Origin of the sequence: Photobacterium phosphoreum, assembly GCF_002954725.1 — a bacterium.
Lineage (GTDB): Bacteria > Pseudomonadota > Gammaproteobacteria > Enterobacterales > Vibrionaceae > Photobacterium > Photobacterium phosphoreum.
Window position 1 is genome coordinate 436177 of the sequence record NZ_MSCQ01000002.1, and the last position, 57671, is coordinate 493847.

Here is a 57671-nt window from a genome sequence, read left to right on the forward strand (position 1 = left end):
TCAATGATCCTACCCACCAATACCAACAACTTCATGGTCAATACACAGAATTAGCCCCACTGCGTCCTTGGCTTGAAGCTTATATTAAACAATATGATAACTTATCTGACTTTTCACTCGCCATACACAATACTGCTCCCGATTACAAGCACGATCCATTCACTGTCGTTGATGACTATCCTCAAGATCAAGATATTAATTCATTATTAGTTTCCACTCACTCAGCAGCAGCTGGAAATATTCCACTAACGACTTTCGCTATACTTATTGTTATTGCTTTATCCCGAAGAAGAATCAACTGGTAATAAATATTAACTTATACACTCTATTTATGGATAATAAAAAATACAATATTGCCATCAAGCAGTATTACGTAATAATAGACTTACGTTGATATTTAGAATGGATATTATTAAATGGATTTCTTTCCGATATTTCTAAAAGTAAATCATAAACAAATTTTAGTTGTTGGTGGGGGCGAAGTTGCTTGTCGCAAAGTGGATTTATTATTAAAAGCACATGCTAACGTTACGGTTGTATCACCACAACTGCACCCTCATTTACAACAGTTACTCAAGCAGCAGTTAATTGCGCACATTAATCAGCCTTATCAATCTTCACAATTAGAAGGTACTGATCAAGTTTGGGCAACAACAGACTCATCGACGCTTAATCATCAAATTTACCATGATGCTAACGCATTAAAAATCTGGACCAATGTTGTTGATGACCCAACATTTTGCGATTTTATTACACCGTCTATGGTTGATCGCTCTCCTATTCAAGTTGCAATATCTAGCGGTGGAGCATCACCGGTATTGGTGCGTTACTTACGTGAACGTTTAGAGACTTACTTACCTCAAAATTTAAGTTTAGTTGCGACATTTTCAGGTAAACAGCGCCAACGTATTAAGCAACATTTCACAACTGTTGATGAACGACGTAAATTTTGGGAACAATTCTTTCGCTTAACCGTCGTCGAAAACGCGCGCACTGATGAAGCCTTAGAAACCGCTTTCCAACAACTGTTAACTGAACAGCCTAGTAACAGTGGTAGCGGCAGCCTTTATCTTATTGAAACAGCTCATGATCCCGAGCTATTAAGCCTTAAAGCATTACGATTAATGCAGCAGTCAGAATATGTCCTTTACCACAATGATGTTGCCGAGGTGTTTGTTGATCTATGTCGACGTGATGCTGATCGTGAACGTTGTGATCACACTAATATACAAACGCTAGCAGAAAACCTAGTCCAGCAAGGTCTACGTGTCTGTGTACTCGCAACTAAAGATAACCATCGCCCGAGACTTAAAAATTATTGTACTCATCATGAAGGTATTTTTGTTCCAATCTTTGGGTAACGTATTTTTTAGACCAAATAAAAACGCAGAATATTGGCTCTTTCTAGTTAAAAGCATATTCTGCGTTTCACTATCAATACTTATAACCTATTAGTTATTAGTTATTAGTTATTTACTCATAATTCGGTGACATTTTTGAATGTAACCATATGCCCGTTGTTTTCATCAAATAACCAAAAATCACACCAACAATAAGAGACGGAATAACTAACTGCCAATTACCTGCTGCTGCAAATGTTGCACATGAACCAATAAATGTACCGGGAATAAAACTTAACCAGCGTTTTTTCGCTTGGGCACACATCATAAATGCCACTAAGGCGGTGATAATATAACCCACAATTTCCATATTAATCACTGAAGATAATTTAATAATTACCATTGCCCAGAATACGCCACTAAGATTTGTCGCTATACTTAGCCCTACCCCTTTAATACCATCGCGTTGTAAAGCAAAATATGTTGTACATCCCAAAAAACCGCCCCAACTAAGTAAACCAAGAGAAACAGCAACCCAGCCCCAGATCCCAGAAAGAATACCCGTTGTTAAAGCAATAGCGATAAGCAAAGACATTATTGATCCCACGTCAATTTTCAATAATGGGTAGTCTATATGAAGCCGAGTCGCACTTAAAACGATTTAGTTCACATACAGAAAAATAAAATTACATTTAATTACCAACTAAAGTGAGATTGATCACGTAGTTGCTTTTTGTCGCTACGGTTACATAAATACAATAAAATCCAGATTAGAAATTGCGGTTACGACAAATTATGATAATTTATTCGCTCTATTTGTTTGTCGGAGTACCTTTAATGGGACCTTTAATGCTTGATGTTTCAGGCTATGAACTTGATGCAGAAGAACGTGAAATTATTCAACATCCTACAGTGGGTGGCATCATTTTCTTTGCCCGTAACTATGATAATCGTGATCAACTTCGAGCACTAATAAAAGATATTCGCCAAACGGCAAAGCGACCATTGATTATTGGCGTTGATCAAGAAGGTGGCCGTGTTCAGCGTTTCAGAGAACAATTTACGTTATTACCGCCAGCTCGCGCATTTGCTGAAGCCAATAATGGTATCGCTCTTGCTACAACGGGAGGTTGGCTAATGGCTGCTGAATTATTAGCAATGGATATTGATATCAGCTTTGCGCCTGTTTTAGATTTGGGCTTTGACTGTAAAGCCATTGGCGATCGCGCTTTTTCAGATAAGCCTGCTGAGGTTATTCGTTATGCATCAGCATTTATTGACGGTATGACAATGGCGGGTATGGCTGCAACAGGTAAACATTTCCCTGGGCATGGTGGCGTTATTGCTGATTCTCACCTCGAAACACCTTATGATTCACGTGATAATATCAAACACCATGATATGGCAGTATTTAGTCATTTAATCAGTAACAATAAGCTGCAAGGAATTATGCCTGCACATGTGGTATTTGATGCCTATGACGAACGTCCTGCAAGTGGTTCTGAATATTGGCTCAAACAAGTGCTTCGTCAAGATTTAGGCTTCAACGGTGTTATCTTTTCTGATGATTTAAATATGAAGGGTGCCGACGTATTAGGTAATTACAGTGAACGTGCTGTTGCAGCTCAACAATCTGGCTGTGATATGGTAATGCTATGTAATAATCGTGAAGGCGCAGTACAAGCACTGGATGGATTACCGCAAGCACAAGTCCCTATTCTTACTAACTTATTAAAACAATCCACACCTGAATTCAGTGCGTTAATGCATACTCGTGAATGGAAACAGGCACAACAAGCGATTTCAAACTTGGTTGAGAACTGGAATAGCAAAAATCATTAATCATTGAACAAAAAACACCTTATATCGGTTCTCTTTACTCATTGAAAGTGTATAAGGTGTTTATTTAATGTTTTCTTTTATTTTGTTCAACAAAAATACAGAACTGTTCAAATTTTAGCGGCTCAGAAAAATAAAAACCTTGTTGAAGATAAACACCATTTTGTAGTAAATAATCAGATTGTTGTTTTGTTTCAACCCCTTCCGCTATCATTTCCATGCCCGCTTTTTTACCAAAGGCAATAATTGAATCCAACACAAATAATTTATGATCATGAGTACCAATGGTATCAACAAACATTTTATCAATTTTTAAACTTTGTAAATTAAAATGTTGTATGTAACTAAAACTGCCATAACCTGTACCAGCATCATCTAACTTCACATTAATGCCTTGAGCTTTTAAATAATCAATCACTGTTGCTGCTTTATCTAAATCAGAGAAAGACATTCTTTCTGTGATTTCAAATGCAATCTGCTTTGGTGAAATAGATGATTTAATAATCAGATCAACAACCTCTCGCATATGCTGTTTATCTTCTAATTGCCCAGGTATCATATTAATACTAATAATAGCTGAACTATCTTGCCAATTTACTGAGCTTAATTGCATTAATGTTTTTTCAAGTAATACATCTGTTATATCAATAATTAAACCACTGTTTTCAGCATAAGGAATAAAATCATCCGGTAATATTAATTCTTTTCCATTAAACCACCACCTTACCAGTACTTCACAACCGTACATTTCATTCTTATATACATCAATGATAGGTTGATAGTAGGGAATAAACTCTTTCCGTGTTATACCTTTCAAAATTAACGAATGTAGTGATAACTTGCGTTTAATATAATAATTAACAATAAGAAAAACAATCATCCCAAAGAAAGCACCAACGATAAATAATAGTGGTTTTAAATCCATAGAAATAACTGATAATAATTTAGGATCAACATGATTTTTTAAAACCACCCCATTATTAAACACTTTAGTATTTAAAGGCGGTAATTTTGATAAATTATTTATATCATGATGAAAATATATTTCTTTCTCATAATTATCTAATGTTGTAATTACACTTAATATACAATTATCACAATATTGATTACGCATAATGTCAGAAATTCTTGGCTCAAAATAAATAGATACACGACCACGCACATCTTTCCATACCAATGATAATATTGAATTTCCATTTTCTTTATTTGAGTTCACCCATAAAGAAAGATTATTATTAAAACTCTTTATAAATACAGTATCGTACTGTGGTTCAACAAAATTACTATCAGAAAAACTTGAACATTTATTTTTTTTGTTCGTTTCAACATCAATCTTTTTAATATTATAATTATTATATGCTTTTTTTTCTAATACCTTTTTATCGCTAATTCCACAGTCAAAATTAATATTACTTACGACTGATTCCATAAAATCATGATAATTACCAATAGTATTTCTATAATCACCTATTGAGTTACTTGCAATAGTGTCAAGTGTCGATGATATTTGTACTTTTGCAAAGTAATGAGAAAATAATGTAAAGCCTGTAGACGTGACAATGACTATTAATATAGCAACTATAGTCATAATGTTAGAGTATTTAGTCAATAATTGACTTTTAAGCCACGCTCTTAGTTTATATATCTTACTCATTATATTTATAATATTACTCTAACGGTTTAAATCACATGATGTTCTAAATATTAACTGAAATAGTTCATCTCAACAATAATAATATTCATAACTTTCAACCGTAAACAATTAAAAACCCATTAATTAATATAATATTATAATAATAATGTATTACTGTATAAGATATAAAAGTACCATTTGGTACTTTTATCATATCATTCGTTAATAATAACTATAATACTTATTTATACACATAAGATTATAAACTATCTTTGGAATAATCGACGGACTTGGAGCATCTCTTTTTCTCTTTCAAGATAATATAAAATGCACCAAAAATAAATGATACGGTGAGTAAAATTTCCATAATTAACCTTTATATCTATTAAAAACAAATTTAACTAACTGTTTTCAGCTAATAAGTGATTGATTTTTTGATTACATTGCAATACAAATCCACTAACAACATTACACGATAGTATTAACAATACCTCAAACAAGTTATAAAGTTGTGATAATTCGCGATTAAAATTTACGCAAACGTCAAAATGTTGCATATAAATCACACTACAACCAACGTTACGGGCACGTAAATGTCACTAAAAGCCAAGTTTCACCTAACTCATCGGAAAAGTTGATCCCCTTTTTTGACAAATATGACCTTGTTGTCTCGTTAGCTACTTATGATCATCTTTCACTAAAAATGTTTATTTCTAAATCGTATTGTCATGCATTTTCGCTAATCCCAAAGATGACAACAAAAACACCCCCAATTAACGATAATGTAAACACTGTATATTCTTTACTAATATTACGGTAAGTAACCCTATAAATACCATTGTATTAACTATAGTATTTAATACGAATTAAATCTTATAGTTAATAATATTTATAATAATAGACAAACAAAATAAATTAACACATTGATAATAAAAGAATTACCACTTAATTAACAACGTGATTTATTTGATTATTTTTGACGAATCAATTCTAAACGCTCAACATCAGTATAAAAAGTTACCATTTTTATACGACTTATAGCATATTCAAAATCACTTTTCTGACACATTTTTTTCGATGAAGAAATGATTCTATTTCGAGGTTGCCGTTCAATATTCCGGTTATATTGGCGTTCTAATTCTGTGCAATTAGCGTGACGCTGACAAGCATTATAACGATCTTCTTTTAACGTTAACCAATGCGCCTCAAATTGATATAAGGCTTTATGTAACTCATCCATATTATCATTCGTAATTTCCCCTTTTAATTCATTAACCTGTTGTAATTGAAAAGATATAAATTCATTAAAATAGTCATTATCTTTAATGGCCAAATATTTACCACAATCATCATCATGAACATGGGTACTTTTATTTAGTTCAGCAACATCAGCAGATGAGCATGCAATTGTTAGAAACAATGTGCAGAGTAACGAGAATGGCCTCATATTACCCTCCAATAATCAGTATTAACATCATTATGACGTACTCATTGCAAGGCTGCTTTAATAATCTAAGATATCTTATAATTAAGATTTTTAAATATAAAAAAACCAGTGATGCTAAATAACATCACTGGTTAGATTTTGTTTTAACGTTATTATTTATTGTGTTTTAAATATTTGTACTGTTTCAAGTTTGGTCATTTTACGAATTTGACGCCAAACAAAATAGAATATTCCCATCATCATTAGCATTGATGGGATAGCAATGACGGGATAACTTAATAATGTCATTCGCCCAAGCTCTTCATTAAAGGCTTCCGTTCCAGCAGGACTCGTCACAATAACCGTTGCCAAAACATAATTCATAATAGATGAGAAAACAAACGTACTCGCGAATAAATAATTGGATTGAACTAAGCAACGATCGAATGCTTGCTGCTGGTTAAATTCCATTAGTTTTTGCTTAATAAGACCTAAGTTTAAAATACTATCATTGAAAATCATTTTAGTAACAATAGGATACTTAGTAAAGGTTGACCCAAGAACAACAACACCAATAATACCAGGAATCAACGCTTCTTTAACAGCAAGCCATTGGGTATCTAGTTCTAAGACACCAATCCCACCAGTAAGTAATACGCTCACAATACCGAGTATTGCAATAAAGTTGAATTTCTTCTTTTTTAATAATTCATAGCTACCGAATGCCACAGGAAAAGCTAAAGCGAATAACAGTGCTCCTACTGAGCCAAGGCGATCATCACCACTCATTTTCATTAAAATGATTGATGGAACAACGACGTTAAAAATAATTTCATTTAACGGATTGGTTTTCTTTTCAGCCATAATTCCTAATAATTTCCTTTATTCATAATTATGTCACTTTGAGATCATCACAAGAAAAAATCTCATTAAGACTGAACAACACTTCCCACAATTATCGTTCGTATTATAGTCATTTTAGTTAAAGCTCAAAAATCTGCTATCTCTTGGCTTTGATTGTTTCGTTTATCAACATTCGTGTAAAGAACAATATCGTTACAAACCATTAAAAAACATAATCAATGTAACGATATTACATAACCAGTAACGATTAAAAGCTGCCACTGATCGTTACACTTGCAATAATAGCCAAGGTACACGCACATGCGAGCATCGCTAACACCGGTTTTGTTTTCGTGAGTAACGACATTAACCACAATCCGGTCGCGACAAACAAACATCCAACACTGATAACACGTAAAACAAACGGTAACAAAATACCATGTTGCGTTTGTTCAATCAGTGTCGCGATATCTAAGCTCGCCACAATGAGCACAACTATACCAATAAATGCCCCAAAGACGGGTAATGCTAAATTTAATGGATCTACTTTATGCTGGGCTTTCACTAACATAGCATGCGCTAACAGGCTACCACCAAAACCAACACTAAAAATGATTGTCATTACATTACTAATATTACCCTTATTCGCACTAAAGCTTAAAATATCAATAATATAAGCTATGCTCCATAGTAGCATAATAACGACTATCGCTTTTCGAGCCCCCTCTTTGCCAAGAAGTCGATCTTCACACAAACTGTAAATTAACGTTAATGCGACAAACACCATTACAAAGACAACAGCACTAGAATTTGTTACATTGATGCCTGATTGCATCATCATTAAAGTCGCTTCACGAATGAGCAATGAAGCAATTAATAACCAACTGATCAAGGGCAATACTTTTATTACACGATCATGTTGCCCAAAACATAATTTACCCGATAACATTACACCACCAATGATGATGAATGCACCTATTGCAAATTGTCCTAGTACTTCAGAAAGCAATATCGACCAATCATTCCACTGCATCTTAACTCCTAAATACAGCCTTGTTCTAAACATAAAAAAGTGACAAATATAGTCAAATTTAGATGCTATAACGTATTCCAATAAAAGACTATTTTGCCTAATTGTCTGAATGAGTGCAAAAGGCTTTGGTTTTTTGTTGTATATAATCTAAAAAAACAAATTCACACATCAAAATAAGCACTGTAAGCATTTATAAAACCCATAAAGCAAAACAGAACAAGATAGTTACCTTAAGAGCATATTTAACAAGATTAATCACTAAAAAGTATCGCTACCTCAAACTGAATTTGAATTTTGTATGATATAAAGATAACAAAAGACAATTATTATAGAATTTTTGATATTTAATTGGATAAAAGATTGACGAAGGATGATTGAAACAGGTATCTTATTTTTTATAGTGAAATAAGATTTAACCCACAATATTAGGCCTTATTTCAAACCAATTATTCGATACTCTATATATCAGTAATATAGTGTTGCGCTCATTTAGATGAGACACACTCGATATAGAGTAAAATCACTACTTTGTCTGCAGATTAATCATCAGACTATAAAACTTAAAGTGAGTAATCAAATGTTTGCAATTATTAACACCAACGTATTTGATGGCAAAACTATTCAACAAAACCAAGCCATCTTTATTGAAAACGATATTATTTCACGTATCGCTCCAATGTCAGAGATTTCAGCAAGTGAATTACCCGCAGAAACGTTTGACGCAAAAGGCTTGTTAGCTTCTCCTGGTTTTATTGATGTACAGCTAAATGGCTGTGGCGGTGTATTACTTAACACTGCAATCACCAAAGAAACACTTGATATCATGAATCAAGCTAACCTAAAAAGTGGTACTACACAGTTTTTACCAACCTTTATTACCAGCGATGCTGAGTCAATGGTTGAAGTACTTAACATGGTAGATTCTATTGCAGATCCTGCACAACTTGGTGTTTTAGGTTTACACCTAGAAGGTCCTTTCATCAGCACTGAAAAGAAAGGCGCACACCGTGAAGAATTCATTCGTGAACTAGACAACAAAACAGCACAATATTTAGCTGATAATGCAGACAAAATCTGTGTGTTAACAGTAGCACCTGAAAACACATCACAAGAAGTCATTGATATTGTACGTAATGCTGGTATTACTGTTTCACTAGGTCATACCAATGCAACCTACGAGCAAGTTGCAGAGAAAGAAGGCCTAACCATGGCTACTCACCTTTATAATGCAATGACGCCACTAGGTTCTCGTGAACCAGGTGTTGTAGGTTACATTTTCGATAAAAAACCGCATGCAGGTATTATTGTTGATGGTATTCATGCTTCTTACCCATCAGTGCGTATCGCTCACGAAATTTTAGGCGAGCAACTATTTATGGTAACAGATGCCGTAGCTCCTGCTGGCACTGACATGACTGAGTTTGATATGGCAGGTTTACACGCTTATGTCACTGACGGTAAATGTCATTTCAAAGACGGTACTATCGCAGGCTCAGCGGTTACTATGATTCAAGGTATCAACAACCTGATGGATCACGTTGGTCTTTCGCTTGAAGAAGCACTGCGTATGGCAACATTATACCCAGCAAAAGCAATCAAGGTTGATAGTGACTACGGCTTATTAAAAGCAGGTTACAAAGCTAACATCACCTTACTTTCAGATGATAACCAAGTGAAGCATGTTTACCAAATGGGTAAAAAAGCATTCTAATTTGTTAGATTAATATTCGAGAAAGAAAAAGGCTGCCGTTCATTGAACCGCAGCCTTTTTTAATACTATTAATCTATTTTAGGACGAGACACTATCATCAAGCTAATCATAATTAAATTTTCGCAGTTGCACCCGTTGCTGGCGCCAATGCTGTAGAAGTTGGCATTGAAGTAGAGAAAACAACAGTATTGCGTTTTGCTGCAACAGACATTTGATACTCACGTAATTTAAAATAACCATAAGTAACAACAATCGAGAAAAATAGATAAGATAATGAAAATACAAAGGGTGAACTGATTATATTCGCTTTAACAACCCACATTACTCCCATTACCGTAATTACCAATTTAACCGTCATCGCAACGAGTAACATCAATAATGCTAATTGTGGGTAACGTGTTGCACGAAAAGCTAACCAATAAGCGGTTCCTATCGCTATAGCGGCAATACCAAAGCCTGCCATGAATGAATGAAAATGAGCACCTGATAGTATGCCCGCCACAATGGATAACAACATAATCAACCCAAATATCATCTTTTTCCTCACTTATAATAGCCATAAAACGCTTTAATATAGTCTCTGAGGGTATTTTCCCATCTAAATGCTAGCTTGTATATATGGAGTAAAAGATTTCACTTATGAAACTCAATCTTTATCTATCCAAAAATTAAATATAACTCATTGTTATAAAATAATTATAGTTAATAAACCCAATGACAATATGATTAATAGTAGCTATTCTCATATACTATAAAAATGATATTTATAGAGATTAACTCTAAAAAATAACCATAAATAGCTATTTATATAATTAACCCCCCAGAATATAGCCTGTTACGCACTATTTAATCTGGAATAATAGATTGTGCTTTTTTATTTTAAAAATACAGTAAAAAGCCGCTATAAGTATTATCTACTGATAGCGGCTTCAAAAACTAATGGATAACGATAAGCATAAATATACTGACAGCAAGCACTATTGCACCAACGGTCAATAATAATTCAAAGATATGTTTTGGCATATTACACCACTGATCCAGCTACACTGTAACTTATTGCAGTCAATAAATACCATCTGCTTTTATTACAAGCCTGAGGAATTAACCCTTTGTTTCTATAACGATAGTATAGCGATCAATGCTAAATATTAGCTGAACAGCTTACTGCTGAATATTGTAAAACATATAGATATTCATCCAATAGATTAACCATCCTTTTATAAAAATTGCGGCTAATACCTCGTTATCGTTGTCCTTTTGGAGCCAACAACGCACTGTGCTCCAACAACCATCACAGAATAAAGTAATATATTTGTTATTTATAATAATAATTCAGATACTTACAATTCTATTGTCAATGCTGTTAATTATATGCGTCTACTTTTTCCGTCTGATCGTTTTTTATTTTGTTTTTCCATTATTATGATGGTGTTAGTAACAGGTTCGGTACTTGCTTCACCCTCAAAAACCGTCATAAAATTATCACCACAGCCATTAACACAACATACTGTTGAATTACCATTAAATGAATATCATGCATTGGCGATTTTAGCCTTGAAAAAAGTCAGTTCTAGTCAAGTTCCACGCCCTTATAATGCACCTTTGCATTCCTTTACAGCATTGCCGACCAATAATGATCAACTTATCGATATAAATAACAATAATGTAAGAGATGACTATGAACGGCTATTACTTACTCAATATAAGCGACCTGAATATGTGGCGATGGGCGTTTTAGCAGCAGCGCATTGGGACAGACTAGCAGCAACCCATACTCAAAAGGATCGAATACCATTAATAACAGCAATCACATTGATTACTAATAATATTGCGATTAATCAGTGCTATTACTCATTACAACAAATAGACAATACGTTAGTTTCTCCTATCTTACATTATTTCAATACCGAGCAACGTATTGTTATAAAACAACAATCTGAAGAAAAACTATTGCGTATTATCGCCCTCTCTCCTTTTTCCATCACTTTTGACCCCCAACCTTGCCAACGATTTACTCTCTTAGCTGAATCAATGTTACAAACAACCTTCTCAGCGAATTAACTATCATGCTAAATTGACATAAAAACCACACGACAAATAATATGCTGTGTCATTATAATTAACCCAAAAATATCTACTATTCATATGTTTATTTGATGACCTATAAACAAATACTATATTTATGATTTAATAGTGGTTTTTAATAGTTCGCTGTATAATGTTCAACCTAAATTATTCAGCTATCACAGTTACGGAATCCAATGAGTAAAATATCAACCTTTTTAAAAGGCATGGCAATGGGTGCAGCTGATGTTGTTCCTGGCGTGTCAGGCGGTACTATCGCATTCATCACAGGCATTTACGATACGCTGCTTGAAAGTATTCGTCGTATAAATCCAAGCCTCATCGGAGTCATCCGTAAAGGTGGTATCAAGAGCGCATTTGAGCATGTTAATGGGACATTTTTAATTTGTCTTTTTGGCGGTATTTTAACAAGTATCTTTACGTTTGCTAAATTGATCACTTGGATGCTTCATACCCACCCAATTCCACTTTGGTCATTTTTCTTCGGTTTAATCATAATTTCTGTCATTCATATGCTTAAACAGGTAGACAGTTGGAAAATAAGCCGCATTATTTCGATAGCCATTGGGGTTGGCTTTGCTTATGGTATTACCGTTCTGCATCCTGTTGCTATGGATCCAACACCATTAAATCTACTTATTGCTGGCGCTATTGCGATTTGTGCAATGATTCTACCGGGTATTTCAGGTAGTTTTATTTTATTACTACTTGGTATGTATGCGCCAATCCTTGCGGCTGCAAAATCCGTTGATGTCACCACTCTTGGTATTTTTGCCGTCGGTTGTGTGCTTGGGCTACTCACCTTCTCTCATGTCTTATCATGGGTGTTACGTAGTTATCGTGATATTGCGCTTACTTTCCTTACTGGTTTGATGATCGGTACACTAAGCAAAATATGGCCGTGGAAAGAAGTGATCTCATGGCGTACAAACTCACATGGTGAGCAAGTACCACTTATTGAACACAATCTTTCTCCGTTTAGCTATGAGCATGTTACAGGACACCCTGCATTGTTAGGTTACGCTATTATTGCAATGATCTTAGGGCTTGCTGTCGTATGGGGACTTGAAAAGTACGCTGAACGTAACGACGATTAACTGTAATCACTAAGTAACATATCAAAGTAGCCCAAGTGGCTACTTTTTTTATTCTTTTTTTACTATCTATGTTGTGACATCACAAAAAATCACTCCGCATCTACCTTTTATAGGTATCTCTATTCATAATTCGTTTATCCCTAATAGATTATCAAGGGAATATTTAAGGACGAATGAATGAAATACCAATGGATTATCCTTGCTCTTGCTTTAGTAGCAGGACTCTTTACCCGCTACGTGATGGATAGCAATGATCCTGATATTGCCCGTGAACCTTACTATCCAATGAATTTTTTAGAGTCCGGTACACAAGTCATCGACTTATTTGATCCAGAGGACAAGCGCATACGTTTAGTCTATTTTGGTTATACTCAATGTCCCGATGTATGTCCGACATCACTCGCTGTATTGGGTGCCGCTTTAAAAGCAATTCCTCAACAACAACGGGATAAATTATGGCCAGTTTTTATTTCTCTTGATCCTCATCGTGACACGGCCAATAAAAGTTCACAATATGCAGCCTATTTTGATGCCGCTATTACAGGAGCAACCGGAACAGAACAGCAAATTAAAGCATTAGCCGATAAATACGGCGTACTTCATATTAAAAACACATTAGAGAATTCTGAAATAAAATACGTTATAGATCACAATTCTTATTTTTATTTCTTAAAACCAACGGGAGAACTAATTAAAAAACTCCCTCACATGGCTAGCCCTTCTCAATTAATCGCTACAATCCCTAAAATAACCGCAACAATAAATAACTAACCAAGAGAAAATAACAACCAATACATTAACACTTATATTACACGCGATTCATATGTATGAGGTTTTATAATTATCCTCTCTATTTTTTCATCACATAATATAAATAAGATTTGTTTTTGAACACTGATTTTTTGTTCATTATTTAATCTATTATGTTATTTATTTGAGTGTTGGCAAAAATTTACATTACCCTGACTTTGTCTGTTCCTAAAAACAAGAAATTACTTGTAACTCCTTATATTAAGCGGCTTTATGCTTGTTCACGATTAAATATAAATGCAAAAAAATGGTTAAATATGTACTTTTTTTATTCAAAAATGCGAACTTAATCGGATTTTTTTTCCTTAACCAAAAAAAATTAATGAGCAATTATAACAAGTTATGCCATAATGAATTTGCCAACTCAAACTTTATTCAACAGTTGTAGTGGCTAAATCAATATGGAGATTATATAAAAATGAAACGTACTGTATCTATCTTAGCTGGTGTTTTACTAAGTGCTTCACTAGTCGGTTGTTCAAGCTCTGATGAAGTAAGTCAAATGCAGCAACTAACTAACAAAGTTGACACTCTTTCTTCACAAGTTAGTGCTCTACAAGGTCAACAAGACCAAATCGTAGGCGCAGTAAATGATTCTCGTGCAGCATCTGACGCAGCATACCAAGAAGCAATGCGTGCTAATAAGCGTATTGACCACATTGCTGGTTCATACACTAAGTAATCAATACTTAGTCGTAAAATACCTAAAGAGATGGTTTATACCGTCTCTTTTTATTTATCTTAAGAAAAGATAAGTAAGAAATACGCAAAAAAAAACTATCATATTACATTCAATACAAACCAAAAATAATTCATAATTCTAACGTATAAATAGCCAGTCATTATCATGGATAATTTACGGCCCCAAATAACACGCGTAATTAATTAAAATCACTTTATTCTTATACTCATAATATTAGTTCGTCATATGAGAATTAAAAACATCGATACCCTATCACTATCACTATCACTCCCATGAACATTTATACTAACAATTGCTGTCAACACTCATCAGCTATTGCGTAGCAGTGGTATTGTCACAACGTTAAATAGAGGACAAAAAAAAACGAGATATCACTATCTCGTTTATATATAAAATAACTATTGATTACGATTTTAAAATAGCAGGCAATCCTGATTGTTTATCTAATTCAGAATATAAACGTTGTGTCGCCTTTGTATCGCCTTCAACACCCTCTAACAACGTTTTAGGTGCGTCAATATTCTTTTTAATACCCATTTGAGATTCATCTTTAGACAACGGAGCATGAACTTCAACGATCAACTCGCCATCTGAATCTCGTGATGTCTTTACGGGTTGATTAATAATTTGAACTTGAGTACCCAGTGCAACATGTGGAAATAACCATTCAACATCCCAAGGGTTCATACGAATACAACCACCACTTACTCGCATACCGATACCAAAATCTTTATTGGTTCCATGAATAAGGTATTCACCATGACCATAAGCAAGTCGCATTTTATAATCGCCTAATGGATTATCAGGACCAGCAGGTACAACTGCAGGTAAGATATCTCCCCTTGCTGCATGCTCTTTACGAATAGATGCCGGTGGTGTCCACGTTGGATTTTTGACTTTTTCACTAATAGATGTCGTCATATTCGGCGTTTCACGGCCAACTCGACCAATACCAATAGGAAAAATATAAACAATCGATGCATCATTTTTAGGAAAATAGTAAAGACGTAATTCTGCGAGGTTAACCACAATGCCTTTATGAGCAACATCTGGCAGTACAACTTGAGTTGGTATTTGTAATAACTTTCCAGGTTGAGGTAAAAATGGATCAACGCCTTTATTAGCGGCCATCATACCAAGAAACCCGACATTATACTTATTAGCTATATCAGCAAGACTATCACCTTGCTTTACTTCATAATATTCTGTTGTACCGACGATATTACTACCATCGGTAGGTAGTTTATATTCAATTGCATGCGCTGCGGATGAGGCTAAACATGTGAGTGACAAAAGTAATGCGCGGTACACGACAATATCTCCAGTTAAGATCTTACAAACATTCAATAATGGATGTAAAACGCTGTAATTAATTATCCATACAATAACTATATCTAATTATTACATGTGTTTTTAAGCTTTATCTCCATACTACTTGATATCATTTTAATCTACTAGCTTATAGGTAATAGTATATCTACAATCACACTTATCACCATATGCTCATCAAGTATATAAATGGCGTTATTATAATTATAACGGCTCACAAAAAAGAGCTGTTAAATCTTAGTCAGATCTAACAGCTCTATTACGATTAGCTACTATTAAACAGTATATTGCTGTACTAAATATTTCCAATCACGGCGTTGTTGTTTCAATTTATGCTGAATCGATTCATACTGCTGCATAAATTCAAAATTCTCATAATCATTGGCTAATTTTTTTTGTTGCAAATCTATTAAGCGTTTTTTTACTTGATAATAATCAGATATTTTACTAATCAACGCTTCATACTCAGCTTGTAACTGTAGTAAACGTGCACTGTTATTCGGTAATGTTTTCAATTTATATTTCAGCCGCGTAAATTCCATTTTTGCACGGGTTTTTTCAATCCTATCTGCAGGTATAACCTTCAAATTTGTTGTCCACCCAAGCCATGAACAGCCTTTAATCAACCATTTAGTCGGATCAAACTGCCACCAGCGAATACCATTACGGTAATCATTTTCAAAGATATGATGATAATTATGGTAACCCTCACCAAATGTTAACCATGCAATGACACCGTTATCACGAGCAGTGTTTCTATCGGTATAAGGCTGAGAGCCCCATTTATGTGCCAATGAATTAATAAAAAAGGTGGTATGGTGACTCAATACTAGCCGTAATACGCCAATGAATAATAATGCTCCCCATAGATTACCTAACAACAGTCCTATCGTAACAGGTACGCCAATATTCATTATCACAGCCAATAAAAAATAGTATTTATGTTGCCAAACTACGATGGGATCTTGCTGTAAGTCTTCACAATTTGAATAATCATGGTAACGACTCGCCTGATAGTGTCTTAACATCCAACCTATATGGCTATAAAAGAACCCCATTTTCGCTGAATAGGGATCTTTGAGGTTATCATCAACATAACGGTGATGCACGCGATGATCAGAACACCAATGCAGAATACTATTTTGCAATGCAAATGCACCACCAAGAGCAAATATTACTCGCAAAAAGCGATTTGCTTGATAACTTTGATGGGCCCATAAGCGGTGGTACCCTGCCGTAATTGACATACCACAACAGCAAAATGCCACGATCGTCACAACGACAAGCATCAGATCAAGTTGATAAAAATAGAAATATAACGGTACACCAATGACTGCAATAGCAAATGTCAGTGTGAATAAAGCCATGTTCAACCAAATAATGGGCGGTTTTTGCTGTTGAGGTATCATCCTTTTTCACCTTATTTTTCAGCGTACACATGTAAGCTAGACTATACCGAGCCCTAAGGTGATTCAACTAACCAACAACACTAAACGCTATCACAACCTCAATAATGTGATTCCTGCCACATCAAAACGAGCATTCATGCAACGGTAATCTTCATGTAATGGTTGATAATAACTTGCTGGCATCGCCTCTTTTAATCCAGCTCCCACTAACGCCTTGTATTCATCTCTTGTCATGATGACGTATTCAAGATACTCATCAATAACAGCCTGAATATTATCAATCGCTGCCTCATCATCACGTACTAATGCTTTTAAATGTCCCATCATCACCGATAATGGCACCATCATCTCTCTAACAAGCAATTTCCGTTCCTTAATGTGAGTTGCTGCAACCGTTCGCAGCCCAACATTAAAAATTTGTACCCAATCTGGCTTTCCTTGTTTAGTCACTAATCCATGTTGATAACAATAATAAGACTCCAAAAACGTCCGTAAATGACAATAGCGCTCAGAATATACTTCTAGATAAATATGCTGTAATTCAATACTGGCATTAAAACTATTAATCGCACTCATCGATCCCCATCCATATTTGGACATTTAACATTATAATTTAAAGACTATTATAACCGCCTAAAGCCTATTTTTAGTCAATTGTTTTTATTGATCTATTTTATAAGCAGCAATAAAAACCATCTGCCGCTGAAATTTTTACACCTTGCTGACGGTCTAATTAAATAAGAATTATTATCAATTTAAAATAACAGTAGGTACCTTAATGCAAATAAAAATACGTCCTCGCTGGGCACTATCAGAAAGCCAAGTAACACCAGAAACGGTATACCACCAACGCCGAGATATTTTAAAAAAACTAGGCATTGTTGCTGTTGGATTACCACTATCAACCAATGCTAATGCTGGGTTATTTGATTTTATCTCATCACCACAAGAAGAAGCTGTTGATCAGCGTCGGCAGCTTAACGGCGCCAATTCGTCTTTATCTAACCCTGCATTGTCTCTAACACCTGAAGATAAAATACTTAATTACAATAATTTCTATGAATTTGGAACCGATAAGTCCTCTCCTGCCATACGAGCAGAAAAATTTATTACTGATCCATGGAATGTCACGATTGATGGCATGGTAAATAAGCCGTTTACACTCGACTACGATGACTTATTCAAGCAATTTACTTTAGAAGAGCGTATATATCGCCTACGGTGTGTTGAAGCATGGTCGATGAATATTCCTTGGATCGGTTTTAGTTTGCGCGACATCATTAAAAAAGCCGATCCTCAACAGCGAGCTAAATACGTTGCTTTTGAAACCTTATACGACCCAAAACAAATGCCAGGGCAAGCATCATCACGTCTTGGTGGCGGCATTGAATACCCTTATGTAGAAGGACTTCGTATTGATGAGGCAATGCATCCACTGACAATGATCTCGGTTGGGTTATATGGCAAAACATTAGCCCCACAAAATGGTGCGCCACTACGACTTGTTGTACCGTGGAAATATGGTTTTAAAAGTATTAAATCTATCGTACGGATCCACTTAACCGATCAACAACCGCCAACAACCTGGAATCGCCTTGCTGCTAGTGAGTATGGCTTTTATGCCAATGTTAACCCTGAGGTAGATCATCCACGTTGGAGCCAAGCGAGCGAACGGTTTATCGGTGAAGGTAATGTCTTTAGTAGTCGTCGCCAACCGACATTAATGTTTAACGGTTATGCTGAAGAAGTCGCTTCGTTATATAAAGGTATGGATTTAAAAAGGAACTACTAATGTTCACTCGTCATGTTCAACAATACCGCCTCACTCCCACACGCATTCTGGTAATGAAAGGCGTTATTCATGCTATTTCATTATTTTTTGTTGCGGTGTTGGTTTATAACACCCTTAACGGTGGTTTTGGTGCAGATCCCATCAAGGGTATTGAACATTTCACCGGCAAAGCAGGATTAAATACCTTGATCCTCACTTTATTATTATCGCCATTAGCGAAACGATATAAGCAAGGCGGATTAATTCGCCTAAGACGACTACTAGGGCTATACAGTTTCTTTTGGGTTATCTTGCACCTTAGCGCCTATCTTGCTTTAGATCTCAATTTTGATTGGGCGTTATTAGGCAGTGAAATAATTAAACGCCCTTATCTCGCTATCGGCGCAGTAAGTTGGACTATTTTATTACTGCTCGCGCTAACATCACCTAAATCAATACAACGCCGCTTAGGTAAATCTTGGCAAAAACTGCATAATTGGGTTTATTTTGCCCTCCTATTAAGCCCTATTCATTACTATTGGTCGGTAAAATCAGGTCTGATTGAACCCTCTATTTACCTCTTAATATGTGCGTTTTTACTTTATTGCCGTCAACAAAAGCTAAAAGCATGGCTAGCTAAAAAATACACCGTATATACAGCTAAGCCTATATCAAAAACATCTAACCGCTAACATTCGTTGCTTTACAGTTGCTACCTTTATCTTCTTCTGTCATTACTCATAAACAACAAATACAAATGATAATCATTTGTATTTACTTGATTGCTTTGTTATAACTCTATAAGACATAGGATTTTCATATAGGGACAATTTAGTGACCAATTTATTAACACCACCTTTTTCAAAACATCTTTCTATCATCGCACTCTCACTTTCAATGCTGGGTATAAGTACTCAAGCACAAGCCGACGATAAATTTAAAGTCGTTACCACCTTCACCATTATTGCCGATATGGCACAAAATGTTGCGGGTGATGCCGCCACCGTCACATCAATTACCAAACCTAATGCTGAAATTCATAATTATCAAGCGACACCGGGTGATATTCGACGCGCACAAGGTGCTGATTTGATTTTATATAATGGTCTTAATCTTGAGTTATGGTTTGAGAAGTTTTTCCATAACCTTCATGATGTACCTTCTGCTGTTGTATCAACCAATATTTCACCGTTGAATATCACCCAAGGTCCTTATGATGGCAAACCTAACCCGCATGCGTGGATGTCGCCGACCAATGGCATCATCTATGTAGAAAATATTCGACAAGCCTTCGTTAAATTCGATCCTAAAAATGCCGCAACCTATAACCGTAATGCCGCAAATTATAAACAACAAATTCAACAAACTATTGATCCTATCCGTGTGCAAATTGACAAACTACCTCCCCAAAAACGGTGGTTAGTCACCAGTGAAGGTGCATTTAGTTATTTAGCCCGAGACTTTAACCTTAATGAACTGTTCCTATGGCCGATTAATGCAGACGCACAAGGAACACCTCAACAAGTCCGCCATGTTATCGATCAGGTACGCGCGCACAATATCGACGCCGTTTTTAGTGAAAGCACGGTATCACCCAAACCTGCACAGCAAGTCGCCAGAGAAACCGGCGCTCACTATGCTGGCGTGTTATATGTTGATTCACTGAGCAATAGCACCGGGCCTGTACCGACTTACCTTGATTTATTAGCCGTTACCTCAACCACTATCGCGCAAGGATTAAATCAATAATGTCTGGATTAATTATCGATAACGTCACAGTTACCTACCGTAATGGCCATACCGCATTACATAATGCCAGTTTTACTATTCCACAAGGCTCAATCGCAGCATTAGTTGGTGTAAATGGCAGCGGTAAATCAACCTTATTTAAATCGATTATGGGGTTTGTCCCCGTAAGCCAAGGGGAAGTTAACATTATGGGCATGGCAGCTAAACGTGCTCTGAAACAAAACATTGTCGCCTATGTGCCACAAAGTGAAGAAATAGACTGGAATTTCCCCGTTCTTGTTGAAGATGTAGTGATGATGGGTCGTTATGGCTACATGAATATGTTCCGTATTCCTCGTGCAGAAGATCACCAACAAGTGACTTCGGCATTAGAGAGAGTCAACATGGTGCCTTATCGAAAACGTCAAATTGGCGAGCTGTCAGGTGGACAACGTAAACGGGTTTTTCTTGCACGCGCCCTCGCCCAAGAAAGTAAAGTTATTCTATTGGATGAACCCTTTACTGGGGTCGATGTACAAACAGAAGAGCAAATTATGGCATTACTACGCGCGCTACGTGATGAAGGTAAAGTAATGTTAGTTTCTACACATAATTTAGGCAGTGTTCCTGATTTTTGTGATCGCACCGTATTGATAAATAAAACCATTTTAGCATCAGGACTGACAGCAGACATTTTCACCCCTGATAACCTTAAAATTGCGTTTGGAGGCGTACTTCGGCACTTTATTTTGGGTGGTAAAGATCTTCATCACGATGATGATAAACGTCAAGTGAACGTATTGTCGGATCATAAACGTCCCATTGTCATGTACGGCAATAGCTAAGGAACTAACATGAACTATTTAATGGAACCCTTTCACTATAATTACATGATCAATGCGATGTGGGTCAGTGCATTAATTGGTGGTGTGTGTGCTTTCCTATCAACCTATCTCATGCTTAAAGGTTGGTCATTAATTGGCGACGCCTTATCACATTCCATTGTACCGGGGGTCGCTGGCGCTTATATGTTAGGGCTGCCATTTGCATTTGGTGCCTTCATTTCTGGCGGTTTAGCGGCAGCAGCAATGTTTTTTTTAAGCCAGCGCAGTAAGTTAAAAGAAGATGCGATCATTGGGCTTATCTTTACCTCTTTTTTTGGGTTAGGGCTATTTTTAGTCTCTCTCTACCCCACAGCCGTTAATATTCAGACCATTGTAATGGGTAATATTTTAGCAATAACGCCTATCGACACATTACAAATTGTCATTATTGGTGGCGTCTCTTTCGCTGTTTTATTGGCGAAATGGAAAGACTTCATGGTGGTGTTCTTTGATGAAAATCATGCCAAATCAATCGGTTTAAATCCAACAGTACTAAAAATTGTTTTCTTTGCCCTTCTCAGTGCATCAACCGTTGCCGCGCTACAAACTGTCGGTGCTTTTTTAGTAATAGCAATGGTCGTGATCCCTGGAGCCACGGCATATTTACTGAGTGATAAGTTTTCACACGTTATTATCTATAGCGTTTGCCTTGGGACTGGATGTTCATTTATAGGGGCTTATTTAAGCTACTTCCTTGATGGGGCAACCGGTGGCGTTATTGTCTTGTTGCAGGCAATGTGTTTTTTAGTTGCATTCTTTTTTGCGCCCAAACACGGAAAATTAGCCAGTATGCGCAGTGCAAAACGCGCATTAACACCCTTATCAAAAGATGTATCAAACATCGAAACAGGAGTGATATCCCATGGCTGATTTTTTAGATGTACTGCTTTCCCCTTTTAGCTTTACCTTCATGCAGCAAGCCTTTTTAATTGTATTATTGGTCGCCATTCCAACCGCACTGCTTTCATGCTTTTTAGTGCTAAAAGGCTGGTCATTGATGGGTGATGCTATTTCACATTCGGTATTACCCGGAATTGTGATTGCCTATGTATTAGCGATTCCCTTTGCATTAGGTGCCTTTGGTGCAGGTATGTTTTGCGCTCTTGCGACAGGTTATTTAAAAGAAAATAGCCGTATTAAAGAAGACACCATTATGGGGGTGGTCTTTTCGTCAATGTTTGCATTTGGTATCGTTTTAATGACCAAGGTACACAGTAATATCCATTTAGATCATATTCTTTTTGGTGATCCTTTAGGCGTTAGCTGGCGTGATATTGGTGAAGCAGGTGTCATTACGTTGGCTGTTATTATGTTTGCCATATTTAAAGGCAAAGATTTATTAGTCTTTATTTTTGACCATCAACACGCACAAGCCATTGGTTTACCGACTAAAGTATTACACTACAGCTTGCTAGCTTTACTGTCTTTAACCATTGTTGCAGCCTTAAAAGCAGTTGGAATGATTTTAGTCATCTCAATGCTCATTGCACCAGGAGCCACAGCCTTTATGCTCACAAGCCGTTTTCAAACAATGGTAGGACTGGCATTATTAATTTCAGTCACCAATGCTTTTTTTGGCATGTATCTTAGCTTCTTTATCGATAGCGCGCCGGGGCCAACAATTATATTATTATTAACCATTAATTTTATTGGTGTTTTTACCTATACCACCATCAAGAACCGCTATATCGAGCAAAAAAATATCAAAATAACAGTAACCCATGATGATCAACACGCCATTGAATTAATCAACAATCCAACCTAATCCTATCCATATACGCCCATTTTATGGAAACCATTACAGTGTCACAAAGATCCACCGAGCAACACTATCGTTGTTGTTGCTTGGTGGATTTACAAATTACAGAATAATACTCAAATCACGTGACCTCTACGCCATAAATACCGTTTATTGGATTGACTAAGCCTCTGAATACACAGACAATGCGCAAAATTTTGCACCTACTTCTGCGGTTCACATGGAATTTGTCCGATGACAGTATCAACAACTCAACCATTATCTTTACGTGATGATTCAATTTTTCGCCTTTTTTGGCGTTATACCTTACCAACGATTGCCGCGATGCTTATCACTGGCATCTATGTTGTTGTCGATGGCATGTTTGTGGGTCATTTCATTGGTGAAGATGGTCTTGCTGCTATTATGCTCGGCTACCCGATTGGCTCTATTTTATATGCTGTCGGTGCCATGATTGGTATGGGAGCATCAGCGTTAGTCTCCATCAAAATGGGTCAAGATAATACCCAACAAGCCCGCCAAATCGTAGGTAATGCACTAACCCTGTGTATTATTGCCGCTATAATTTTTTGTTCTCTCGGATTACTGTTTGGACAAGACATCCTAGTTTGGATAGGTGCTAAAGGCCATATACTCACCATGGCGACAGACTACCTGTTTTGGTACTTCATCATGGGCAGCTTTGCTATTATTTCTATGGCATTTTCGGCATTGCTACGTAACGATGGTCAACCTAATCGCGTTACACTAATAATGATCTTTGGCGGCGTACTAAATATCTTTTTAGATTGGTTGTTTATTGTCGTTATTCCATGGGGATTAACCGGTGCAGCCATTGCGACCATGTTATCGCAAGCTGCTACATGCCTATTATGTTTACAGCATTTCTTCTCTGATAAAACCCAATTACGTATTGGATGGGATAGCCTTAAAATCAAACTTGATACTGTGTTACAAATTCTTAAGTTAGGCACATCAAGTTTATTAATGTACATGTACCTGTCTGTCGTATTGATCCTACACAACAAAGCATTCCTGCTCGTTGGAAAACCGATCCATGTTGCCGCTTACAGTATTGTAAGTTACACCGAGGCACTTTTTTACTTGGTTTTTGAAGGTATTGCTTTAGGCACCCAACCTCTAGTGAGTTTTAATACTGGTGCAGGACTTAAAGATCGGGTTAAGAAAATTCGTAATCTTGCATTTATAACCACCTTGTTAATTGCAGCAATTGGCGTGATCACTTTATACAGTATTCCGGAAATCGTGGTGTATATGTTTGTGGGTGATAATCCAACACTACAACCTGAAGCCATCAAAGGGATGTCGTTATACTTTTGGGGTCTGCCTTTTGAAGGCGTATTACTGGTTGGTGCAACCTACTTTCAGGCAATTAATATGCCTAAAGAAGCCTCGCTACTAACAGGTGGTAAATTGATTTTAATTTCAATCGCTATTTTTGTGCTTGCATATAGCGTTGGGGTTAATGGCGTCTGGCTTGCATTACCACTCTGTAGTGCTGCGCTTACTCTGTGGATGGTATACCGATTAAAAAAACTCGCATAAAATCTACTAATAAGCAGTAAAAAAACACAGTTAACACCACTAAAAAATAAACCGATAGTATGGATTCAAAATAGAATACTACTATCGGTTTTTTTATTCGTGATTAGTCGTGGTGCATTGGTTAGATTTCAGCAATAACTGCTTCTTTCTTTTCAACAAGATGGTCTTCTGCACCATGCATCCATTGAATCAACTTATTTGAGAATAAAAACAAAATAATCGCTGAAACAACAGCCGCAATAGCAATACCCGCAAAGATATGTAGCGCACCAGCATCACCCACATGTGAACCAACGATACCTGCAACGTAGTTCGCTAATGCGTTAAATGCAAACCACACGCCCATCAGTAATGAGCATAAACGTAATGGTGCCAGTTTAGTTACCATTGATAAGCCAATCGGTGAAATACACAGCTCACCTAAAGTATGAAAGAAATAGGCTCCCACTAACCATAACATTGATGTTTTCACACTTAAATCACCACCTTGCTGCATTACCGCTCCCACCATAAACAGAAAACCAATCGCAAGGAACAATAATGCAAAGACAAACTTTATCGGTGAGCTTGGCTCTTTTGGGCCTAATTTAATCCAAAAGGCTGCAATAATAGGTGCTAGTGTAATAATAAAGAAAGGGTTCAGTGATTGGAACCAAGCCGCAGGCACTTCAAAATTGCCAATCATACGATCAGTATATTCTTGAGTGAAGATATTCATCAAGCCACCAGCTTGTTCAAAACCAGCCCAAAAAACGACAACAAATAGGCCAAGGAACATGATCACTTTCATTCGGTCGCGTTCAACAGCAGTTAAAGGTTCTTTCTTACCTGAAGCATTATCCGCTGCGTCGCGTTTTGCTGCTGGCTCTATACCGATATTACCCAATAGACGTTTAGCAAACACTAGCTGTAAAAGTAAGCTCATTAACATACCAATACCTGATGCTGCAAAACCAGCTTTCCAACCCCAAAAACTAACGGCTGTACCTGCAATAACACCTGCGAGTAAAGATCCTAGGTTAATACCCATATAGAAAATGGTAAAAGCACCATCACGACGGTTATCACCTTCAGGATAAAGATCGCCAACCATGGTAGAGATATTGGCCTTAAACAAACCATTACCAATAATCATCAATCCCAAACCACAATAAAATGCGCTTAATGCAGAGGTACCAACAATAGAATTAGGTAGCGCAAGAATAAATTGGGCAATGGCCATGCATATACCACCGAGAATGACACAGCGGCGTTGACCTAAAAAGTTATCAGCAATCCAACCACCGATAAGAGGAGTTAAATAAACAAGGCCAGTATATGTCGCGTATAGACTAAGCGCATCTTTAGTTGTCCAACCAAAGCCGCCATTCATTGTTTTATCTGTTAAATACAAAACAAGAATAGCGCGCATGCCGTAATAACAAAAACGCTCCCACAATTCAGTACTGAACAACAAGAACAATCCCTTTGGATGCCCCATAAAAGTACTCACATCCCTACTCATAACTATTCCTTATTTATCACTATTTATTCAATATCTAAATTCCCCCTAAGTTATAAAGTACAACATAATATCTTTCAATAGATGATCTTTTTGAAATATTACGTCATAGAGCTAACACATTGAATAAACAAGAGCTAAGAAATAATCACAAACAAACTGAAACATTTTGTTACAAGCGTATTTAAGAATAAAAAACCACAAAAACAGCATTAAGATAAAACTAATAACTAAAATAATAAACATAACTAGATTAATATGTTTTAATTTTAAATATTTAATCGTTAACTAAATCTGAGCCAAAAATATAAAAATAAATAGCTAAAAAACACGCTCAAATGATAATAATTACCACCAAAAACCACTTTAAAGTAAAATAATGCTATTAAAATTATCTAAAACAACATGCGCATACTATTCAATGGCTATAAATTTATATAATAGAATATATTCATATCGATAAGCATCAACAATAAACCACAATATTATTCTTATATAGACACTATAATCAGGATTATAGCCTGCTATTAAATAAGTAAAATCAATCAGGTTAATATCGCATTAATGCCTAAATAAGCAATTTTAACGCTATTGATAAATGTGATAAATAAACTTAACCATCAATACAACGATCATTATTTCAACTAAGGAGATAGATAAAAATGAGGAATGAATACAGCTTGTTGTACTTGATCTTAACCACAGGTGAGAAGTTATGGCTAAAATCAAGAACGAATAACAATCAGTTAGAGTAAAAAATTAAACATCCATGATGGTAACCACATATATTTCATCTTAGTGATATCGGGATTACCTGCACCATACACATTAACTTTATTACCTTTTTTATCAATCGCTTCATTCTCAGCAATAATGGTATAGCCTTGCTGAGCTCGGGATAAAATACTGGATTCTATAGCTTGAACGAGGTCATTATTACCCTTACAAAAAAGTCCCATTTCAGTATTATAATGATTTGAGCGATTATCAATATTATAAGTTCCAACCATCACTTCATTACCATTACTGCGTTTATAAACCTGAGTTTTTGCATGCATGCCCCATCGAGCTAGCTTCGTTTCGGGGAAAACCACATCCGTCTCAGCAAGCCACTCACCAGCATGTACATAAGTCGTAATACCTAATTTTTGCCAATCATAAACATGTTGATACAATTGTGCGGCAACATAAGAGGCGTCTGTCGATGACAATGAATTGGTATAAAGGGTTAATTTAACCTGTTTATCTAACATCGTTTGCATGAGGTGCTCAGATTTACGATTATTGAGTAAATAAGGCGATGCTAAGATTAACTCTTGATCAACTGACATAACTTTATCAAAAATAGTTTTACGTAAAAATCGATAATTATCGCTATAGGGATCTTTAAAGCGCGTCCAAAATGAACCACCGGGCGCATCTGTCGTAAAGGTCGTTTCAGGACATAAATAGCGTTTTTTTTGTAATAATAGAGGACGCGCAATGGCTTCAATTTTAATTCTAGCAGCTCTTTCAGCCTCATTGGATGCTAAAAAATCAGCAGCTTGTGCTATTCGTCGCTCATATTTTTGTAACTCAACGCGATAAGTCGGTTTTTGAGGTGTTTGAAAACGTTCACTAATACTATGATCATAAAAGGCATCAAAAGAAGTACGCATTGCAGGCACAATCGAGCCTTCAACATATAAATCTCGATCAAGAAAATTATAATGCGTCGATAAATCAAAATAATCGTTTTCTATATTACGTCCACCAGTGATCGCCTCACGATCATCAACCACCAGCAATTTACGATGATTTCGAAAATTAATCGTTGAAATATAATAAATTGGTGCAGCATTATAATAACGAACTTCAATATTATATTGCTTTAACGCCTGCGCATAAAACTCATCAAACTCAAAGACAGTCGCTGACTTATCAATTAATAAACGCACATTAACGCCACGTTTAGCGGCAACCACTAACTCTTGAACAATAATCTTGCCACTTAAATCAGGCGAGAAAATAAAATATTCAACTTCAATGCTTCGTTGCGCACGGCGAATCATATCGATACGCATCTGTAATGCGACCACGCCACTGTTTAAGACTTGTATCTCATTACGATTGTGATCGGTTTTGGGATCGTAAACATCCACTTGATGATAAGGATAAGGATTGGTTTTTGATAACTCATGATAACTATCAAAATCTTCATCCCAATAAACCAAGTTACAGCCCGATAATACATTAACAGCACCGAGCACTGACCAATACATTAATCGATAAGAGCTTCGTGTGTTTTTACCGCTCTTTCTTTGATTCCAATTCACGTGCTCTCCTTGCTGTGATAACAACACAATATCTATTCCACTTACTCTAACTATACCTTTTTTCTAATCTATTGTATTTTATAAAAAATTTATCACAAAGCAATATATGCACAAAATGCATTTATAAAATTAAAAACGTTCATTTTACTCATTACATAATTGCTCGTAAGATACTGCTAACCAACCAAGTGCAGATTAGATCTAAGCTAAACAGCACAACGATAAAAACCACTTATTAATATAAATAGTAACAACAAACAAAATGGCATGACTACCTAGTTTTGTTTATTATTTAAACGCCACTTTAACTGTCTCTTTCTAATTGAAAGTATTTGAGTGGCGTTTTTTTTTAATAAAGTACGTTATTTTTGATATGAGATATAAATACCATCATTAATATAGACATCGAATGATTTAAAAGTGAGAATTATTTGAATTTTATATACTATATTGGAATGTAATATATCTATATAAGATTATCATGACAGCTACAACCACGAATAAAACCACACTCCCCACGCGCGCGCCCTTCTTTGCCATCAAAATTATTCCAGCAATAATCATTGTGGTGCTAAGTACTCTCTGTTGGCACTTTATCAGCATACCTCCAGCATTAAATATGGCAGCGTTTCATACTGCGATTATTTTTGTTGCAACGATTGTTGCTATCGTTATTAATGTATTACCAACAGGTGCCGTTGCCATTATTGCGGTTTCCGCTTATGCACTGCTTCATGCCGGCGGAGAAACGTCCGCAAAAGCTGCGATTATGGCGGCCACCAGCAATTTTAATAACGTTCTTATTTGGCTGATTGTAATTGCATTTATGATTGCACGTGCCTTTGCTAAAACAGGATTAGGTAAACGCATAGCCCTTATTTTACTAAGCTGGTTTGGTCAATCCTCTTTACGTATAGCTTATTGCTTAGGTATTGCTGATTTTCTTATCGCACCCGCTACACCCAGTAATACCGCTCGTTCAGCAATTATCTCTCCTATTGCCGACTCACTTGCGAAAGTCATCAACAAAGATGACCGCAAATTGGGTCAATACCTAATCTCTTCGGTAAGCGCAATGAACGATGCATCTGCAGTTGGTTTTCAAACAGGATTTGCAGGTAACCTCGCCTTAGTGGGTATTGCCGCTTCAGTGGCAGGTATTAATATGACCTTTAGTCACTGGGCGCTATATTTACTGCTACCAGCAGCAATTTTACTGCTAACAATGCCGTTCATCTTATTTAAATTTATCGATCCAGATACCAAACACACACCACAAGCACCCGCTTATGCAAAACAGGCATTATTGCATTTAGGGCCTGTTAGCCTTGCTGAGTGGAAGTTAATCGCGGTTTTTATCGCATTAATTATTATGTGGGTTGGCGGACAGTCACTGCATTTACACTCAACGACATCAGCATTTATCGGTTTATCAGCGTTATTAATCTTAGGCGTTTTAAACTGGGATGATGTCAAATCTGAAAAAGGCGCATGGGATACGCTGATTTGGTTTGCCGTATTAATGGGATTAGCCAGTCAACTTAAAAAACTCGGCTTTACTGCTTGGGTTGGTCATGGTGTATCGGATTTAATCAGTCAACATATGGGCCATGCAAGTCCAACCATTATTTTGATTGTAATGATGATTTTCTACCTGATTACAGCCTACTTTTTTGCTTCAGGTACAGCAAAAGTTGTCGCTTTAGGCCCGGTTATTATCGGCTCGTTAATGGCATTAGGTGTTAATCCACTTATTTCTATTTTAGCCGTTGCGGGTATTACCAATATCGGATGTAACCTTACGACCTACAGCCATGCTCGCAACCCATTACTGATGGGCTATCAATATCACAATGATAAACAGTGGATGAAAATAGGCTTTATTATCTCTGTTGGCGGTGCAATCATTTTTATGGCTTCAGGTATTATCTGGTGGTCTATTTTAGGTTTAATGTAACGATCTAATACCTATTTTTCGATCTAATAAGCCCATACGTTTTACTTGCCAAAAGTAATAATAGTATGGGCTTTATTTTTCACCCAAAAGCCCAACAATAATTGGTACACGATTGAGTCACTACTGTGCTGTGATCGTATTTCTCTGCAATGTTCGAAATTCATGTTTAGCTAAATGACTGTCCATTGACGCTCGTAATAATTTATACAATAAAATTGAACCATCAATTTCTTCTTTACGATTAGTTAAACTCTCAATGTTCAATCCCAACGGCAAATCATATTCAACCACCGCATCTAAGATTTGATTGAGGCTATTGCAGCACATTTTAATCGATTCATGTAACGGATTGGTCGCATTAAGAATACGTAAGCTCGTTGCTTCCGGCACACTCACACCTAACCACTCTATAAATTCTAATGTTTTAGCACTGCCACAAGGCGAAAACGTTAATAGAATACGCTGTGGTTTAAGTCCATCCTGCTTACATTCAATCGCATAGCGGGTCAAAATATCAATCGTTGCTTGGGTGTCATAAATAGCTTGAGAAATAAAGAAATTACACCCTTGCTGATATTTTTCAATTAGCCGCGCATGCTCATTACCTTTTTTAGCATGGCGCTCAGCGATCATAATACCGCCAGTAAAAAAGTTATTTTGATGCTCAGCCAATGCTTGATAAGCCGTAGATAACGGTAACGACACTTCATTCTTAGCCGATGGGCTGCCAACCAGCACAATGTCACGTACTTGATACTCATGCCATGCTTCATTTAACCACTCATCAAAAGCTTCGGTTTCTGATTGCACTACGCTTTTATAAGTGATCACTGGTCGCCCTGTTTTTTTATTCAACAATGAAGAATAATAACGAGGATCATGAGTCGATTTGAACGGAAATGGACGTGGTTTTTTAGTACGCGAAACTTCATCTTGAATGTCGTAAACAATTAATCCATCAATGGCGAGATCTTTAATACGATTCACTAATCGATCAGCAATGCCTTCTACTTCATCTAAAGACGTATTGGTTTTAGGCGGAGTTGTTCCTATAAAATAGACACCACGTGTAATATCGTTATAACGCACACGTAGTTCTGATTCTGTATTTGTCGCGAATTCTTGATTTAGCATTAATAATCACTTCCATGTGTAGTCGCAGGTTCTTCAGCACAATCATTAATCATACGACCTACTATGACAAATATTCTCTAACCAACACTAAATAATGTTTAGTTCTAGTTAATCTCTGTAGTTAAAACATCCTTGTATTAAAACTATTATAACTTTCAATAAAATACTAATTATTTTGGGGTATAATTTAGTCTATTTTTCAATAGACCTGCTTTCAGTTGTACCTAATCACTACGCATAAATCAAAATATATTCGGTTTATTTTCAATAATATAAAATCACAAACAAGTTTGGCCTATCCATGATAAGTAGTCTACTGAGCCATTAGTAATCGGTAACTGGATAATTTCAGGTGTTTCATAATGGTGATGCTTCTCTATTTCAGCTTTCACACGATCAAACAGTATAGTTTTAGTTTTAATAATGATTTGTTGCTCTTGATCGCAGTTAATCTTCTGTTTCCAATGGTAATAGCTTTTAATCGGTATCACTTGAATACAAGCTGCTAAACGCTGTTCAAGTAATGCATTAATGATGGTTTGACCATTTTCATCATCTGAAAACGTAGTAACGATGACACAATAATCTGTCATTTTTTCATCCTGTTATTGGAAATATTTCATAGGGAATTAATGCCCATAAGTCTATCTACCCCGTAAAATTGGCAGAGATAGCCATAAAAATGCAACTTTAAGCAAAAATAGTTGTAGGATAGCGATCCAGTTATCAAAAATATAATGTATACTAGCCGCAACTCAATACCTATTCATCGTAAACACTACGATTTAGTGTATTGCGAGTGTAAATACAAAGGTAATGAAATGAATTTAAACGAAGAGCTTCAAAATCTTAACAACCGTATGGACAAGTGCCAGCGTAAACTTGCTGCTGCAATTCAACGTGATGATAAAGTTATCATCAAGCAGTTTAAAGATGAGCTTCTTAGCCTTAACAAAAAATCGCAAAACGTTAAACACCGTAAGTCATCAGAAGTAAGTGGCAAAGGTAAAGATGTTAAATCTCTTGCTTTTAATCGTGTGTTAACGAAAGCAGAACAAGCTGACATGGGTAAACTGAAAAAATCAGTAAAAGACCTTGTCGTTGTTCACCCAATGACGGCACTTGGCCGTAGCATGGGTATTAAAGCTGTTACAGGTTTTGCTCCAAAAGCATTCTAATATCTGTTTATTAAGATAACTTATAAACAAATATGGCCTAATTGGCATAAAAAGATCGTCAATCGACGATCTTTTTTTATGTCAAAAATACCACTACTCTAAATATTCATGCTCATTGATACACAATCTAAGGTAGAATATATTTCTTTCATCGCTATTTGGACGATCTAATGGAAAAATTAATGCCGTATATGGCAAAATTCGCGTTTGGTTTATCGATGATTATGTTTGTCGTAGGTGGTGTTTTGGCATTAGTTGCACTGTACAACCACTTTTGATCAAGCATTGATTACAATCGTAAACCACCATCAATTTCGAGTACCCTGCCGGTGAAATAGTCATTTTCAATAATGAATCTCACCGAATGGGCGATCTCTGTTGGATCACCAATGCGGGCTAATGGTATCATCGCTAACATTCGCTCAATCGTATCATCATTAATTTGTGCCGCCATTGGTGTATCAATAAGCCCCGGAGCAATTGCTGCAACGCGAATGCCATATTGACCTAATTCTCGCGCCCAACCCACAGCCATAGTGGTTACAGCGGCTTTAGAAGCAGCATAGTTTGTTTGACCAATGTTTCCCGCACGAGCAGCACTGGATATATTAATAATAACGCCTTTAGTTTCGTTTTCAATCATCCATTTAGCCGCTTCTCTGCCACATAAGAATGTGCCAGTGACATTAACATCCATCACTGTTTGAAACTGCTCTAATGACATTTTATTAATGCCATTCGGCTTTATTTGTACCAACATTCCATCATCAAGGATACCTGCATTATTGATTAGCGTATCAATATGCTCGAAATCCTCCATGATATTAAAAAATGCCTGTTCAACTTCAGTTTCATTAGTCACATCTGCTTCATAAATCCGCGCCATACTATTGAGCATATGGCATTGATCTTGCGTTTTTCGTAACCCTACTTTATTCACGTCAATTAAAGCGAGTTGTGCTCCCATCTGTGCAAGCGTCACTGCCATCATTTGCCCTAATCCCTGGCCTGCACCTGTTATGACAACAACACTATTTTCAATGTCCACGTTAATTAGCTCCTAAAACTATTTTATAAATATATCCAACGCACTGATTAACATTAACGACTCAAAAAAAATGGATAAAGCACAACACCGTTTCATCATTCGTGTAATTAAAGTAAATTAGTTAATGGATTTTCTTGTTGGTGCCATAAAGGCGTAAATAAACTATCAACCAGTCGGTTATCAACATCTGAAAGAGTCTTATATAACCACTTTGGTTGACCGTCTTTTTCGATTAAGCGTGCTCTAATGCCTTCTTTAAATTCACCCACTAATCCGCATCGAACAGAAAGTGATAATTCCATTAAGAAACATTCAGCCAAGTTTGCTTGCTGATATTGCTGCATTTGCTGAAAACAAATATGTGCAGACAATGGACTACCATCAATAAGCGTTTGTTTAGCATTTTCAAGCCAACAACCTAACCCATCAATGGCCTTTATTTGTTCGTAAACAATATCAAGCGTTGGTGCAACACAAGCCGCTTGAATTTGAGGGAAATACGGGATCATTTGGCTCGGTGGACGCTGTCTTTCAGAGTCTGTTGCCATTGCCGTTAACATATCAGTAATCACTGTCGCAACTTGGTTTTCTGCCGTATCTTGCCAAGGATAATGCTTTAACTGTTTGATCAGATGTTCACGTTTATCATCAACAATAAGATGATCTGCCATGGTTAAATCAAGAGCATCACTCGCATTCACATCTGCGCCAGTTAACCCCAAAAATAAACCAATACCAGCGGGTAACTGATTTAAAAACCATGTTGCACCAACATCTGGATATAAACCAATCTTCACTTCTGGCATCGCAAGCAAGGCTGATGGCGTCACAACACGATGACTTGCACCAATAAACAACCCAAGTCCACCGCCCATGATCAGGCCATTGCCCCAAGCAATAATCGGCTTAGGATAATGATGAATCAAATAATCACAGCTATATTCAACCGTAAAATAATCAATTAAAAACGGTCGTGCCAAGTAGCTTTGTTCATTGTTTGCACGTTTAATATAATCATCTGTTGTCACTATCGCTGTCGAGTCAATAGCATCAATAGCATCAATAGCAGGATCATTTTCTAATGCATAATAAAGTGCGCGAATATCAGCACCTGCACAAAACGCTTTTTTACCAACCGCTTGGATAATCACACTGACAATATTTTCATCATGTTGCCAATGCAATAATTGTTGTTGAATCGTTCTAAGCATTGTCAGTGTTAATGCATTCAATGATGATTCATTATCCAATTCCAACACACCGATCGCATGACCACTACTACATCGGATTTCAAATATGTTTACTTTTCCAGTCATCCTTAAACCTCGTTAATAATCCATCTAGTTAGCGATAATATGCTATTTATAGCCTCTATGTCGCTGATAGTTAATCAATCATGTTGAAAACAGAGTTTCCAATTTTATGCCTAAGCGTGTATCTATCTCATTGCTTTAGCATCTATGTTAATCATAAAAAAATAACAATAAAATTAATCGCCATTGCTACGGCGTATTCTTGCCTCCACTTCAAGTTCAATAACAGCATCCCATAACGCTTTTTCTCGTATGCGTTGACGCTCTAAATTCATATTAATACCATCAATAACATTTTGATCTACAGGACCTATATAATTATTCGTAGTGTCAGAAATAATCACGCGAAACTCTTCCATCGTCGGTAAGCGATTATTTGATTCTTCAAAATCATCAAAGATACTATTCACTTTCCCTGACATTTCTTGCTTGATATTTTTAAATTCAGAACTGTCCATATTATCCTCCAGCAAAACCACAAAAATAACTCAAAGACGATTAGCTAAAAGCCATAGTTACATCTCATTTATTGCATTAACCTCGCAAAAATAAATAATAAATATAACATGTTAATTATGTCAGTTAACACAATGGACATAATAATATTAATCTACACTGAAACTATTCATTATTAATTTCTTAACCAGTATAGTTGCCGTACATAATATAAATATTAAAATTCAGCGACAAAAAAGTAAGGACATGAGACCACATTGAATACTTTAAATAGCATTAGCTTCTTCTATATCTCTTTGCCATTGTGTCTTTTCTATACGGTAGCTATTCAGGCCGCACCTATCATTGATAAACCAACAAAAAATGACACTGCAACTGATTTAGTGCCATATGCAGCACCAATCGATGATGCAAATACCCAGCATCATATGAAGCTATGGCTTGATAACTCTCAACAATCTATGAGCGACTCAGTCCACAATATTGGTGAATATATTGATCAGGGGCTAGCCAAAGATGATGATAAAGCAAAACTCACTAACCGTAGTTATCTTCGCATTCGTTACCGTTCAATTTACTCACACCGCGGTAAACTAGAAAACGACTTCAAGGTCTACTTTAAGCTCGATTTACCGCATGTTAAACGTGATTGGAAATTAATCCTCGATTCAGAACCGAGTGATTATGATAGCCTTGAAAGTAAGCAACGAGGAATTGCTTCTGGTAGTAAAACCCAAGCGGGTAACACCATTGGCGGATTTAGATTACAAGATGCACAATTTGGTAACTGGACCTCTGATTTTGATATTGGTGTCAAAATAAAATTACCGCTAGATCCTTTTACTAAAGCTCGCCTTTCCCGCGTTGATAATATTAGTCAAAATTGGACAACACAATTTGATCAAGAGTTATTCTATTACCACTCAAAAGGTCTTGGATCTCTTACTCAAATAAGCGGTTTTTATGCTCTTACTCCAGATCACAAAGACATCTTTAGAACCACAACCAGTGCCCAATACTTACAACAAGATGATAAGTGGGAGCTGGTACAACAGCTTAATATTTATCAACGTGCAACTGAAAAAGATTTATTTGAATATTCACTGGGGATCAGTGCAGATACCGATGAGATAAAAGAAGTAACGAACTATTGGGTTTCCGCTGAATGGAAACGTCGAGTATATAAACACTGGCTTTATCTTGCCGCTCGACCACAACTTGAGTTTCCACGTGATTACAATTATCACGCTAATCTTGGCATTATGATTGAACTTGAAATGTTCTTTTCTAAGAATCGTAAAATTGATGAATTAGGGCGTTATATTCCTAAACCAGTAAAACAACGCACGAGCACGAAGCAATAATAGTAATACCATTAAGCAATGAAATCATCCTCACGCTTAACGGTATTAATGACGATCTATTTTTATTATTTTTTCTGCTGTGAAATGGGCATTGTATCGTTGATAATTACAGGGCCGATACCGTTCACACAACGCTGATAACCTTTTTTCCAACCTTCAACATACTTCATCTTTTCGACACCCTTCATATCATCCAAGATTGTCTTTGATGGTTGCCATTGATTTTTCAGTGCATCTTTACAACCATCGTTATAGCCATGTTGAATAAATTGCTCACTGAGAGTAAGAGGTTTAGCCGTTTGAGTTTCTACTGTTTTTACCGCTGAAATTGCAGTTGCGGTTGCAGAAGGTGTTGATGTTAAAGCCGCAGTACTACAACCTGATAAAAGTGCAACTACACCAACCATCGCCCATGAATAACGCATATTGTTCCTTATTATAAATTCTAATTGTTATTTATAATCATACCTCAATATCGCTTAATGGAATATTAACGCTTTAAATTAATCATTTATCTATTTTATTCATTGAATAGTCTAACTGATTAAATTTCCCACCTCATTTAACTTCTCATATTAGCCACTATTTTTTATGACATTTAAGCCAATCCCCCACCAAAGCACATACCAAAAAAGTATAAACATCAAAATAAATCATTGATATTCCTTATGTATAAAAATATATAATGACAAATATATGCTTTTATTATACAAAGACGCTAATAACGATTATTTATTCTAATAATCAACTGACTATTATTTTTATAAGTCATTTGGGATTATTTTATAAATTACCCATTGGAGTTAAACATGCGTAAAAAATTATTATCCATTGCTATATTACTAACGACGTCTAGTTCTTTATTTGCAGCAGAAGCATATAATCCCCAAAAAAATTACTCCGCCACAGAACAAGTACAGTTTAATGGTAATATTTTTGAAGCTCAGTGGTGGGTAAATCAAAATGAATCTCCTGCACATATTACACAAAACTCATGGGAGTCTCCGTGGGTATTTATTTCAGAGTCTGAATCAGTAACACCAGAAGACGTTCTACCTTTACCTCCACTAGCAGAAATTACGCCTAATATCGAACCAGAAAGTCAGGTTAAATATGTTCAGATCATGAACGAAATGGCTGCACAAATGGTTCAACGTGTAAATGAGCTCAAAAAATATGCTCAGAACCCTGATTTCTACTTTTTCAAGAATGGTAAAAAATTCATTGAAATCAATGGCATTGATTATGAAGTAGATGCAGAGCATGGCACGCCTATTATTCCATTACGAAACTGAATAGATTACGGATGACAGTGCAACCCGTAATCTATTCAGTTTCTTTGATCAAGATTGGGAATTTTCCATGTATGAAGGCGGCGCTGTTGTCGTTAATAAAACATGGGGAAATTATGATTGGGGTAATGGCTGTGTGCTTGAATACTTACCCAATGGTCACCTTGATAGCGACTATGTTTTAAATGAAGCATTAACATGTATAGATGGTTCAGACAAACATGAAAAACCAGATGCGACTTCTATTGCGCCATATAAGTTTGGCGTCGACGCTGCACATTCAAATATGGTTTCAATAGAGCAACTTGGCGACAAACTGATTGTTGCTCAATCGCCATCAGCGGGTGATTCACCAATGGTGGGTATTTACGATACCAAAGCAAATACTACCACAAAAATTTTAGGTATTAGTGAAGCTCAACCTTATAAAGGTCTTGATGATTTACGTAGCCATAAATCACAACTATTCGTTTCAGCAATTGGTGCCCATGATCGTATCGATGTCTTTAATGGTGATACGAACCAATACCAATACTCTTATGACATTCAGCATAATGGTAATAGTAAAATTGCAGTAAATGATCAGTATATTTTAGTGGCTGATGCCGAGAATATTACGGTCTACCATAATACACCAGCGGCACTTGGTGAAACTAAATCACTACAGCCTTTTGCTCACTTAGCCTATGTTAATGGACGTCCATTTACTCTTGAATTTATTGGTTCTAAATTACTTACAGGTGGTTCACAAGGCTCCGCGATTTATGATTTAGATGCACTGTCACAAGGCACAACACTTCAGCCACTGCATAACAACATTGGCGCATTTGAATCAATGGATGCGAATGACAAATACATTTTTGTAAAAGAGAATAACGGTCAATATGTAGAGTCAACGACACGTTTTGCTATGTATGACATTCAGCAATTTATTGCCAATGATTACCAATTTAAAGATGCAGCGAAAGCCGTTTACCTCCTTGATCATTTCTGGGTAAGTGGTCACGATTTAGTTATCAGTAATAATGAGATTATTACATTAACTAATAGCATCATTGAAAGCGTACCATTAGATAAATTAGATACCCTTGATTTTACACAAAATGCATATGTACCAACGGCTCAACTAGAATTTGATGCCCTACCACAAACAGCCTCTGTACGTAAAATTCTACAAGACGGATTGGCTGAAGGTGCTTGGTCTATTTCAGCCAATACTGATTCAATGGTAAATATTCGTTTACTTGATCGTAATACCGTTGAAATCACAAACTTTACTGATATCGATCTTAAAAACGTAGATCTCGATATTAAAGCTCACAGCCAACATAATTGGGCGCGCTTGGCTAATTTAGATAAATTACCAGCATATACTCGTATTACTCTGCCTATTACGGATCTAAATATAGATAAAAGCTTTAATACTGCAGATGGTACTGGTGTCTATAACTACACAGGCATGTTAAGTACGCTTGACGGTCAAGGCAATACTTACGGTCATTATGGTACCCAACACCTTATTGATTCACGTTTTGCAACAGAAACAAAACATCCGTTATTAGACAAATTAAATAAAATAACAGCGGCATGGGATATCACATTTACAGACATGATACTTGGTTCTACTAATACAGAGACACCTTGGGACGCGAACAGCATCAAGCGCCACATAAAACTTCTCACGAACGTTGCTTATATTGTTTCTAGTGAGACGTTTAAAAATAAGCTTATGAATTATAAAGAAAACTATGGCCACGATTTGTACCTTTACGGCACAACATTTGAAACGAAAGCACAGAAAGAAAGCTTACTGAATAAGACATTGCATTCGAATGGATTTGTAAACTATCGTCAAGCATCTGGATTCCAAAACACATTTAGCTTTGGTAAGACAGCGGGGACAGTCTTTGGTTTATCTGATCAAGAGTTAAATAAAGTTGATAGTGGTGATATGCAAGCTTTTGCTTTGTATCTTGGCGAGCAAATTGGCCAAAATTGGTATCATGACTGCCCTCCGGTACCTTGTAACTGGACTGAAATTCATTTTGCTAAGCTATTTGTTGATGTTTATAACGAGCTGGATAAAGCGGGCGAATTACCTTACTAATCAGCCTGATTAATGGGTAAACCGTAATATAACATTCGAGGTTGCGACGTCTTGTCGCAACCTTTTTTATTATATTAAATAAACAGGGACTTTAAGCCATTTTTACTCTGTCGACTATTAGATTATTTACTAACATCACCACAGCAAGAACAATTAATGTAACGATAAATGTTGTCACTCCGTATTGTAAAGATAACGAGCAAAGATGCGTCAAACTTGATGATATTAACGTCCCTGAAGAAAATTCAGATAAAACAATAATATTAATCACACTTAAACCCGCAAATAGGCTCAACATATACAAAGGCATCATTGAGTGTCTTTTAATAGTAAACAACTTGTTGCTGCGGCTACCTTCAAACAGCAATTTTTGCCCTAAAGAATACGATACAAGCAACAATAATGTACTGTACCCAAGCGAAAAAATAAAAATAGAGATAGGGTAAAGTTCTTTACTTGAACCTAATAAATATACAAATTTTGCCGCTTCTAACGCACTGAAAAAAACAATCGCCGCTAATGTATAAAAGACTATTCCACGAATAATTCGATCTTTGTTCATTTTAATCATCCAACATAAATATAAAACAAGTTGATTAAATATCTTTATATTTGACTTAATCTACCTCAGATCACAGCTACAAAAAAACGCTGAATATTCAGCGCCCTCTTATTAATAATCATTACAATTACAGTATTAAACAACAAAAAATAAAAAGGAAGATACTTAACATTCCTTTTTAATAATTGCTTACATCACAAATAATACTTTGATGATATGCCAGCCAAACTTTGTCTTTACTGGTTCTGGAATCAAACCACGTAAATTAGTGTTTTTCATCTTTAATGCTTCACTGGTACTGATAGCCTTACCAGAAAAAACCGCTTTATCGAATTGGGCAACCATAGCCCCTTTGCGGAATTCACCTAAATCACCCCCTTTTTTACCTGATGGACAAGTAGAGTGTTTTTTAGCGAGATCTTGAAATTTCGCTCCAGCTTTTAGTTGCTTAATAATGTCATCAGCTAATTCTTTATGCTTAACCAAAATGTGTAGTGCGTGTGCGCTAGAAGCCATCGTGACGATCCAAAATTACAAATATAATACAGGTATTATACATGAAAGCGTTTTAACCATTCATTAATCAATTGTCTATTAACAGTGTTCTTTTTTTCTTATTAAATTTCGGTGAATACATTTTGAACAATTGTGCTTCCACTGGCCCACGATCAGAAAATATGCCATCTTTTTTTTTTGAAAACACTTAACTACTTGTATCTACAGATACACACCCGATGTATTACAGTAAAGAATAGAAGTAGATAGATTAAGTAACTCAATACAGGCCTGAAAGATACGGTTATGAAGAACTAGACTAGAATCTATCTTTAATGAGGAATAATTTTACAATACTATGAAGGTCTTAATTATATGATGATTATCGCATTAGTTAGTATAAAACACTAAAGACTAACGTTATATTATAACATTAAAAATCTGAAAAAATTTAAAGGCTTACAAATCGCATAATCTATCTATAATAGCTCTATTCACTTTCCATTCATGGCGACTTGGTTACAGTTATAAATATGAAAAAACATTGCAAATATTTATATCTTATTGGATTTATCAGTATCTTTAGCTGTCGGGTTTTTGCTACCCCAACATCTGATATCGATGAACATCACGACAATGTCATGGATGCTGTAGCTCAAGGACTTATTCAACCTTTTTCTGCACTACAACATAAAGTCCACCAGCAGCTATTAGCTCGTATTATTCGCGTCGAATTAGACAAAAATGATGATGAATGGACATACGAATTAAAGCTGATAGACGGCAACAATAATATAATAAAAGTCGAGTATGAAGCCCGTACTCTTAAGATGATAGAAATAAAAGGACGTCACCTTGAAAGCGTCCTTAAGGTTCCAAAATGAAAATTCTCGTAGTTGAAGATGATATTACATTGGGTGAACAAGTTGTCACCGGTCTAGAACAAAATGGTTGGGTTGCTGAACACTCTGCCGATGGTATAGATGCGCTTTATCGTGCAACATCAGAGCCATGGGATGCGATTGTACTTGATTTAGGCTTACCCAAACTTGATGGAATTACGGTACTTAAAGGCATTCGTGAAGAAAACGTCAACTGCCCCGTTGTGATCCTTAGCGCTCGTAATGAATTAACCCAACGTGTCGATGGTTTAAATGCGGGTGCTGATGATTACTTAACCAAACCGTTTCAGATGGTAGAGTTAATTGCTCGTGTTCGTGCTCAATTACGTCGTGCGACAGGAAACGTTTCACCCGTGATTCAAGCAGGTGACTTAAGTTTAGATACTCGTACATCAAAAGTAACGTGGCAAGATCAGGTTATTGATTTAACTGCACTGGAATTTAAAGTGCTGTCGTATTTAATGCACAATACCGACAAAGTCATCTCTCGCACTGAGTTAGTTGAACATATTTATAAGCAAGATTTTGATCGTGATTCAAATACTATTGAAGTGTTCATTGGTCGTATCCGCCGTAAAATTGGTAATGATGTGATCAAGACAGTTCGTGGTCTTGGATATCGTATCAATGCTAGCTAATCCCCCTAAAAATCGTCAACCCAGTATTCGTAGCCGACTGCTCATTGCTGCTGCTGTCTGGTTATTGGCGATTACCTTATCAGCGGGCTACCTTGTCCCCAGTTTTATCAAAACCTATTTAATTGAACAAGAAAAGTCACAGCTATACCTCTACATGGATCAAATTACCGCCCAAGTAGATATTGATAAACACGGTCAATTATTTGTTGATGGTCGCCTATCAAACCCACGCTTTAATTTTCCATACAGTGGCTTATATTGGTCATTGAAACTCGATAAACAAGTATTACGCTCACGCTCGTTATGGGACACCACCATAAAAGGCAATGTTAAAAAAGGCTTTGAAGGTCCTAATAATCAATCGTTAATCGTCGTAAAGCGTAAATTTAGTCTACCTGACAGTGATCATCCTATCGAATTATCGGTGGCGGTCAATCAAGATAAGTTGCTAAAAACGTTACAACAATTAACCCATGGGTTGTGGGTCATTCTAACCATTATGGCGATTGGTATTTTAGCCCTTACTACATTACAAGTAAGCTGGTCATTATGGCCATTACGTAAACTGCGAAAAAACCTCATCGAAGTCCGTGAGGGACATTCAACAGAACTTACAGGTCTTTATCCTGTTGAAATTCAACCCGTAATAGATGATCTCAATGCTCTTTTATTTCACTATCAAGAGCTATTATTACGCGCAAGAAACCATTCGGGGAATTTGTCACATGCGTTAAAAACCCCGATTGCGGTTTTAAATAATGAAGTGTCGTTATTAGACCCAGCGACACAAGCAAAACTTGTACCGGCATTACAGCAATTACAGCAGCATATTGATTACCATTTAGGACGAGCGCGCATGGCGGGGGCTATGAATATACTGGCAGCTAAAACCGCGCTATCACATCGTATTGATGCAATCTCACTGGCAATGGATAAAGTCTATGCACATAGAGAAGTTGTGCTCGTCAATGAACTCGATAGTGATGTCGTGATTGCCGTTGAAAAAAGTGACTTAGATGAAATGATTGGTAACTTAATTGAAAATAGTTACAAATGGGCCAATAGCTTAATTCGAGTTTACCAAGAGCCTATAGTCAATGGTCATATTGTATTAGTCATCGAAGATGATGGACCGGGTATTGCGCGTGAAAAATGCAAACAAGTGCTAAAACGCGGCGTGAGACTGGATGAAAACACCCCAGGAACAGGACTTGGTCTTAATATTGTCAATGAACTGGTACACAGTTACCGAGGTGATTTAGTCTTAACTCACAGTAGCCTAGGCGGTTTAAAAGCGATGCTTTATCTGCCTATACCACGTAATTAAATTCTGAGAGATAAGCCAAGAATAAAAGCCCTACAACAAACTACCTTGTAGGGCTTAGTTCGGTTTAGACATCATATTATTTTCCTAGAATCTACAACGCACGCATTAGGATCTCAAACTCTTCTTGTGCTGATTCAATTAAACATTCAAGTTCTTTGGCATCCTGATTAGAGAGATCTAATTGCCAACATACTTGCTCTTCTTCACGACACACCAATAATGTTTTCATTCCTGCTTTATTGAACCATAATTGTGAAAACTCAGCCTCACATGAAGAATTATCATCCGTTATTTTCACCTCTAACTTCCCCGTAGGGTTCACTCGTACACATGCATTACCCTTCTGACTACCACATAACGTAAAATTTCGTTGCTCCACTAGCATCACTTGTTTCTCCCTGTATCTTATAAAATAGAGTGTTGTGCACCTAGCCACATAACACTTAATAAGTGTAGATTCATAAATCCACCTTTGAGGACTTTTTATCATTATTAATACATATATTATTTAATGTGATTGATTATTCATGCTACCTATCACGCTATAAAAGTAACAATTGCTATAGATTCCTCAAATAGTGCAGTGATATATTAAAAAAAATACAATAGGAAGATATATATAAATGATAGATTTTCGCTCAGATACGGTAACTCGCCCATCAGCAAAAATGCGTAACGTAATAGCAAATGCCCTTGTGGGTGATGATGTTTATGGTGATGACACTACCGTTAATGATCTAGAACAATGGGCTGCAAAACGTCACGGCTTTGAGGCTGCTATTTATTGTTCTTCTGGTACACAAGCCAACTTACTCGCTTTAATGGCGCATTGTGAACGTGGTGATGAATACCTTTGTGGTCAGCAAGCACATAACTATAAGTTTGAGGGCGGCGGCGCAGCAGTATTAGGCTCTATTCAGCCACAGCCGTTAGAAAACGATGCTGATGGCAGTATTCCATTCTCAAAACTAATAGCAGCAATTAAGCCACTTGATCCACACTTTGCTCGCACTAAACTACTAAGCCTTGAAAACACCATTAATGGCAAAGTGTTACCCTTAGAGTACATTCAACAAGCACGTGAGTTTGTCGATCAACATGGCTTACAAATGCACCTTGATGGCGCACGTGTTTATAATGCCGCAGTTGCCATGAACGTAGATATTACAGAGATCGTTAAATACTTTGATTCATTCACGATTTGTTTATCAAAAGGCTTAGGCGCACCTATTGGCTCTTTATTATTAGGCGATAAAACCTTAATCGCAAAAGCACGTCGCTGGCGTAAAGTCCTAGGTGGTGGTATGCGTCAAGCAGGGATTATTGCTGCGGCAGGTAAACTGGCTTTAACTGAAAATGTTAAACGTCTTGCTGACGATCACCGCAATGCACGTTATTTAGCTGAGCAGTTAAACAGTGTTACTGGCTTTAGTGTCAATCTTGATCATATTCAGACCAATATGGCGTTTGCTAAAGTGGATCAGACTATCGATCAAACACAATTGATTGAAACCTTAAAGCACCAAGGTATCTTAATCAGTGGCGGTAACCCAATGCGTTTCGTGACTCACCTTGATATCACAGCGCATGATATTGATACCTTTATCGCCGCATTAAAAAGTGCGTTATAACAGTTCATTCTTTGCTTAAAAAACGTTTTAGCCCATAGCATTATTCAATGGATATGGGCTTTAATTGTGATTTTTGATATCCATCACAACTGCGTAAATAAAATCTAAAATCATCATTCCTATCACTATGATCAACTATGCTTATAAGCACTACCGAGTATAAATAACACTCGGCATAAAATAGATATTCGCGCAATAAACAAGGATGAATATATGGATGATCTACAATTATGGTTAGCCACGATTAAAGCATGGTATCGTGAAGATAAACCCAATAACATCACATCTCTTAGCTCTATTATTGCCACAACGCCGACCGCTCTATTTACTGCATCTAAACTAAATAATCCCACAACGCATCAACACGCACACCATGATCATCAACAGGAAGAAGCCCTTGCATATTGGCTTGATGGCTGTCAAAAGATCTGTCACTTTCATAGCCAGCAGCAACCGCAACTTGCCTTTACTTATATTCAACTCCCCTATGCAAAATTACAAGCACTGGTATGTGATCCGCAACAGAGTGCGACCACTAAACGGTGGGGATTGAAAAAACTCGATACGATTATTGTTACGTTATTAGAGTTTTGCCAATGCCAGCAGCAGCATTCTCAACTACAATCTTGGCAACAGCAAAGCCGAGATTTAATTGATTTGCATGTTATCTTTATGGCAGCCCAGCAACATCTTAATCTTAAATATTAATGAGTCTCTGTAAATGGTGTTAGGGTTATGGTGTTTGAGGCTTACTCCAAACCGATTTAAAATCAAACCAGCCTAATAAATTCGATTCCATACCTTGCAGTTGAACATTATCATCCACACCTAACCAGTTATGAAATAAAGGAATGGTTTGCCCTGTTTGCGATAATGTTTGTCCAATAATATCACTAGGAAATACCATCTTAGACGTTGATCGCCACTCACTGATCACTTGCTGTAAATGTTCAAATTCATTTACAGGCATTACCCGTTGAATATGATTAAAGTTATGTAACCATCCCAAAATAGCATCGCTTCGATTACTGCCAAGGCTCATACCATTTAACCAAATATCAATTTTTTCCGCCTGTTCACCCAAAACGATATCCTCATAACTCAATTCAATAATTTTTAGTCGAATACCGTCCTTTGCTAATATCATTTCAATCAAAGAGGCAATATAAGGATAAATAGGATGTTCGTGCTGATAAGCCAACGTAACCGCCCTTTTATGGGGAATCACCACAGGCTCAGATAATTGCTGGGTATGGATCCAACCTGGTAATAATCCATAAGCATTAAATAACTTAAAATCACCGACTTTGGTTAAATCCATCTCACGCATTAAATTAAGACTGTATAAACGTGACTGAAAATAATTCAACCAATCAGTATCTTGTGCGAGGCCAGAAATACGGTTCAATAATAAAAAGGTACAGCCTTGATCCATTGATAACCGAGAGGATATATCTGCATGTCCCCCGAGTTCCTCACCTAATGTCGGTTGTAAATAACAAGCAGCAAAATCATTTAATATCCACACTTCCACCACATCACTCAGTGCTCTAAAACCAAAATAATGATCAAAGGCTTCTAACTTGAACCGTTGTTTATCATTAGCGACTACTTTATAAGGTCCTGTACCAATTGGAAACATTTCATAATCGGCTAATGTTGAGTGATTTGCAGGTTGGATCATGGCGCTAATATTGGCTAATAAATCAGGAAAGCGGTGATCGTCTTGAGATAAATGAAAATCAATAATATTGTTAAATGGTGAGGTAACGTTATCAATATGAGCAAATAAAGACAGTTGCTTAACATCTGCAAAAGTAGCAAAAATATCATTACTTTCTAACAATCGACCATCATGGAAATGAATCGCAGGTCGAAGATAAAATCGCCAATGACGAGGAGTTATTGCTTCCCACGCATGTGCAATATCACCAATCACCGTTTCCTCTTCCCCTTTTTCCTCTTTTAGCTGCGTTAAGCCACTAAAAATTTGGCGGACAAGATGTTGTTCAGAACGGCGTAAAGGCTTTAAGGGAGTGATATTTTCAAAGCGGCGATAATAAGGTAAACGGACAATTTGCTTGCCTTGATGGTGAGAAACACCCAACTGTTCTTGAATCAATTGCACCAATTTTTCAGCATTATGATCGAGGGCAACTAAAGCAGGTTCTAACTTACCGCTTGCCACTAGTTTACGGGCATGTTGTAGCTGTAACTCACTGTCTGTATTGTTAAAAATAAGTCGTGACTGTTTACCTCTCCCCACCGCAGGTTGCCAATCAATCCAACCTTCAGACACCATTTTATTGATCACCATTCGCACGTTACGGCGCGTACAAAATAGCACCTCAGCAATATCTTGTAAGTTGGTCTCCATGCTATCACCACCGAAGTGATTATAGAGTCGCTGAAATTGCAGTTTTAGACGTTGACCACTCATAAAAAGGGAACCTTATTAATTAATTTATGCTCTTTTAACTTTACTACTTTACCTTAAAATAGACGCTGTCAACACAACAACGTGTTAGTACAGAGTAAACTGCCTATGATTATTCTGTTACGTTTAATGTACTGACAAGGTTAATGAACATTGTTGTAATGCGTCCCCCTACACATTGCAACTCCTGAGTGATCATTAATAACACTGGCTGATGTTATCTCTTTATAGCATCAGCCAGTATTTCCTCTTTTTTGCTGTCAGCCGTTCGAAATTATCCCAATACTGCGATGAGATCTGGTTGTTGCACTCGATACAGGTGAAAATATACTCATATATTGATTGTTATTGATTATCACCACGCCTTAATCTATTCATCAGCAGGATGCTTTTTCCTCTTTAATTAACGGGTGCTGGTTAGTACTTAGTTTATGAGGAATAGCGGAATAACGAAGCAAACTAACATCCGTCATTGTGGACGTTGAGGCACAAAACGAGGCGGGATTGACTCACAGTGAAATCGAACGAAAAAACTCTACACAATCAGTATGTAAAGAGCTTTTATTATTAAATTTATATATTAATTCCTAGGCGGTTCAGGTAATACTGGAGGCGTGTTATTTGTATAGGTTAAGAAATGCATCCAAATATCATGGGTTCTTTCCTTGGTAAGCTGGGTTTTACAATCTAACGCCATCACATTACGGATCGTACCATCACGCCACTGGGTATAAACCGCATTACATTGCGCCTTCATATATACTTCCCAGTCTTGTTGGGCTTGATCAATCGCCTGCACCAACTTAGGATCGTCCTTATTATGCTCAACACTGGCAGTTAAATATTTCGATAATTCATCTTGCGCAGATGTTAATGTTAACGCCGCACAGTCTTTAATTTCTAACGTATTACGAAGGTTATCGCAATCTAATCCTTTTTTTGCTGCAACCGTCGGAAACGACACACAAACTAAAGCAATTAATAAGTATTTATTCATATCCCCCCCATTACATATAAACATCACAGAGCACACTACTTATAAAACCATTATAGTGCTCAGCCCTTCTTTTGCTGCCAATCATGGTTATTATCTACCACTTTTAGCGAAGAACGATAATATTGCACTAAACGAAAACCTCGTTAGCAGCAAGCGCCTTCAGGTACAATGATAGATAGATCGGTACAACTGAAGCACGACGTACACAGCGATCAATCACATGATAAAAAGGCGTTATTTGAGGCTCTATCAATTTACGTCTTGAGATTGTCATTCGCTTCACCATGAGGAACGCGCGTGATTGCAAATTGATTGATATAGTAATATTTATAGAGCTTATGCAGTGAGTAGCATTTGCTTTTTTATATCACTTAATTAAAATTGATATTTAAGCAGAAACCGTAGCTTACATTATTTGAATGATTTCTGGGGCGGACCAGATTTTTAGGCATAAGGCATGTTTAATGATTGTTCTTGCACCTCGTACCCGTAAGCTTGTTTACGCTATTTCTTTTGAAATACTTGCGATCATATTAAGTACTTTCTTATTAGCGATGCTCAACCATGGTGAATCGTCCAATTCACTGCCAGTTGCCTTTATGGTGTCAACGATAGCCTTGATTTGGAATTACGCTTTTAACTCTTGTTTTGAATTGATTGAAACTAAACTGCATATTAAAAAAAGAACCCTCGCTGTTCGATTAACCCACTCCATATTTTTTGAGATTGGGCTATTCTTATTTACCATTCCATTGTATATGTGGTGGTATAACGTTAGCTTGGTGAAAGCCATCAGTATGGAAATGGCAATCTTAGTGTTCTTCTTAATTTATACGTTTATATTTACGTTACTGTTCGATTTATTATTTCAGACAAACAACCCAATGATCGCAGCAACCACTGGCCATGAGTAGTGGTTGGTTATTGTAATTGTTCAGCTAAATAATCAAGAAACGCTCTGATCTGCGGTTTTAGATATTGGGCGCTTTTGTAAACGGCATAGATTTCACCACTGGTGTTTTCATTATGTGTTACTGTCCACTTTGGCAGCAAGACTTCTAATTGTTTGCTTTCAATATAGGGTTTAACCATCCAATCAGATAATAATAATACCCCCAGATGTTGTAATGCCGCATTTAATAATGGCGAACCACCTTTTGATGCTAAATTACCGGTTACTGATATTTTAGTTAGTGTTTTATTTGAATTAAAATACCAATTAGTTCGTTGACGTTCATGGCTGATAATTAAACAGTTATGATCTTTTAGATCTTGTGGAGTTTTTATTTGAGGATTACTTTTTATATATTCAGGTGTCGCAACTAAAGAGGTGGTGTTTGTCAGAAGGTGTCGAGCTTTAAGATTACTATCAATTGGCGTGCCGATGCGAATAGCAATATCTATATTATCACTATTTAAATCAACCAGATTATTATCTAACTCTAATTCTAATTTTATCTTAGGGTAACGTTTTAAAAAATCGGGAATTAAATTCGTCAGATAAATATTACCAAAAGTTTCAAATACTGAAATACGTAAAGCACCTTCTGGCGTATTATTATTCCCTTGCATTTCTGATAATAGATTTCGAGATTGTTCAAGTATTTTAATCGACTGTTGATAAAAATATTGACCATCTTCAGTTAATATTAATTGACGAGTACTACGTTTAAACAGGGTGGTTTTGATCTTGTTTTCAAGTTTATCAATGTTTCGTGTTACTGATGATGGAGCCATATTTAACGCTTTTGCTGCTTGTGAAAAACTTCCAGAAACAACAACTTGCTCAAATACGCCGAGTAAATCTAACATAATAATATCCTTTTTTATTAAGTATAATTTACCATATAGCACTTAAAAAATGTAAACAAAAAACCCCAATATTTAAACTAAACATTGGGGGTAAGTATTATAATTAGTGTTTCATTTTAGTTGCTAGTGCAAAGCGATTCCATGAGTTAATCATGATGATTTGCATCATCGCTTCTGCTAATTTTACTTCGCCTAATAAACTAAAGCATTCAGCATAGGTTTCATCAGTAACAGCATTATTTGAAATTAATGTCATTTCATCGGTTAATTTTAATAGAGCTCTTTCAGTATCATCAAATAAAGGTGATTCTGACCATGCAGAAATAGCGAATAGTTTTTGTTGATCGATGCCTAATTCTAATGCAGCTGTAGTGTGCATCTGAATACAATAAGCACATTTATTGATCATTGATGAGCGAATTTTAATAATTTCTTTTAATTGATTTGATAATTCAGTTTCAGCTAAGTAATTTTCAATCGTTAACATTGCGCTTAATGCTTTTGGTTGAACTTTTGCAATATCAATACGCTTATTCATAATAATACCTTTATTTTTGTTGTTTATGATTTGTTGTAAAGAGTATATTAATTATTTTTAAATGATGTAATCGATATATAAGCGTAACAGTTTTGCATAAAACGCAAAGATACAGCTGAATAGTAGGGTGATTCTGATTAAATATAGCTTTAAGCTCGGTAATTGGCGATCTCTATTAAATTACCATCAGGATCACGAAAATATATCGACATAATTTTTCCCATCGCGCCTATGCGTTCAATGGGGCCTTCAATAATGGTGACACCACATTGCTCAATATGTTGTTGAGCTTGAGTTAAATCAATGTCGATAATAAAAAATAAGTCAGCACTCCCGATATGTACGGCTTGTGCTGAGGGTTTAAATTCAGCGCCATGCCTAATACCTTCTGATAGAAATCAGCACTAATATTAATATCTTTCACCGTGAGAAATAAAAAGGAAATATTGGACAGCCAAATGTTTTGTTACATTGAGTATCTAAAAAATAAATAATTCCACAAGCAACAGACTCTTTTACCGTAAAAATCACCCCATTTTTTTACATTATTGGTGGAAAATTATGGCTGTCCTATGTTTTTTATGTTTTGGCTGTTTTTATGTATCCACCATTTTCGATAAAGTGAATATGAAAATTTTGAGTCTTTTACATACTTGCTTAACAAGCCAATAACAGGTAGAAATATGCCCAGTTATTTTTATCTATAAACAGGGTGTTTATTCCATGATTGATACACCAGAGCAACAACGTTCAAAGTTAAACGAGCATAAAAAGAAACCTAATAATGCTTTAGACGCTGAACAATATGCAGCATTAGTCCATAGCCGTCGTTCAGTACGTAAATATGATGCTGATAGTACTTTTGATCATGAAGCGGTGACGCGTGCACTTGAATTAGCCACCCTTTCACCTAACAGTTCCAATATGCAGCTCTGGACTTTCCATCGTGTTGTTACTACTGAAAAACGACAACAACTCGCTAAGTTATGCATGGGACAAAATGCAGCAAAAACTGCTCGCGAGCTAATTGTTATCACCACTACCCCATATAAGTGGAAACAACGTGCAAAAATGAACGCCGCGCAAATTCGCCAAGCCTTTGAAGGACGTGAAGATGCTACATCAAAGCGCGCTTTAAAATATTACGAAAAGCTGATCCCATTTTTATATCGCAATGATCGCTTTGGCTTACTAGGTGTAATTCGTAAAGTGATTGTGACTTATTTAGGTCGTAACAAGCCGATGGTGCGTGAAGTAAGTAAAGCAGATTTACGTGTATGTTTACATAAAAGTACATCACTTGCTGCAATGACCTTTATGACAGCAATGCGCGCTGAAGGTTATGATACCTGCCCAATGGAAGGTTTTGATTCCAAGCGTGTGAAACAACTTCTCAACTTAAATGCTAAAGATGAAATCACTATGATCATTGGTTGTGGTCCACGAGCTGAGGATGGCATTTATGGTGAACGTCATCGCGTTGATAACAGTGAAGTGATAGTAAGCCACTAACAAAAATACCACGATAAATAGCGGAAACTTAGTCATCCGCTATCCCACCTTAACCACATATGTTAATTCATTCTTCCTATATCTAAGAGCTTTAAAAATTGCCACATAAAACCAACATTGGACAGCCAAATGTTTTGTTAAATTGATTATCTAAAAAACAAATCATTCCACAAGCAACAGACTTTTTACATTATTGGTGAAAAATTATGGCTGTCCTTTGTTCTTTCCCCGGGCATTCACAGCAGGGAATGACGAGGGGGAAATTATGGGTGTCCTATGTTCTTTTCTTCTAAAATGTAGCTTGACCTGTCTAAAGCTTTATAGTTTATGATGCCGCATCTGTTGAGAGGACTTCCTTATGTACCATATTTCTGAATTAGCCCAACAAGTTAATTTAAGCCGTTCGACGCTGCTTTATTACGAAAAACTCGGATTAATTCAAGGTAAAAGGCAAACTAATGGCTATCGGTATTATTCTAACAACGATCTCCAACGCATTAGATTGTTACAGCAATTACAAGCAGGTGGACTCACCCTTAAAGAATGTCAGTCTTGTCTTGACGGTAAAATAAACCGCGACATGTTAATGGATAGATTGCACGTACTTGAGCAAGAAATCGAAACCAAACAGCATGCTAAACAGTTGCTCTCATCAATGCTGGGAATGAATGCATCATGTAATTGGCATGAAACCCTTGAACGTACAGCTCCTTTAGCGCATTTAGAATGGCTAAAACAACAAGGCTTCAATGAAAAAGAGGCTTTAAGACTCAAATGGCTCTCAAAAAACATGAATGATCATGAACAATATATGGCTGACTTTGAAAGTATTTTTTATGGGCTGGATCGGCTTGGCCCTAATGATAATGAAGACTCACTAAAAGCCCTACAGGCATTACCCATTAACACAGGTAACGCATTGGAAATTGGTTGCGGTAAGGGGCTCACGACTTACCTACTTGCTCAGCGCTCTGATTTTACATTAACGGCACTTGATAACGATGAATATCACTTAAGTTGTTTAAAAGAAAAGATAAAACATCAGCCAATTAACGATCGTATTACAACCAGTTGTAACAGCATGACGGCGATGCCATTTGAACATCAACAATTTGATGTCATTTGGTCTGAAGGCAGTGCTTATATCATGGGTGTGAAAAATGCCCTGAAACAATGGCAGCGATTTCTAAAACCTCATGGCTACTTAGTCATAAGTGATTTGGTGTGGTTAACAGATACCCCTGACGTTGAGGCATTTAAGTTTTGGCAGAAAAATTATCCCGAAATGGTCACTAAACAACAAAGAACCACAGACATAATAAAAGCGGGCTATGAGATTATTGAGAGTTTTACGCAAAGCGAGCAGTCATGGCTAAATTATTTAGAACCGCTAAAACAAAAACTTAATAACATTGATGATGACGATTATAAGTCAAATTCAGTCAATGACTTACGTCAAGAAATTCAGATTCATGATCAATACTTGGGTCAATACGGATACCAACTATTTGTATTAAAAAGCAAAGGTAACGCATGGAAATTAGAGCAGAAAAAGTATCAGACATCGAAAACATTACCGCATTAACTTATCGTACATTTGAAAACCACCCCCACCATGAACCAGGGGCAAAACCAACTGAGCATCTGATAGTTAATAGACTACGAGAAGCCAACATGCTGGCACTTTCTTTAGTTTGCGAAGATGAAAACAACATTATCGGCCATATTGCTTTTTCTCCAATCTTGATCAACGGGAAGCAATCAACTTGGTATGGATTAGGCCCACTATCAGTAACATCGGAACACCAAGGCAAAGGTATTGGTAGTGCACTGATTCGTTTCGGATTATCGCAACTAAAAGCACAAGACATTGAGGGTGTGGTATTACTTGGTGAGCCGCAATATTATGAGCGCTTTGGGTTTGAGTCACAGCCAAATTTAACATTAGCTGGTGTCCCTGCTGAATATTTTATGGCTAAGGCACTCGCAAATAACATTCCTAAAGGTGAGGTTGGCTACCACTCGGCATTTTTTGAAAGCTAACAACAAAAAAAGAACCCTACTTCAACAGCAGGGTTCTTGATTATTTACAGCTAATGTTTACCAATCAATATGAATAAAACAGTGTTATTGCTTCACCCTTATTGTGGATTAAGACCTAGCTTCTGTAGTACTAACTTAAAGTTAGCTTGACGCTCTTTAACGTTATGTACATCACCTGTTGAACAGGTTGAATCAGGACAACCGCGGTTTACAATACCCGAAACATCATCAATAAATGCTGTTCCTGTTAGATTACCATCAACGTACTTTTTAATTTCGTTGTAGTAATTCCAACCTTCGTATGGACCACCTTCATTTGAGTATTCTTGTACTGATGTTACCCAGTAGAACAAGCCTGCAATCCACTTAATTTCTTTGTTCTCTTCTGAGCTACAAATTAAGCCAGGATTAGAACAGAAATCAAGATCTGCATATAGCGGGTTCGCAGGTGGTGCTTCAACCGTTACACCGTCAATAGTTTTACCAATTGTTGCTGGATCAACGTGTGAACGACCTAAGTAGTGGTTAAGCGTACCAAAGTTCTGACGACCTGTGGTTTGAATAACACCACGTCCCCACCAGCCACAACCTTCAACACTTTCTTGGCTGCTGCCATCCCATAGGAATGTACCCGCTTTTTGACCAACGTAAATTTTACATTCATCACGTTCCCACACCTGCTTAGAGGTATCTACCTTATCAGGCACAACGTTACAGTGACCACTGTTTGTCCAACGACCTACGCTACCATTAACAAGTAAACCACGTTCGGCTAATACTGCATCTGGTGCTGCGAATACTGGCGCTGGTGCACCGTACCACTTAGCATGAGTTAAGGCGCTGACTTCCATCTTGCTATCACGAGGACAAGAGTACGCATAGTCTAACCCTGATACTGGGTTAACACCGTAATCTGCGTATTTCTGACCTAACTGACCACAACTTGCGGTCATCGGATAATCCGTTGGCGCACCGTATTTCACTTCAGACCAGTTATTCTCATCACAAGCATTGTAACGAATTGTCTCTTGCATACTTTGGGCTAAGAAAGCAGCAATGGCGACTTTAGCGTAGATGATATTCGTTGCATCATCGACTTCGTCATTCAATAACCAGAACTTATTGCCTGCAACACCAATATTGTGCATCGCATTTAGACCATCAAGGAAGTCATTCCACTTATAAACGGTCGATGGGATCCACTGTGATTGAGGTGTTTCATATAAGAAGGCTTCATTGTCCATCACGTCAGCGGCATTGGTTAACTGTTGGTTCAATGCTTCAATACGTGTTAATGCGCCTTTCTCTAATTCTTCACCGACATAGTACAGTGGCACTTTCGCCGCTTGGTAAGCTTCAATTTTACTGGTTAAATCCGCGTTATTTTCATCAAACAAAATTGCAAACACGTTGCTATGTGCAGCTTTACGAATTTGCTGCTCACTGCTGGTTTTGCCCATGAAATAGTTTGCTGCTTGTGCTGTTGGAATATTTGCCAACATCGCAGGAGTCTTCACGTAATCAGTAACTTGCTTCACGAACTCTAGCGCGTTATGCCATTGTTCAGCAGATAATGCCGCAGTAGCACTTGATTTTGTAAAGGTAACAAAGTCAGCTTTGGTTGCGCTATCCGCTTTATACAGAGCAAATGTATCCAGTAGAGCTGCGGTATAGTTAGCCGCAGCGTTCCATACTGACTGACGACCTGAATGAGTATCAAAAGCAAAATCACCAACACTTAACGTCCAACCGAACGTCGCTTGTGGCGCAACAGTTGATATGATCAAGTTGTGCGCTTGTGCCCAGCCTTTGACATCATTACTTAGTGCATTAATAGCGGTAATATCAATGTTGCTACCCGTGATATCAATCGCATTGGTTAACGCTTGTTTCACATCAATCGTACCTAATGATAAGCCTTTATCACGTGTGGCTTTATCTAGTACATCACTGCTGATAATAATTGATGCTGTACCAGCTTGTTCTGCTTTCTCAATGATAGAAACAAACGATGCAGTTAACTTATCAATATCAGCCAAGTCAGCACTGTTACTCGCAGCAATGGTTACTGTTGCAGGTGCAGTTGACGATGGGCTTGCTACCACAAACGTATTCGGCCAAGTCGCCACTTCAAGACGAACAGGAT

The 57671-nt window shown here is 36.8% G+C and carries 56 protein-coding genes and 1 pseudogene (2 of these 57 only partly in view); 30 read left to right on the forward strand and 27 right to left on the reverse strand.

Features of this window, described 5'->3' with window-relative positions; genetic code table 11:
• Positions 1-305 carry the final stretch of a S1 family serine peptidase gene (locus BTO21_RS14090; RefSeq protein ID WP_045027260.1) on the forward strand. Its footprint begins 820 nt before the window's first position, so 305 of the gene's 1125 nt are visible here — the last part of the coding sequence; its start codon lies off the left edge, out of view; it ends in the stop codon at positions 303-305.
• A 111-nt stretch (positions 306-416) separates the two neighbouring features.
• Positions 417-1361 carry an NAD(P)-dependent oxidoreductase gene (locus tag BTO21_RS14095; protein WP_045027262.1) on the forward strand — a complete coding sequence of 315 codons (945 nt, stop codon included), beginning with the start codon at positions 417-419 and terminating at the stop codon, positions 1359-1361.
• A 112-nt stretch (positions 1362-1473) separates the two neighbouring features.
• On the opposite strand, the gene BTO21_RS14100 is transcribed toward BTO21_RS14095, so the two are convergent.
• Positions 1474-1935: a DUF1097 domain-containing protein gene (locus BTO21_RS14100; RefSeq protein ID WP_045027263.1), complete on the reverse strand. Its 462-nt coding sequence runs from the start codon at positions 1933-1935 to the stop codon at positions 1474-1476.
• Positions 1936-2177: 242 nt separating this feature from the next.
• On the opposite strand from BTO21_RS14100, the gene nagZ reads away from it, so the two are divergent.
• Positions 2178-3182 (forward strand): beta-N-acetylhexosaminidase, encoded by a 1005-nt coding sequence (gene nagZ, locus BTO21_RS14105; protein ID WP_045027265.1) that lies wholly within the window; start codon positions 2178-2180, stop codon positions 3180-3182.
• Between the two features lie 64 nt (positions 3183-3246).
• On the opposite strand, the gene BTO21_RS14110 is transcribed toward nagZ, so the two are convergent.
• From BTO21_RS14110 to BTO21_RS14125, 4 genes are all read right to left on the reverse strand, one after another.
• A complete protein-coding gene (locus BTO21_RS14110) occupies positions 3247-4767 on the reverse strand; it encodes an EAL domain-containing protein (RefSeq protein WP_162270852.1) in 1521 nt (506 codons plus the stop codon).
• 1015 nt (positions 4768-5782) lie between these two features.
• Positions 5783-6259 (reverse strand): hypothetical protein, encoded by a 477-nt coding sequence (locus BTO21_RS14115; protein ID WP_045027269.1) that lies wholly within the window; start codon positions 6257-6259, stop codon positions 5783-5785.
• Between the two features lie 156 nt (positions 6260-6415).
• Complete coding sequence (locus BTO21_RS14120; RefSeq protein WP_045027271.1) at positions 6416-7102, reverse strand: VC0807 family protein; 687 nt, start codon at positions 7100-7102, stop codon at positions 6416-6418.
• A 247-nt stretch (positions 7103-7349) separates the two neighbouring features.
• Positions 7350-8114, reverse strand: coding sequence for a hypothetical protein (locus BTO21_RS14125; RefSeq protein ID WP_045027272.1), 765 nt, complete (start codon positions 8112-8114; stop codon positions 7350-7352).
• A gap of 577 nt (positions 8115-8691) precedes the next feature.
• On the opposite strand from BTO21_RS14125, the gene nagA reads away from it, so the two are divergent.
• Entirely contained in the window at positions 8692-9825 is a 1134-nt protein-coding gene (gene nagA / locus BTO21_RS14130) for an N-acetylglucosamine-6-phosphate deacetylase (protein WP_045027274.1), read from the forward strand.
• Between the two features lie 112 nt (positions 9826-9937).
• On the opposite strand, the gene BTO21_RS14135 is transcribed toward nagA, so the two are convergent.
• The gene (locus BTO21_RS14135; protein ID WP_045027276.1) at positions 9938-10360 is read right to left on the reverse strand and encodes a hypothetical protein; all 423 of its coding nucleotides are present in this window, start codon (positions 10358-10360) and stop codon (positions 9938-9940) included.
• Positions 10361-11196: 836 nt separating this feature from the next.
• Here BTO21_RS14135 and BTO21_RS14140 point away from each other — a divergent pair.
• From BTO21_RS14140 to BTO21_RS14155, 4 genes are all read left to right on the forward strand, one after another.
• Complete coding sequence (locus tag BTO21_RS14140) at positions 11197-11886, forward strand: hypothetical protein (RefSeq protein WP_105026875.1); 690 nt, start codon at positions 11197-11199, stop codon at positions 11884-11886.
• A gap of 200 nt (positions 11887-12086) precedes the next feature.
• A complete protein-coding gene (locus tag BTO21_RS14145) occupies positions 12087-13007 on the forward strand; it encodes a polyprenyl-phosphate transporter (protein WP_045027279.1) in 921 nt (306 codons plus the stop codon).
• Between the two features lie 177 nt (positions 13008-13184).
• A complete protein-coding gene (locus BTO21_RS14150) occupies positions 13185-13778 on the forward strand; it encodes an SCO family protein (RefSeq protein ID WP_045027280.1) in 594 nt (197 codons plus the stop codon).
• 457 nt (positions 13779-14235) lie between these two features.
• The gene (locus BTO21_RS14155) at positions 14236-14499 is read left to right on the forward strand and encodes an Lpp/OprI family alanine-zipper lipoprotein (protein ID WP_045027282.1); all 264 of its coding nucleotides are present in this window, start codon (positions 14236-14238) and stop codon (positions 14497-14499) included.
• A 426-nt stretch (positions 14500-14925) separates the two neighbouring features.
• Here the strand turns inward: BTO21_RS14155 and BTO21_RS14160 are convergent, their stop codons facing one another.
• The 3 genes from BTO21_RS14160 to BTO21_RS14170 all read right to left on the reverse strand — a co-directional run bounded on the left by BTO21_RS14160 (position 14926) and on the right by BTO21_RS14170 (position 17834).
• Complete coding sequence (locus BTO21_RS14160; RefSeq protein ID WP_045027283.1) at positions 14926-15831, reverse strand: L,D-transpeptidase family protein; 906 nt, start codon at positions 15829-15831, stop codon at positions 14926-14928.
• A gap of 293 nt (positions 15832-16124) precedes the next feature.
• The gene (locus tag BTO21_RS14165) at positions 16125-17258 is read right to left on the reverse strand and encodes an acyl-CoA desaturase (RefSeq protein WP_105026876.1); all 1134 of its coding nucleotides are present in this window, start codon (positions 17256-17258) and stop codon (positions 16125-16127) included.
• 90 nt (positions 17259-17348) lie between these two features.
• Positions 17349-17834, reverse strand: a complete 486-nt coding sequence (locus BTO21_RS14170) for a hypothetical protein (protein ID WP_045027285.1) — start codon at positions 17832-17834, stop codon at positions 17349-17351.
• Positions 17835-18036: 202 nt separating this feature from the next.
• Here BTO21_RS14170 and msrP point away from each other — a divergent pair, with 202 nt between their 5' ends.
• From msrP to BTO21_RS14205, 7 genes are all read left to right on the forward strand, one after another.
• Positions 18037-19050, forward strand: coding sequence for a protein-methionine-sulfoxide reductase catalytic subunit MsrP (msrP, locus tag BTO21_RS14175; RefSeq protein ID WP_045027287.1), 1014 nt, complete (start codon positions 18037-18039; stop codon positions 19048-19050).
• On the forward strand, positions 19050-19721 hold the full coding sequence (gene msrQ / locus BTO21_RS14180; protein WP_045027288.1) for a protein-methionine-sulfoxide reductase heme-binding subunit MsrQ: 672 nt from the start codon (positions 19050-19052) through the stop codon (positions 19719-19721). Before msrP ends, msrQ begins: the two co-directional genes overlap by 1 nt.
• 205 nt (positions 19722-19926) lie before the next feature.
• The gene (locus BTO21_RS14185; RefSeq protein WP_045027432.1) at positions 19927-20778 is read left to right on the forward strand and encodes a metal ABC transporter substrate-binding protein; all 852 of its coding nucleotides are present in this window, start codon (positions 19927-19929) and stop codon (positions 20776-20778) included.
• Entirely contained in the window at positions 20778-21602 is an 825-nt protein-coding gene (locus BTO21_RS14190) for a manganese/iron ABC transporter ATP-binding protein (protein ID WP_045027290.1), read from the forward strand. Before BTO21_RS14185 ends, BTO21_RS14190 begins: the two co-directional genes overlap by 1 nt.
• A gap of 9 nt (positions 21603-21611) precedes the next feature.
• Positions 21612-22511 carry a metal ABC transporter permease gene (locus BTO21_RS14195; protein WP_105026877.1) on the forward strand — a complete coding sequence of 300 codons (900 nt, stop codon included), beginning with the start codon at positions 21612-21614 and terminating at the stop codon, positions 22509-22511.
• The gene (locus tag BTO21_RS14200; RefSeq protein WP_065192037.1) at positions 22504-23406 is read left to right on the forward strand and encodes a metal ABC transporter permease; all 903 of its coding nucleotides are present in this window, start codon (positions 22504-22506) and stop codon (positions 23404-23406) included. The genes BTO21_RS14195 and BTO21_RS14200 overlap by 8 nt, the downstream gene beginning before the upstream one ends.
• Before the next feature lie 228 nt (positions 23407-23634).
• Positions 23635-24966 carry an MATE family efflux transporter gene (locus BTO21_RS14205; protein ID WP_045027293.1) on the forward strand — a complete coding sequence of 444 codons (1332 nt, stop codon included), beginning with the start codon at positions 23635-23637 and terminating at the stop codon, positions 24964-24966.
• A 121-nt stretch (positions 24967-25087) separates the two neighbouring features.
• Here BTO21_RS14205 and BTO21_RS14210 read toward each other — a convergent pair whose 3' ends face one another.
• On the reverse strand, positions 25088-26470 hold the full coding sequence (locus tag BTO21_RS14210) for a peptide MFS transporter (protein WP_045027295.1): 1383 nt from the start codon (positions 26468-26470) through the stop codon (positions 25088-25090).
• 743 nt (positions 26471-27213) lie between these two features.
• Complete coding sequence (locus tag BTO21_RS14215; protein ID WP_232610435.1) at positions 27214-28782, reverse strand: phospholipase D family protein; 1569 nt, start codon at positions 28780-28782, stop codon at positions 27214-27216.
• A 481-nt stretch (positions 28783-29263) separates the two neighbouring features.
• Between BTO21_RS14215 and BTO21_RS14220 the strand changes: the two genes are divergently transcribed.
• Positions 29264-30739, forward strand: coding sequence for a DASS family sodium-coupled anion symporter (locus BTO21_RS14220; protein ID WP_045027298.1), 1476 nt, complete (start codon positions 29264-29266; stop codon positions 30737-30739).
• A gap of 120 nt (positions 30740-30859) precedes the next feature.
• On the opposite strand, the gene BTO21_RS14225 is transcribed toward BTO21_RS14220, so the two are convergent.
• Complete coding sequence (locus BTO21_RS14225; RefSeq protein WP_045027300.1) at positions 30860-31873, reverse strand: methylenetetrahydrofolate reductase; 1014 nt, start codon at positions 31871-31873, stop codon at positions 30860-30862.
• Between the two features lie 278 nt (positions 31874-32151).
• On the reverse strand, positions 32152-32466 hold the full coding sequence (cutA, locus tag BTO21_RS14230) for a divalent-cation tolerance protein CutA (protein WP_045027301.1): 315 nt from the start codon (positions 32464-32466) through the stop codon (positions 32152-32154).
• A gap of 228 nt (positions 32467-32694) precedes the next feature.
• Between cutA and BTO21_RS14235 the strand changes: the two genes are divergently transcribed.
• Together BTO21_RS14235 and BTO21_RS14240 are read left to right on the forward strand one after the other, a co-directional pair.
• The gene (locus BTO21_RS14235) at positions 32695-33051 is read left to right on the forward strand and encodes a YibL family ribosome-associated protein (RefSeq protein WP_045027303.1); all 357 of its coding nucleotides are present in this window, start codon (positions 32695-32697) and stop codon (positions 33049-33051) included.
• Positions 33052-33221: 170 nt separating this feature from the next.
• A complete protein-coding gene (locus tag BTO21_RS14240; protein WP_045036908.1) occupies positions 33222-33329 on the forward strand; it encodes a hypothetical protein in 108 nt (35 codons plus the stop codon).
• 11 nt (positions 33330-33340) lie between these two features.
• Here the strand turns inward: BTO21_RS14240 and BTO21_RS14245 are convergent, their stop codons facing one another.
• The 3 genes from BTO21_RS14245 to BTO21_RS14255 all read right to left on the reverse strand — a co-directional run bounded on the left by BTO21_RS14245 (position 33341) and on the right by BTO21_RS14255 (position 35870).
• A complete protein-coding gene (locus tag BTO21_RS14245) occupies positions 33341-34099 on the reverse strand; it encodes an SDR family oxidoreductase (protein ID WP_045027306.1) in 759 nt (252 codons plus the stop codon).
• A 107-nt stretch (positions 34100-34206) separates the two neighbouring features.
• A complete protein-coding gene (locus BTO21_RS14250; RefSeq protein WP_045027308.1) occupies positions 34207-35415 on the reverse strand; it encodes an enoyl-CoA hydratase/isomerase family protein in 1209 nt (402 codons plus the stop codon).
• A 173-nt stretch (positions 35416-35588) separates the two neighbouring features.
• Entirely contained in the window at positions 35589-35870 is a 282-nt protein-coding gene (locus tag BTO21_RS14255) for a hypothetical protein (RefSeq protein WP_045027310.1), read from the reverse strand.
• Between the two features lie 255 nt (positions 35871-36125).
• On the opposite strand from BTO21_RS14255, the gene BTO21_RS14260 reads away from it, so the two are divergent.
• Complete coding sequence (locus BTO21_RS14260; protein ID WP_065192030.1) at positions 36126-37232, forward strand: hypothetical protein; 1107 nt, start codon at positions 36126-36128, stop codon at positions 37230-37232.
• 65 nt (positions 37233-37297) lie between these two features.
• Here BTO21_RS14260 and BTO21_RS14265 read toward each other — a convergent pair whose 3' ends face one another.
• Positions 37298-37657, reverse strand: a complete 360-nt coding sequence (locus tag BTO21_RS14265) for a hypothetical protein (RefSeq protein ID WP_045027313.1) — start codon at positions 37655-37657, stop codon at positions 37298-37300.
• A gap of 384 nt (positions 37658-38041) precedes the next feature.
• Here BTO21_RS14265 and BTO21_RS14270 point away from each other — a divergent pair, with 384 nt between their 5' ends.
• Together BTO21_RS14270 and BTO21_RS14275 are read left to right on the forward strand one after the other, a co-directional pair.
• Positions 38042-38527 (forward strand): hypothetical protein, encoded by a 486-nt coding sequence (locus BTO21_RS14270; RefSeq protein ID WP_045027314.1) that lies wholly within the window; start codon positions 38042-38044, stop codon positions 38525-38527.
• A 67-nt stretch (positions 38528-38594) separates the two neighbouring features.
• On the forward strand, positions 38595-40631 hold the full coding sequence (locus BTO21_RS14275) for a hypothetical protein (protein WP_045027315.1): 2037 nt from the start codon (positions 38595-38597) through the stop codon (positions 40629-40631).
• A 91-nt stretch (positions 40632-40722) separates the two neighbouring features.
• Here BTO21_RS14275 and BTO21_RS14280 read toward each other — a convergent pair whose 3' ends face one another.
• Both BTO21_RS14280 and BTO21_RS14285 read right to left on the reverse strand, forming a co-directional pair.
• Positions 40723-41193 carry a hypothetical protein gene (locus BTO21_RS14280; RefSeq protein ID WP_045027317.1) on the reverse strand — a complete coding sequence of 157 codons (471 nt, stop codon included), beginning with the start codon at positions 41191-41193 and terminating at the stop codon, positions 40723-40725.
• Between the two features lie 189 nt (positions 41194-41382).
• Positions 41383-41709 carry a peptidylprolyl isomerase gene (locus BTO21_RS14285; RefSeq protein ID WP_045027318.1) on the reverse strand — a complete coding sequence of 109 codons (327 nt, stop codon included), beginning with the start codon at positions 41707-41709 and terminating at the stop codon, positions 41383-41385.
• Positions 41710-42221: 512 nt separating this feature from the next.
• On the opposite strand from BTO21_RS14285, the gene BTO21_RS14290 reads away from it, so the two are divergent.
• From BTO21_RS14290 to BTO21_RS14300, 3 genes are read left to right on the forward strand one after another with little or no spacing between them, the layout of a single operon-like run.
• Positions 42222-42572 carry a PepSY domain-containing protein gene (locus BTO21_RS14290; protein WP_045027320.1) on the forward strand — a complete coding sequence of 117 codons (351 nt, stop codon included), beginning with the start codon at positions 42222-42224 and terminating at the stop codon, positions 42570-42572.
• Entirely contained in the window at positions 42569-43228 is a 660-nt protein-coding gene (locus tag BTO21_RS14295) for a response regulator transcription factor (RefSeq protein WP_045027321.1), read from the forward strand. The genes BTO21_RS14290 and BTO21_RS14295 overlap by 4 nt, the downstream gene beginning before the upstream one ends.
• Entirely contained in the window at positions 43218-44555 is a 1338-nt protein-coding gene (locus BTO21_RS14300) for an ATP-binding protein (RefSeq protein WP_045027323.1), read from the forward strand. Before BTO21_RS14295 ends, BTO21_RS14300 begins: the two co-directional genes overlap by 11 nt.
• Before the next feature lie 91 nt (positions 44556-44646).
• Here the strand turns inward: BTO21_RS14300 and BTO21_RS14305 are convergent, their stop codons facing one another.
• Positions 44647-44940, reverse strand: coding sequence for a hypothetical protein (locus BTO21_RS14305; RefSeq protein WP_045027324.1), 294 nt, complete (start codon positions 44938-44940; stop codon positions 44647-44649).
• A 241-nt stretch (positions 44941-45181) separates the two neighbouring features.
• Here BTO21_RS14305 and ltaE point away from each other — a divergent pair, with 241 nt between their 5' ends.
• Together ltaE and BTO21_RS14315 are read left to right on the forward strand one after the other, a co-directional pair.
• The gene (gene ltaE, locus BTO21_RS14310) at positions 45182-46186 is read left to right on the forward strand and encodes a low-specificity L-threonine aldolase (protein ID WP_045027434.1); all 1005 of its coding nucleotides are present in this window, start codon (positions 45182-45184) and stop codon (positions 46184-46186) included.
• A gap of 213 nt (positions 46187-46399) precedes the next feature.
• Positions 46400-46894, forward strand: coding sequence for a hypothetical protein (locus BTO21_RS14315; protein ID WP_045027325.1), 495 nt, complete (start codon positions 46400-46402; stop codon positions 46892-46894).
• 25 nt (positions 46895-46919) lie between these two features.
• Here BTO21_RS14315 and sgrR read toward each other — a convergent pair whose 3' ends face one another.
• The 3 genes from sgrR to BTO21_RS20085 form a co-directional block, all read right to left on the reverse strand.
• Positions 46920-48626: an HTH-type transcriptional regulator SgrR gene (sgrR, locus tag BTO21_RS14320; RefSeq protein WP_045027327.1), complete on the reverse strand. Its 1707-nt coding sequence runs from the start codon at positions 48624-48626 to the stop codon at positions 46920-46922.
• A 577-nt stretch (positions 48627-49203) separates the two neighbouring features.
• Positions 49204-49620 carry a lysozyme inhibitor LprI family protein gene (locus BTO21_RS14325; protein ID WP_045027329.1) on the reverse strand — a complete coding sequence of 139 codons (417 nt, stop codon included), beginning with the start codon at positions 49618-49620 and terminating at the stop codon, positions 49204-49206.
• 127 nt (positions 49621-49747) lie between these two features.
• A complete protein-coding gene (locus tag BTO21_RS20085) occupies positions 49748-49894 on the reverse strand; it encodes a hypothetical protein (protein ID WP_156731329.1) in 147 nt (48 codons plus the stop codon).
• 190 nt (positions 49895-50084) lie between these two features.
• Here BTO21_RS20085 and BTO21_RS14330 point away from each other — a divergent pair, with 190 nt between their 5' ends.
• Complete coding sequence (locus BTO21_RS14330; protein WP_045027330.1) at positions 50085-50534, forward strand: PACE efflux transporter; 450 nt, start codon at positions 50085-50087, stop codon at positions 50532-50534.
• Between the two features lie 7 nt (positions 50535-50541).
• Here BTO21_RS14330 and BTO21_RS14335 read toward each other — a convergent pair whose 3' ends face one another.
• From BTO21_RS14335 to BTO21_RS14345, 3 genes and pseudogenes are all read right to left on the reverse strand, one after another.
• Positions 50542-51432 carry a LysR family transcriptional regulator gene (locus tag BTO21_RS14335; protein ID WP_045027332.1) on the reverse strand — a complete coding sequence of 297 codons (891 nt, stop codon included), beginning with the start codon at positions 51430-51432 and terminating at the stop codon, positions 50542-50544.
• A gap of 103 nt (positions 51433-51535) precedes the next feature.
• Positions 51536-51970 (reverse strand): carboxymuconolactone decarboxylase family protein, encoded by a 435-nt coding sequence (locus tag BTO21_RS14340; RefSeq protein ID WP_045027333.1) that lies wholly within the window; start codon positions 51968-51970, stop codon positions 51536-51538.
• A gap of 149 nt (positions 51971-52119) precedes the next feature.
• A pseudogene (locus BTO21_RS14345) lies at positions 52120-52430 on the reverse strand (VOC family protein).
• A gap of 263 nt (positions 52431-52693) precedes the next feature.
• Between BTO21_RS14345 and BTO21_RS14350 the strand changes: the two are divergent.
• From BTO21_RS14350 to BTO21_RS14360, 3 genes are all read left to right on the forward strand, one after another.
• The gene (locus tag BTO21_RS14350) at positions 52694-53482 is read left to right on the forward strand and encodes a nitroreductase family protein (RefSeq protein WP_045027335.1); all 789 of its coding nucleotides are present in this window, start codon (positions 52694-52696) and stop codon (positions 53480-53482) included.
• Between the two features lie 358 nt (positions 53483-53840).
• Positions 53841-55067 (forward strand): MerR family transcriptional regulator, encoded by a 1227-nt coding sequence (locus BTO21_RS14355; RefSeq protein ID WP_045027336.1) that lies wholly within the window; start codon positions 53841-53843, stop codon positions 55065-55067.
• The gene (locus BTO21_RS14360) at positions 55016-55525 is read left to right on the forward strand and encodes a GNAT family N-acetyltransferase (protein WP_045027338.1); all 510 of its coding nucleotides are present in this window, start codon (positions 55016-55018) and stop codon (positions 55523-55525) included. The genes BTO21_RS14355 and BTO21_RS14360 overlap by 52 nt, the downstream gene beginning before the upstream one ends.
• 98 nt (positions 55526-55623) lie before the next feature.
• Here BTO21_RS14360 and BTO21_RS14365 read toward each other — a convergent pair whose 3' ends face one another.
• Positions 55624-57671, reverse strand: the 3' portion of a protein-coding gene (locus BTO21_RS14365; protein WP_045027339.1) for an Ig-like domain-containing protein. Its footprint extends 1288 nt past the window's final position; only the last 2048 of its 3336 coding nucleotides appear in the window; its start codon lies beyond the right edge, outside the window; its stop codon occupies positions 55624-55626.

Excerpts from the sequence above, each read along its gene's own strand:
- sgrR (WP_045027327.1), bottom strand. The coding sequence starts at position 48,626 with ATGAGTGGTCAACGTCTAAAACTGCAATTTCAGCGACTCTATAATCAC.
- nagA (WP_045027274.1), top strand. The coding sequence starts at position 8,692 with ATGTTTGCAATTATTAACACCAACGTATTTGATGGCAAAACTATTCAA.
- BTO21_RS14210 (WP_045027295.1), bottom strand. The coding sequence starts at position 26,470 with ATGAGTAGGGATGTGAGTACTTTTATGGGGCATCCAAAGGGATTGTTC.
- BTO21_RS14195 (WP_105026877.1), top strand. The coding sequence starts at position 21,612 with ATGAACTATTTAATGGAACCCTTTCACTATAATTACATGATCAATGCG.
- BTO21_RS14115 (WP_045027269.1), bottom strand. The coding sequence starts at position 6,259 with ATGAGGCCATTCTCGTTACTCTGCACATTGTTTCTAACAATTGCATGC.
- BTO21_RS14280 (WP_045027317.1), bottom strand. The coding sequence starts at position 41,193 with ATGAACAAAGATCGAATTATTCGTGGAATAGTCTTTTATACATTAGCG.
- BTO21_RS14315 (WP_045027325.1), top strand. The coding sequence starts at position 46,400 with ATGGATGATCTACAATTATGGTTAGCCACGATTAAAGCATGGTATCGT.
- BTO21_RS14190 (WP_045027290.1), top strand. The coding sequence starts at position 20,778 with ATGTCTGGATTAATTATCGATAACGTCACAGTTACCTACCGTAATGGC.
- BTO21_RS14140 (WP_105026875.1), top strand. The coding sequence starts at position 11,197 with ATGCGTCTACTTTTTCCGTCTGATCGTTTTTTATTTTGTTTTTCCATT.
- BTO21_RS14125 (WP_045027272.1), bottom strand. The coding sequence starts at position 8,114 with ATGCAGTGGAATGATTGGTCGATATTGCTTTCTGAAGTACTAGGACAA.
- BTO21_RS14240 (WP_045036908.1), top strand. The coding sequence starts at position 33,222 with ATGGAAAAATTAATGCCGTATATGGCAAAATTCGCGTTTGGTTTATCG.
- BTO21_RS14340 (WP_045027333.1), bottom strand. The coding sequence starts at position 51,970 with ATGAATAAGCGTATTGATATTGCAAAAGTTCAACCAAAAGCATTAAGC.
- BTO21_RS14235 (WP_045027303.1), top strand. The coding sequence starts at position 32,695 with ATGAATTTAAACGAAGAGCTTCAAAATCTTAACAACCGTATGGACAAG.
- msrQ (WP_045027288.1), top strand. The coding sequence starts at position 19,050 with ATGTTCACTCGTCATGTTCAACAATACCGCCTCACTCCCACACGCATT.
- BTO21_RS14100 (WP_045027263.1), bottom strand. The coding sequence starts at position 1,935 with ATGTCTTTGCTTATCGCTATTGCTTTAACAACGGGTATTCTTTCTGGG.
- BTO21_RS14290 (WP_045027320.1), top strand. The coding sequence starts at position 42,222 with ATGAAAAAACATTGCAAATATTTATATCTTATTGGATTTATCAGTATC.
- BTO21_RS14150 (WP_045027280.1), top strand. The coding sequence starts at position 13,185 with ATGAAATACCAATGGATTATCCTTGCTCTTGCTTTAGTAGCAGGACTC.
- BTO21_RS14205 (WP_045027293.1), top strand. The coding sequence starts at position 23,635 with ATGACAGTATCAACAACTCAACCATTATCTTTACGTGATGATTCAATT.
- BTO21_RS14360 (WP_045027338.1), top strand. The coding sequence starts at position 55,016 with ATGGAAATTAGAGCAGAAAAAGTATCAGACATCGAAAACATTACCGCA.
- BTO21_RS14285 (WP_045027318.1), bottom strand. The coding sequence starts at position 41,709 with ATGGCTTCTAGCGCACACGCACTACACATTTTGGTTAAGCATAAAGAA.
- BTO21_RS14305 (WP_045027324.1), bottom strand. The coding sequence starts at position 44,940 with ATGCTAGTGGAGCAACGAAATTTTACGTTATGTGGTAGTCAGAAGGGT.
- BTO21_RS14250 (WP_045027308.1), bottom strand. The coding sequence starts at position 35,415 with ATGACTGGAAAAGTAAACATATTTGAAATCCGATGTAGTAGTGGTCAT.
- BTO21_RS14145 (WP_045027279.1), top strand. The coding sequence starts at position 12,087 with ATGAGTAAAATATCAACCTTTTTAAAAGGCATGGCAATGGGTGCAGCT.
- BTO21_RS14170 (WP_045027285.1), bottom strand. The coding sequence starts at position 17,834 with ATGAGTGCGATTAATAGTTTTAATGCCAGTATTGAATTACAGCATATT.
- nagZ (WP_045027265.1), top strand. The coding sequence starts at position 2,178 with ATGGGACCTTTAATGCTTGATGTTTCAGGCTATGAACTTGATGCAGAA.
- BTO21_RS14220 (WP_045027298.1), top strand. The coding sequence starts at position 29,264 with ATGACAGCTACAACCACGAATAAAACCACACTCCCCACGCGCGCGCCC.
- BTO21_RS20085 (WP_156731329.1), bottom strand. The coding sequence starts at position 49,894 with ATGACAATCTCAAGACGTAAATTGATAGAGCCTCAAATAACGCCTTTT.
- BTO21_RS14335 (WP_045027332.1), bottom strand. The coding sequence starts at position 51,432 with ATGTTAGATTTACTCGGCGTATTTGAGCAAGTTGTTGTTTCTGGAAGT.
- BTO21_RS14135 (WP_045027276.1), bottom strand. The coding sequence starts at position 10,360 with ATGATATTTGGGTTGATTATGTTGTTATCCATTGTGGCGGGCATACTA.
- BTO21_RS14095 (WP_045027262.1), top strand. The coding sequence starts at position 417 with ATGGATTTCTTTCCGATATTTCTAAAAGTAAATCATAAACAAATTTTA.
- BTO21_RS14265 (WP_045027313.1), bottom strand. The coding sequence starts at position 37,657 with ATGCGTTATTCATGGGCGATGGTTGGTGTAGTTGCACTTTTATCAGGT.
- BTO21_RS14270 (WP_045027314.1), top strand. The coding sequence starts at position 38,042 with ATGCGTAAAAAATTATTATCCATTGCTATATTACTAACGACGTCTAGT.
- cutA (WP_045027301.1), bottom strand. The coding sequence starts at position 32,466 with ATGACAGATTATTGTGTCATCGTTACTACGTTTTCAGATGATGAAAAT.
- BTO21_RS14155 (WP_045027282.1), top strand. The coding sequence starts at position 14,236 with ATGAAACGTACTGTATCTATCTTAGCTGGTGTTTTACTAAGTGCTTCA.
- BTO21_RS14255 (WP_045027310.1), bottom strand. The coding sequence starts at position 35,870 with ATGGACAGTTCTGAATTTAAAAATATCAAGCAAGAAATGTCAGGGAAA.
- BTO21_RS14355 (WP_045027336.1), top strand. The coding sequence starts at position 53,841 with ATGTACCATATTTCTGAATTAGCCCAACAAGTTAATTTAAGCCGTTCG.
- BTO21_RS14185 (WP_045027432.1), top strand. The coding sequence starts at position 19,927 with ATGCTGGGTATAAGTACTCAAGCACAAGCCGACGATAAATTTAAAGTC.
- BTO21_RS14200 (WP_065192037.1), top strand. The coding sequence starts at position 22,504 with ATGGCTGATTTTTTAGATGTACTGCTTTCCCCTTTTAGCTTTACCTTC.
- BTO21_RS14225 (WP_045027300.1), bottom strand. The coding sequence starts at position 31,873 with ATGCTAAATCAAGAATTCGCGACAAATACAGAATCAGAACTACGTGTG.
- msrP (WP_045027287.1), top strand. The coding sequence starts at position 18,037 with ATGCAAATAAAAATACGTCCTCGCTGGGCACTATCAGAAAGCCAAGTA.
- BTO21_RS14110 (WP_162270852.1), bottom strand. The coding sequence starts at position 4,767 with ATGACTATAGTTGCTATATTAATAGTCATTGTCACGTCTACAGGCTTT.
- BTO21_RS14350 (WP_045027335.1), top strand. The coding sequence starts at position 52,694 with ATGATTGATACACCAGAGCAACAACGTTCAAAGTTAAACGAGCATAAA.
- BTO21_RS14330 (WP_045027330.1), top strand. The coding sequence starts at position 50,085 with ATGATTGTTCTTGCACCTCGTACCCGTAAGCTTGTTTACGCTATTTCT.
- BTO21_RS14325 (WP_045027329.1), bottom strand. The coding sequence starts at position 49,620 with ATGAATAAATACTTATTAATTGCTTTAGTTTGTGTGTCGTTTCCGACG.
- BTO21_RS14120 (WP_045027271.1), bottom strand. The coding sequence starts at position 7,102 with ATGGCTGAAAAGAAAACCAATCCGTTAAATGAAATTATTTTTAACGTC.
- BTO21_RS14300 (WP_045027323.1), top strand. The coding sequence starts at position 43,218 with ATGCTAGCTAATCCCCCTAAAAATCGTCAACCCAGTATTCGTAGCCGA.
- BTO21_RS14165 (WP_105026876.1), bottom strand. The coding sequence starts at position 17,258 with ATGATACCTCAACAGCAAAAACCGCCCATTATTTGGTTGAACATGGCT.
- BTO21_RS14275 (WP_045027315.1), top strand. The coding sequence starts at position 38,595 with ATGTATGAAGGCGGCGCTGTTGTCGTTAATAAAACATGGGGAAATTAT.
- BTO21_RS14295 (WP_045027321.1), top strand. The coding sequence starts at position 42,569 with ATGAAAATTCTCGTAGTTGAAGATGATATTACATTGGGTGAACAAGTT.